The 57147-nt window shown below is 60.3% G+C and carries 51 protein-coding genes (1 of these 51 only partly in view); 25 read left to right on the top strand and 26 right to left on the bottom strand.

Going from position 1 to position 57147, the window contains the following annotated elements; all coding sequences use genetic code 11:
• The 4 genes from IB249_RS16330 to rpsU all read right to left on the bottom strand — a co-directional run.
• Positions 1-2980 carry the 5' portion of an EAL domain-containing protein gene (locus IB249_RS16330; protein WP_192306521.1) on the bottom strand. Its footprint begins 767 nt before the window's first position, so only the first 2980 of its 3747 coding nucleotides appear in the window; the start codon lies at positions 2978-2980; its stop codon lies beyond the left edge, outside the window.
• Between the two features lie 123 nt (positions 2981-3103).
• On the bottom strand, positions 3104-4951 hold the full coding sequence (gene rpoD, locus IB249_RS16325; RefSeq protein ID WP_192306519.1) for an RNA polymerase sigma factor RpoD: 1848 nt from the start codon (positions 4949-4951) through the stop codon (positions 3104-3106).
• 67 nt (positions 4952-5018) lie between these two features.
• A complete protein-coding gene (gene dnaG, locus IB249_RS16320) occupies positions 5019-6986 on the bottom strand; it encodes a DNA primase (protein ID WP_192306517.1) in 1968 nt (655 codons plus the stop codon).
• 480 nt (positions 6987-7466) lie between these two features.
• Positions 7467-7682 carry a 30S ribosomal protein S21 gene (gene rpsU / locus IB249_RS16315; RefSeq protein ID WP_002551877.1) on the bottom strand — a complete coding sequence of 72 codons (216 nt, stop codon included), beginning with the start codon at positions 7680-7682 and terminating at the stop codon, positions 7467-7469.
• 199 nt (positions 7683-7881) lie between these two features.
• Here rpsU and tsaD point away from each other — a divergent pair, with 199 nt between their 5' ends.
• Positions 7882-8907, top strand: coding sequence for a tRNA (adenosine(37)-N6)-threonylcarbamoyltransferase complex transferase subunit TsaD (tsaD, locus tag IB249_RS16310; protein ID WP_192306514.1), 1026 nt, complete (start codon positions 7882-7884; stop codon positions 8905-8907).
• A 23-nt stretch (positions 8908-8930) separates the two neighbouring features.
• Here tsaD and plsY read toward each other — a convergent pair whose 3' ends face one another.
• On the bottom strand, positions 8931-9500 hold the full coding sequence (plsY, locus tag IB249_RS16305; protein ID WP_109635333.1) for a glycerol-3-phosphate 1-O-acyltransferase PlsY: 570 nt from the start codon (positions 9498-9500) through the stop codon (positions 8931-8933).
• 74 nt (positions 9501-9574) lie between these two features.
• Between plsY and folB the strand changes: the two genes are divergently transcribed.
• A complete protein-coding gene (folB, locus tag IB249_RS16300; RefSeq protein ID WP_192306512.1) occupies positions 9575-9931 on the top strand; it encodes a dihydroneopterin aldolase in 357 nt (118 codons plus the stop codon).
• Positions 9922-10446, top strand: a complete 525-nt coding sequence (gene folK / locus IB249_RS16295) for a 2-amino-4-hydroxy-6-hydroxymethyldihydropteridine diphosphokinase (RefSeq protein ID WP_192306510.1) — start codon at positions 9922-9924, stop codon at positions 10444-10446. Before folB ends, folK begins: the two co-directional genes overlap by 10 nt.
• A gap of 61 nt (positions 10447-10507) precedes the next feature.
• Here folK and IB249_RS16290 read toward each other — a convergent pair whose 3' ends face one another.
• The 11 genes from IB249_RS16290 to IB249_RS16240 all read right to left on the bottom strand — a co-directional run bounded on the left by IB249_RS16290 (position 10508) and on the right by IB249_RS16240 (position 24617).
• Positions 10508-11737, bottom strand: coding sequence for a multifunctional CCA addition/repair protein (locus IB249_RS16290; protein ID WP_192306508.1), 1230 nt, complete (start codon positions 11735-11737; stop codon positions 10508-10510).
• A gap of 64 nt (positions 11738-11801) precedes the next feature.
• Complete coding sequence (locus IB249_RS16285) at positions 11802-13364, bottom strand: SpoVR family protein (RefSeq protein WP_192306506.1); 1563 nt, start codon at positions 13362-13364, stop codon at positions 11802-11804.
• The gene (locus IB249_RS16280; protein WP_192306504.1) at positions 13361-14632 is read right to left on the bottom strand and encodes a YeaH/YhbH family protein; all 1272 of its coding nucleotides are present in this window, start codon (positions 14630-14632) and stop codon (positions 13361-13363) included. The genes IB249_RS16285 and IB249_RS16280 overlap by 4 nt, the downstream gene beginning before the upstream one ends.
• Before the next feature lie 122 nt (positions 14633-14754).
• Positions 14755-16677: a PrkA family serine protein kinase gene (locus IB249_RS16275; RefSeq protein ID WP_192306502.1), complete on the bottom strand. Its 1923-nt coding sequence runs from the start codon at positions 16675-16677 to the stop codon at positions 14755-14757.
• Between the two features lie 297 nt (positions 16678-16974).
• A complete protein-coding gene (gene glpE, locus IB249_RS16270; RefSeq protein WP_192306500.1) occupies positions 16975-17304 on the bottom strand; it encodes a thiosulfate sulfurtransferase GlpE in 330 nt (109 codons plus the stop codon).
• Positions 17305-17337: 33 nt separating this feature from the next.
• The gene (locus IB249_RS16265) at positions 17338-18219 is read right to left on the bottom strand and encodes a symmetrical bis(5'-nucleosyl)-tetraphosphatase (protein ID WP_192306498.1); all 882 of its coding nucleotides are present in this window, start codon (positions 18217-18219) and stop codon (positions 17338-17340) included.
• Positions 18219-18599, bottom strand: a complete 381-nt coding sequence (gene apaG, locus IB249_RS16260) for a Co2+/Mg2+ efflux protein ApaG (protein ID WP_192306496.1) — start codon at positions 18597-18599, stop codon at positions 18219-18221. Before apaG ends, IB249_RS16265 begins: the two co-directional genes overlap by 1 nt.
• Before the next feature lie 124 nt (positions 18600-18723).
• Positions 18724-19539: a 16S rRNA (adenine(1518)-N(6)/adenine(1519)-N(6))-dimethyltransferase RsmA gene (rsmA, locus tag IB249_RS16255; protein WP_192306494.1), complete on the bottom strand. Its 816-nt coding sequence runs from the start codon at positions 19537-19539 to the stop codon at positions 18724-18726.
• The gene (pdxA, locus tag IB249_RS16250) at positions 19536-20525 is read right to left on the bottom strand and encodes a 4-hydroxythreonine-4-phosphate dehydrogenase PdxA (RefSeq protein WP_192306492.1); all 990 of its coding nucleotides are present in this window, start codon (positions 20523-20525) and stop codon (positions 19536-19538) included. Before pdxA ends, rsmA begins: the two co-directional genes overlap by 4 nt.
• On the bottom strand, positions 20522-21838 hold the full coding sequence (surA, locus tag IB249_RS16245) for a peptidylprolyl isomerase SurA (protein WP_192306490.1): 1317 nt from the start codon (positions 21836-21838) through the stop codon (positions 20522-20524). The genes pdxA and surA overlap by 4 nt, the downstream gene beginning before the upstream one ends.
• Entirely contained in the window at positions 21819-24617 is a 2799-nt protein-coding gene (locus IB249_RS16240; protein WP_192306488.1) for an LPS-assembly protein LptD, read from the bottom strand. The genes surA and IB249_RS16240 overlap by 20 nt, the downstream gene beginning before the upstream one ends.
• A 130-nt stretch (positions 24618-24747) precedes the next feature.
• Between IB249_RS16240 and IB249_RS16235 the strand changes: the two genes are divergently transcribed.
• Genes IB249_RS16235 through IB249_RS16225 form a run of 3 tightly spaced genes read left to right on the top strand, consistent with a single transcriptional unit; the run spans position 24748 to position 27204 of the window.
• A complete protein-coding gene (locus tag IB249_RS16235; protein WP_192306486.1) occupies positions 24748-25767 on the top strand; it encodes an aminoglycoside phosphotransferase family protein in 1020 nt (339 codons plus the stop codon).
• The gene (gene murU / locus IB249_RS16230; RefSeq protein WP_192306484.1) at positions 25764-26435 is read left to right on the top strand and encodes an N-acetylmuramate alpha-1-phosphate uridylyltransferase MurU; all 672 of its coding nucleotides are present in this window, start codon (positions 25764-25766) and stop codon (positions 26433-26435) included. The genes IB249_RS16235 and murU overlap by 4 nt, the downstream gene beginning before the upstream one ends.
• A gap of 1 nt (position 26436) precedes the next feature.
• Positions 26437-27204: a DnaJ domain-containing protein gene (locus IB249_RS16225; RefSeq protein WP_192307361.1), complete on the top strand. Its 768-nt coding sequence runs from the start codon at positions 26437-26439 to the stop codon at positions 27202-27204.
• Between the two features lie 90 nt (positions 27205-27294).
• On the opposite strand, the gene IB249_RS16220 is transcribed toward IB249_RS16225, so the two are convergent.
• Positions 27295-28287 carry an alpha/beta hydrolase family protein gene (locus IB249_RS16220; protein WP_192306482.1) on the bottom strand — a complete coding sequence of 331 codons (993 nt, stop codon included), beginning with the start codon at positions 28285-28287 and terminating at the stop codon, positions 27295-27297.
• A gap of 73 nt (positions 28288-28360) precedes the next feature.
• Between IB249_RS16220 and IB249_RS16215 the strand changes: the two genes are divergently transcribed.
• The 14 genes from IB249_RS16215 (at position 28361) to IB249_RS16150 (ending at position 44173) form a co-directional block, all read left to right on the top strand.
• Positions 28361-30757 carry a PAS domain S-box protein gene (locus IB249_RS16215; protein WP_192306479.1) on the top strand — a complete coding sequence of 799 codons (2397 nt, stop codon included), beginning with the start codon at positions 28361-28363 and terminating at the stop codon, positions 30755-30757.
• 111 nt (positions 30758-30868) lie between these two features.
• A complete protein-coding gene (locus tag IB249_RS16210; protein WP_192306477.1) occupies positions 30869-31498 on the top strand; it encodes a response regulator in 630 nt (209 codons plus the stop codon).
• 251 nt (positions 31499-31749) lie between these two features.
• Positions 31750-32877 (top strand): ABC transporter ATP-binding protein, encoded by a 1128-nt coding sequence (locus IB249_RS16205; RefSeq protein ID WP_192306475.1) that lies wholly within the window; start codon positions 31750-31752, stop codon positions 32875-32877.
• A 103-nt stretch (positions 32878-32980) separates the two neighbouring features.
• Positions 32981-34024, top strand: a complete 1044-nt coding sequence (locus IB249_RS16200) for an ABC transporter substrate-binding protein (protein WP_192306473.1) — start codon at positions 32981-32983, stop codon at positions 34022-34024.
• Between the two features lie 151 nt (positions 34025-34175).
• Positions 34176-35423: an ABC transporter permease gene (locus tag IB249_RS16195; protein ID WP_192306471.1), complete on the top strand. Its 1248-nt coding sequence runs from the start codon at positions 34176-34178 to the stop codon at positions 35421-35423.
• Between the two features lie 12 nt (positions 35424-35435).
• The gene (locus IB249_RS16190; RefSeq protein ID WP_192306469.1) at positions 35436-36260 is read left to right on the top strand and encodes an ABC transporter permease; all 825 of its coding nucleotides are present in this window, start codon (positions 35436-35438) and stop codon (positions 36258-36260) included.
• A 217-nt stretch (positions 36261-36477) separates the two neighbouring features.
• Positions 36478-37626: an iron-containing alcohol dehydrogenase gene (locus IB249_RS16185; RefSeq protein ID WP_192306467.1), complete on the top strand. Its 1149-nt coding sequence runs from the start codon at positions 36478-36480 to the stop codon at positions 37624-37626.
• An 80-nt stretch (positions 37627-37706) separates the two neighbouring features.
• Positions 37707-38381, top strand: a complete 675-nt coding sequence (gene rpe, locus IB249_RS16180; protein WP_192306465.1) for a ribulose-phosphate 3-epimerase — start codon at positions 37707-37709, stop codon at positions 38379-38381.
• Entirely contained in the window at positions 38378-39196 is an 819-nt protein-coding gene (locus tag IB249_RS16175; RefSeq protein WP_192306463.1) for a phosphoglycolate phosphatase, read from the top strand. Before rpe ends, IB249_RS16175 begins: the two co-directional genes overlap by 4 nt.
• A 72-nt stretch (positions 39197-39268) precedes the next feature.
• The gene (gene trpE / locus IB249_RS16170) at positions 39269-40750 is read left to right on the top strand and encodes an anthranilate synthase component I (RefSeq protein ID WP_192306461.1); all 1482 of its coding nucleotides are present in this window, start codon (positions 39269-39271) and stop codon (positions 40748-40750) included.
• A 114-nt stretch (positions 40751-40864) separates the two neighbouring features.
• Positions 40865-41458, top strand: coding sequence for an aminodeoxychorismate/anthranilate synthase component II (locus IB249_RS16165; protein WP_192306459.1), 594 nt, complete (start codon positions 40865-40867; stop codon positions 41456-41458).
• 9 nt (positions 41459-41467) lie between these two features.
• Positions 41468-42517 (top strand): anthranilate phosphoribosyltransferase, encoded by a 1050-nt coding sequence (gene trpD / locus IB249_RS16160; protein ID WP_192306457.1) that lies wholly within the window; start codon positions 41468-41470, stop codon positions 42515-42517.
• Positions 42514-43350 carry an indole-3-glycerol phosphate synthase TrpC gene (trpC, locus tag IB249_RS16155; protein ID WP_192306455.1) on the top strand — a complete coding sequence of 279 codons (837 nt, stop codon included), beginning with the start codon at positions 42514-42516 and terminating at the stop codon, positions 43348-43350. Before trpD ends, trpC begins: the two co-directional genes overlap by 4 nt.
• Positions 43351-43471: 121 nt before the next feature.
• Positions 43472-44173 (top strand): biotin/lipoate A/B protein ligase family protein, encoded by a 702-nt coding sequence (locus tag IB249_RS16150; protein WP_192306453.1) that lies wholly within the window; start codon positions 43472-43474, stop codon positions 44171-44173.
• Here IB249_RS16150 and crp read toward each other — a convergent pair.
• Entirely contained in the window at positions 44170-44814 is a 645-nt protein-coding gene (gene crp, locus IB249_RS16145) for a cAMP-activated global transcriptional regulator CRP (RefSeq protein WP_192306451.1), read from the bottom strand. The genes IB249_RS16150 and crp overlap by 4 nt on opposite strands.
• 230 nt (positions 44815-45044) lie before the next feature.
• Here crp and IB249_RS16140 point away from each other — a divergent pair, with 230 nt between their 5' ends.
• Together IB249_RS16140 and speD are read left to right on the top strand one after the other, a co-directional pair.
• The gene (locus IB249_RS16140) at positions 45045-45467 is read left to right on the top strand and encodes an OsmC family protein (protein ID WP_003228794.1); all 423 of its coding nucleotides are present in this window, start codon (positions 45045-45047) and stop codon (positions 45465-45467) included.
• A gap of 238 nt (positions 45468-45705) precedes the next feature.
• A complete protein-coding gene (gene speD, locus IB249_RS16135) occupies positions 45706-46500 on the top strand; it encodes an adenosylmethionine decarboxylase (protein ID WP_192306443.1) in 795 nt (264 codons plus the stop codon).
• A gap of 116 nt (positions 46501-46616) precedes the next feature.
• On the opposite strand, the gene coq7 is transcribed toward speD, so the two are convergent.
• The 6 genes from coq7 to hemJ form a co-directional block, all read right to left on the bottom strand.
• The gene (gene coq7, locus IB249_RS16130; RefSeq protein WP_192306441.1) at positions 46617-47264 is read right to left on the bottom strand and encodes a 2-polyprenyl-3-methyl-6-methoxy-1,4-benzoquinone monooxygenase; all 648 of its coding nucleotides are present in this window, start codon (positions 47262-47264) and stop codon (positions 46617-46619) included.
• A 207-nt stretch (positions 47265-47471) separates the two neighbouring features.
• The gene (locus IB249_RS16125; RefSeq protein ID WP_095170527.1) at positions 47472-47810 is read right to left on the bottom strand and encodes a histidine triad nucleotide-binding protein; all 339 of its coding nucleotides are present in this window, start codon (positions 47808-47810) and stop codon (positions 47472-47474) included.
• An 80-nt stretch (positions 47811-47890) separates the two neighbouring features.
• A complete protein-coding gene (locus tag IB249_RS16120; RefSeq protein WP_192306439.1) occupies positions 47891-48679 on the bottom strand; it encodes an SDR family NAD(P)-dependent oxidoreductase in 789 nt (262 codons plus the stop codon).
• Between the two features lie 62 nt (positions 48680-48741).
• On the bottom strand, positions 48742-49716 hold the full coding sequence (locus tag IB249_RS16115) for a DUF805 domain-containing protein (protein WP_192306437.1): 975 nt from the start codon (positions 49714-49716) through the stop codon (positions 48742-48744).
• Positions 49717-49806: 90 nt separating this feature from the next.
• Positions 49807-50775: an NAD(P)H-dependent flavin oxidoreductase gene (locus IB249_RS16110; protein WP_192306435.1), complete on the bottom strand. Its 969-nt coding sequence runs from the start codon at positions 50773-50775 to the stop codon at positions 49807-49809.
• Between the two features lie 33 nt (positions 50776-50808).
• Entirely contained in the window at positions 50809-51240 is a 432-nt protein-coding gene (gene hemJ / locus IB249_RS16105; RefSeq protein ID WP_192306433.1) for a protoporphyrinogen oxidase HemJ, read from the bottom strand.
• A 135-nt stretch (positions 51241-51375) separates the two neighbouring features.
• On the opposite strand from hemJ, the gene argC reads away from it, so the two are divergent.
• Positions 51376-52410 (top strand): N-acetyl-gamma-glutamyl-phosphate reductase, encoded by a 1035-nt coding sequence (argC, locus tag IB249_RS16100; RefSeq protein ID WP_192306431.1) that lies wholly within the window; start codon positions 51376-51378, stop codon positions 52408-52410.
• A 168-nt stretch (positions 52411-52578) separates the two neighbouring features.
• Entirely contained in the window at positions 52579-52929 is a 351-nt protein-coding gene (gene erpA, locus IB249_RS16095) for an iron-sulfur cluster insertion protein ErpA (RefSeq protein ID WP_007906865.1), read from the top strand.
• Between the two features lie 67 nt (positions 52930-52996).
• Here erpA and IB249_RS16090 read toward each other — a convergent pair whose 3' ends face one another.
• Positions 52997-54088 carry an anhydro-N-acetylmuramic acid kinase gene (locus tag IB249_RS16090; RefSeq protein ID WP_192306429.1) on the bottom strand — a complete coding sequence of 364 codons (1092 nt, stop codon included), beginning with the start codon at positions 54086-54088 and terminating at the stop codon, positions 52997-52999.
• Positions 54089-54091: 3 nt separating this feature from the next.
• Positions 54092-55507: a peptidoglycan DD-metalloendopeptidase family protein gene (locus tag IB249_RS16085; protein WP_192306427.1), complete on the bottom strand. Its 1416-nt coding sequence runs from the start codon at positions 55505-55507 to the stop codon at positions 54092-54094.
• A 211-nt stretch (positions 55508-55718) separates the two neighbouring features.
• On the opposite strand from IB249_RS16085, the gene tyrS reads away from it, so the two are divergent.
• A complete protein-coding gene (gene tyrS, locus IB249_RS16080) occupies positions 55719-56918 on the top strand; it encodes a tyrosine--tRNA ligase (protein ID WP_192306425.1) in 1200 nt (399 codons plus the stop codon).
• The last annotated feature ends 229 nt before the right edge of the window (positions 56919-57147 follow it).

Genomic DNA, 57147 nt, shown 5'->3' with positions numbered 1-57147 from the left:
TGCGTTCGATGGCGCGGCGCAGTTCGTATTCCAGAGCAACCCGTTCGCTGGCCTGGGCGGTCAGGTCGCGGGTGTAGCTCTCGATCCTGTTGCGACCCTTGGCCTTGGACCGGTACATCGCCGCGTCGGCGTTCTTGACCAGGGTGGCGACGTCACAGCCATCTTTGGGGTACAGGCTGGTGCCGATGCTGGCGCTGATGAAAAACTCATGTTCGCCGGCCTGAAACGGCGCAGAGAAGCAATTGAGCAGTTTCATGGCGATGTTGTCAGCGTCACTGGGCTGCTGCAGGCCGGGCAGCAGGATGATGAATTCGTCGCCGCCCAGGCGCGCCACGGTGTCGATGTCGCGCAATTGCTCCTTGAGGCGCACGGCGATGCCTTTGAGCAGCAGGTCGCCCACCGGGTGGCCAAGGCTGTCGTTGATGTGCTTGAAACGGTCCAGATCGAGGAACAGCACTGCGCCCTGGCCGCCATTCTCCCGCTGGCAGTTGAGGGCGGCCAGCAGGCGACTTTCGAACAGGGTGCGGTTGGGCAGGCCGGTCAAGGGGTCGTGGTGGGCCTGGTAATCGAGCTTGGCCTGCGCGTGCTTCAGGCTGGAGATGTCCGCAAACACCGCGACGAAGTGGGTGATGAACTTGTCGCGATTACGCACGGCGCTGATGGTCAGCCAGCTCGGGTACAACTCGCCATTCTTGCGGCGGTTGGAGATTTCCCCCTGCCAATGCCCTTCGGCGGTCAGTTGATGCCACATGGCGGCATAGAACGCGCTGTCGTGCAGGCCGGAGGCGAGCAGGCGCGGGGTGTGGCCCAGGGCTTCACTTTCGCTGTAGCCGGTAATTTCGGTAAAGGCCCGATTGACGGCGCTGATGTGCTGCTGGGTGTCGGTGATCAGCACACCTTCAGCCGTGCTTTCGAAAACGGTGGCCGCCTGTTGCAGTTTTTCCTGCATGAGGTGGCGCTCGGTGATATCCCGGGCGATGGTCAGCATGCAGTCTTCGTCGCCGATCGGCAGTGGGCGGCTTGAGACCTCGCAAAGGCGGATCTGCCCGTCGCTGCGGCGTATATGGCAACTGAAGTCGCGAACGAAGCCGTCGCGATGCAGCAGGTCGAGCATCTGCTTGCGTTCGTTGAGGTTGACCCAGATGCCCAGTTCCAGGGAGGAGCGGTCTACGGACATCGCGCTGTTGAAGCCGGTGATGCGGCTGAAGCCTTCGTTGACCTCCAGCAGCAGCCCGTCGCTCTGGCGCGACAACAGCAGGCCGTCAGGCGAGGCATGGAAAGCCTTGGCGAACTTTTCTTCGGATGTTTGCAGTTGTTGCTGAGTTTCCTTGAGCTGGCTGATGTCGCGCACCACGACCACCAGCGCCGGCGTGGTGTCGAGGTCGAACGGTTCGGCGGAGATCAGGCCGGTGAACACCTGGCCGTTGTTGCGCCGGAACAGCATCTCCAGGTTGCGGATGCTGCCGGCCTGCAAACGCTGCAGCAACCCCGGGCCAACCCCTGGAATCCCCCAGATATTGAGGTCGGTGGCGGTCTGGCCAATGACTTCTTCAGCCTTGAGGCCGATCTGTTCCTCGAAGGCTTCGTTGACTTCCAGCAGGCAGCCGTCGGAAAGACGTGCGATCACCAGGATGTCGGGGCACTGCTGGAACACCGAGGCAAATTTCTGCTCCGACAGGCGCAAGGCTTCCTCGGTGCGTTTGGCCTCGCTGATGTCGATCATCAGGCCGCGCATCACCGGTTCATGGCCGTGCACGATCAGGCTGACAATGTCGCGCACCCAAATGCAGCGGCCGTCGGCGGTGATGACCCGGTAATCGAGGCTGTGGTCGCGTCCTGCGAGCACTTCGTGATCGCAGAAGGTCTGGGCGCGGGTCAGGTCGGCCGGATGAATGATGTTGCGCCAGAAGCCCGGAATCAGCCAGTGGGACAGGGGGTATCCGAGCAGCTCTTCGGCGTGGGGCGACACGTAGCTGTAGGTGAAGTCGGTGATTCGTGCTTCCCAGGCAATGGCTGAAAGACTCTCGACCAGCCCGCGGTAATGGTATTCGCTGCTGCGCAGTTCCTGTTCCAGGTCGACCCGGCGGGCGATTTCCGAGCTCAGGCGGCGGTTGATCCGGATCACCACCGCCAGCACGGTGATCAGGAGCAGCAGTCCTGGCAGACCGTAGACCAACAGATCGGACCAGAATGTCCGGTGGTCGAGGACGTTACCGATCCAGTGTTCCTGGATCGCGCTGATTTCTTCCGGCGCCATGTCGGCCAGGACCTTGTCCAGGATGCCGACCAGTATCTTGTTTTCCCGGGGAACACCCATGGCCAACTGATAGCGATAGGGGGTTTCGCCGCTGACATACAGCCCGTCGAGCTTGAGCTGACGCAGGCTCCAGACGCTGGAGGCAAGATCGCCGACCACGGCGTCCACTTCATCGGTCGCCAGCGCCTGCAAGGCTGAGGCGACATTGGGCATGCCCACCAGGTTCAGATCGGGATGATGAGTGCGCAGCAGTTCATGGGGCGCGTAATTTTCCACCACGGCGATTTTCAGGCCGTATAAGTCCTGCAGTTTGCGCGGTTGTGCGCCGCCCACGTGGGCGAGAATGACAATCGGAAAGTCGAGGTAGGGGCGCGTGAACGACAGGTAGGCCTGGCGCTCCGGTGTCGACATGATGCCCGGCAGCAGGTCGAGTTTGGCCTGTTTGGCCTGCTCCAGTACCACGGTCCAGCTCACGGGCTCGATCGGGGTGAGCTGGATGGCCAGTCGCTGGCGAATCAGGTCGATGTAGTCCGCTGCAAGTCCCTGGTAACGGCCCTGTTCGTCGCGAAACTCAAAAGGCGGCCAAGACGCATCGACACCCAGGCGCAAGTCCGGATGGGCGGTCAGCCAGCTACGTTCTTCGTCGGTCAGAGTCAGCGCGCCAGCCGTTGCAGTCCAGTTCATCAGCGACAGCAAAAAAAGCACGGTCGGCAGTCTGGTCATAACGGTCTCGTTATGGCTCGGGGAATGTTTCGAGTGTAGACGGGCTATTCGGCGGAAGGAGGGATGCGGGGGAGTTTTATCTGCAGAAAGCAAAACCCCCGGCCTGGGCCGGGGGTTCTGTGATTACTCGTCGAGGAAGGAGCGCAGGTGCTCGCTTCTCGTCGGGTGGCGCAGCTTGCGCAACGCCTTGGCTTCGATCTGACGAATCCGCTCACGGGTCACGTCGAACTGCTTACCGACCTCCTCGAGGGTGTGGTCGGTATTCATGTCGATGCCGAAGCGCATGCGCAGTACCTTGGCTTCACGGGCAGTGAGGCCGGACAGCACTTCGCGCGTCGCTTCCTTGAGGCTCTCAACGGTGGCGACATCGATTGGCGACTGCATGGTCGAGTCTTCGATGAAGTCACCCAGATGGGAGTCTTCGTCATCACCGATCGGGGTTTCCATGGAGATCGGCTCTTTGGCGATCTTCAATACCTTGCGGATCTTGTCCTCAGGCATTTCCATGCGTTCGCCCAGCTCTTCCGGAGTCGGTTCGCGACCCATTTCCTGCAGCATCTGGCGGGAAATACGGTTGAGCTTGTTGATCGTCTCGATCATGTGCACCGGAATACGGATGGTGCGGGCCTGGTCGGCGATCGAGCGAGTGATCGCCTGACGGATCCACCAGGTGGCGTATGTCGAGAATTTGTAGCCGCGACGGTATTCGAACTTGTCCACCGCTTTCATCAGGCCGATGTTGCCTTCCTGGATCAGGTCGAGGAATTGCAGGCCACGGTTGGTGTACTTCTTGGCGATGGAGATCACCAGACGCAAGTTCGCTTCGACCATCTCTTTCTTCGCGCGGCGGGCCTTGGCCTCACCGATCGACATGCGACGGTTGATGTCCTTGATCTCGGCGATCGACAAGCCGGTTTCGGCTTCCAGTGCAGTCAGCTTCTGCTGGCAACGAATGATGTCCGGCTGCAGGCGAGCAATGGCTTCGGCGTATTTGCTCTTGCCTTTGGCGAGTGCATCGGTCCAGCTTTCGTCGATTTCATTGCCCGGGAACTGGCGCAGGAAGTCGGCACGCGGCATGCGAGCATCACGTACGCACAATTGCATGATTGCGCGTTCTTGCTGACGCAGGCGATCCAGGGCGCTGCGAACACGCTCGACCAGGCCTTCGAACTGCTTCGGTACCAGCTTGATCGGCATGAACAGCTCGGCCAGGGCCAACAGCTCGGCGATTGCCAGCTTGTTGTCGCGGCCATGCTTTTTCAGCGCCTTGCGGGTGATTTCCATCTGATCGGCGACAGCGCCAAAACGCTGTGCAGCAACGACCGGATCCGGACCGCTTTCGGCTTCTTCGTCGTCATCCGAGCCTTCGGATTCCTCGTCGTCGGAGTCGTCGTCGGCTTTCTCGGCTTTCGAGTCGACCGGCGGTGGGACTTCCGCAGGCGGTGGGGCAATGCCGTCGTCCGGGTCGATATAACCGCTCAGAACGTCGGACAGGCGGCCACCTTCGGTGGTGACGCGAGTGTACTCGGAGAGAATATGGTCAACCGTGCCAGGGAAGTGCGCGATTGCGCCCATCACTTCACGGATGCCTTCTTCAATACGCTTGGCGATTTCGATTTCGCCTTCACGTGTGAGGAGCTCTACCGTACCCATTTCACGCATGTACATGCGCACGGGGTCGGTGGTGCGACCAATGTCGGTTTCCACCGCTGCCAACGCTGCTGCTGCCTCTTCGGCTGCGGCTTCGTCGGTATCGGCGTCGGCCAGCATAAGGGCGTCCGCATCCGGAGCACTCTCGTGTACGGGGATCCCCATGTCGTTGATCATGCGGATGATGTCTTCCACCTGCTCTGGATCTGAAATATCCTCGGGCAGGTGGTCGTTGACCTCGGCGTAAGTCAGATACTTCTGCTCACGACCCAGTTTGATCAACTCAATAATACGAGACTGCTGTTGCGCTTTTCCGGACATAACACCCTATCCACTGAAGGTCTTGGCGGGCAAAAAACAAGCCGAGGATTATACCTGAGCTGTGACCTCACGCGCCAGTTGAGGTCGGGTTTGATGCGGAAACATTCTGTTTTAAGAGGTCGCGCATCTGTTTTGCGATCTGGATTTGCTCTTCAGCCGATAATCCCGGCTGCCTTGCTTTCTTGATCAGTTCGTCGAGGGTCTGCGTATGTTGACCCGCAGATAACCTAGTAATGGTGTCTAAAAACTGCTGTTCAAGGTTGTCGCCGTCAATCAGCCACTCCTTTTCTGCCAGTGCCCTCAACAAGCGCCCCTGCTCCGTGCCGTGCCAGCGCGCCATCAACTGAATAGAGTTTAGCTGAGGATTTTTCTGCACCGCTTCGATCAGGGCGATCAGTACCTGGGCGTAAACATTGCTTTCGTTGGCAAAATGATCGGCACTCTCGACCTTTCCGGCCAGTTGCGGGTGGTGGATGAGCGTACGCAAGGCAATCAGCGTCGGCGCTTCCACCGCCACGGGCGTGCGCGGAGCATACTCTTCACGGTCACCCCGCTTGCCGTTTTTGCTCCAGGGTTTCTTGTCCCATTTCTTGCCACCGGCCCCGGGTTTCTTCGGCGTCCATTCCTGCTGTGGCGCGAACGCTTCCTGGGGTTGGTGGAAATCGGCGTAATCGGGCATGGCGTCATAGTCCATGCCGGGGTCGTAGGCTGGCGGAGCCTCCTGCGGTGCGCTGTGTACCAGCTGGCTCACCGCTTCGCCGCTCAAACCGGTGATTTCCAGCAGGCGCTGACGCATCAGGGTGCGCAGGTTGGCGCCTGGGACCTTGTCGATCAATGGCGCTGCGAGGGTGGCCATGTGGGCCTTGCCTTCGAGCGAGCGCGGATCGGCCTCTTCGGTCAGTTGCTGGAAGAAATAGTCGGCCAGCGGCTGTGCATGCTGGTTGATTCGAGCGCGGAAAGCGTCGGTGCCCTCCGAACGAATCAGAGTGTCCGGGTCTTCGCCTTCGGGCAGGAACAGGAAGCGTGCGCGGCGACCGTCCTGCAGGCTCGACAGCGTCGCTTCCAGGGCTCGCCACGCGGCGTTGCGGCCCGCCTGGTCGCCGTCAAAGCAGAACAGCACGTTGGGCACGACGCGGAACAGTCGTTTCAAATGCTCTTCGCTGGTGGCGGTGCCCAGGGTGGCAACGGCATTGCGCAGGCCTTGCTGGGCGAGGGCGATCACGTCCATGTAACCTTCGACGACGATGATTTCGTCGAGATTGCGATTGTTCTTGCGCGCTTCGTAAAGGCCGTAGAGCTCCTGGCCCTTATGGAAGACCGGGGTTTCCGGCGAGTTCAGGTACTTGGGTTTGTCATCGCCCAGTACCCGGCCGCCGAACGCGATGATGCGCCCACGGCTGTCGCGGATCGGAAACATCACGCGATCGCGGAAGCGGTCATAGCGTTTGCCGGTTTCGGCGTTTTCGATCAGCAGGCCGGCATCGATCATGGCTTTCTGTTGCAGGGTATCGCTGCTCAAGTGCTTGAACAGGTTGTCCCAGCCGGGTGGGGCGAAGCCAAGGCCGAAGTCCCGGGCGATTTCGCCCGTCAGCCCGCGGCCCTTCAGGTAATCCACGGCGGCTTTGCGCGCTGGATGGCTTTTCAGTGCCTGGCGGTAGAAGTCGGCGGCGGCCGTGAGCAGCGGGTACAGCGGTGAATCGGTCGGCTGCCGAGGTTTGCGCGACCTTGCGCTTTCTTCCCGGGGGATTTCCATGCCCGCCGCTTTGGCCAGTTCTTCGACGGCCTGGGGGAAGTCCAGGTTGTCGTGGTCCATGATGAAGCCGAGGGCATTGCCGCCGGCGCCGCAGCCGAAGCAGTAGTAGAACTGTTTGTCGGGGCTGACGCTGAAGGACGGGGTTTTTTCTTTGTGAAACGGACAGCAGGCCGTGTGGTTCTTGCCGGCTTTTTTCAATTGCAGGCGCGAGCTGACCACATCGACGATGTCGGTGCGGTTCAGAAGGTCGTCAATGAAGCTCTGGGGGATCAGCCCGGCCATGGCGTTCTCGTCGTCTGCGCTGAAAGGAATCCCTGGCGATGGGCGGCCGGACGCGGGTCGTTGTTTGAAGCGCGCAAAATGTGCGGCTCGACCAGTGTCGTCTGCGTAATCGCTGTCGGGAAGTGTATCTGCCGAAAATCCACTGACGTTAATTCCAATCAGTATTCGACTATTTGAAAGTGTTTCGCTGAATCCGGCGACGACCCGTCATGGGTCTCGGATAGCTCATCATGCGGCACGCAAGAGGCGCCTTGGGCTGATCGTCGTGAGAGGAATCAGTGGGTGTGCTCGTCAGTAGCCTTGAAAGGCTCGTCAGAAATGACGTGCACCGCTGGCAAAAAGCCAGGTCTGACGCAGTGAAGCAGGTTTGTCTCGGTCGCGTGTGCGGCTTTGACGGTGAAGCATCAAGCGTTGTCCGCAAATGCCATTAGCCCGGCTGTAGGCCGGGCTTGGCAGAAGCTTGCGACGGTCGTCTGTGTATTAGTACAGACGAACGGCGCGGCGCTGTTCGCGCTGAACTTTCTTGGCGTGACGCTTGACAGCAGCTGCTGCCTTGCGCTTACGCTCAGAAGTTGGCTTCTCGTAAAATTCGCGGCTACGAACTTCAGCCAGTACACCGGCTTTTTCGCAGGAGCGCTTGAAACGACGCAGAGCTACGTCGAAGGGTTCGTTCTCTTTTACTTTGACGGCTGGCATCCAGAGCTACCTTCATTCATTACCGGGGTCAACATCCTCGCGGCAAAAGAGCACTTGAAGACGTCGGTTTTTAAGGGTTGCGGATGTTAACCCCTCATCGCTCGGAATGCAAAGCCTCTGATCGAAAACCGCTGGTCGGGGCCTCACGCGGCGACTATTATGCGCGCCTTCGAATTCAGCCTAAACAAGGCGCAAACCCATGCTAGTACTGGGATTAGAAACCTCCTGCGACGAAACCGGCGTCGCTTTGTACGACAGTGAGCGCGGCCTGCTGGCCGACGCGCTGTTCAGTCAGATCGACCTGCACCGCGCCTATGGTGGCGTCGTGCCTGAGCTGGCCTCGCGTGATCACGTCAAGCGCATGCTGCCGTTGATTCGCCAGGTGTTGGCCGAGGCCGGCTGCGCGCCGACGGAGATCGACGCGATCGCCTACACCGCAGGCCCGGGGTTGGTGGGCGCGCTGCTGGTGGGTGCTTCCTGTGCGCAGGCCCTGGCTTTCGCCTGGGGTATTCCGGCGCTGGGCGTGCATCACATGGAAGGGCACTTGCTGGCGCCGATGCTGGAGTCGAAACCGCCAGAATTTCCGTTCGTCGCTTTGTTGGTCTCGGGCGGGCATACGCAACTGGTGCAGGTCGACGGGATCGGCCAGTACACGCTCATGGGCGAGAGTCTCGATGATGCAGCCGGTGAGGCATTCGACAAAACCGCGAAGATGATGGGCCTGAATTATCCCGGCGGTCCGGAAATCGCACGCCTGGCTGCGCAGGGTGTTGCAGGGCGTTTCACTTTCCCGCGTCCGATGTGCGACCGCCCAGGCTTGGCCTTCAGCTTCAGCGGCCTGAAAACCTTTGCCTTGAACACCTGGCAGCAAAGCGTCGGTGCCGGAGACGACAGCGAGCAAGTCCGTTGCGACATCGCGCTGGCGTTCCAGGAGGCCGTGGTGGAGACTTTGACCATCAAGTGCAAGCGTGCCCTGAAGCAGGCGGGTATGAAACGCCTGGTGATTGCCGGCGGCGTCAGCGCCAACAAGGCATTGCGGGCATCGTTGGAGAAAATGCTCGGCGATATGAAGGGCGATGTGTTCTACGCCCGTCCGGAATTCTGTACCGATAATGGCGCGATGATCGCGTTTGCCGGCTGCCAGCGTTTGCAGGCCGGCCAGCACGAAAGCCTGGCGATCAGCGTGCAGGCACGTTGGCCGATGGAGCAATTGTCGGGGCTATGATGAGCGGTGCTCACGTCCGGCCGCTAAAAATGCCGTTCGCGCCCGGCAAACAGGTCGCGTAGATTGCCGCGATGACGCCAGACGATCAGCCCGGTGAGCGCGCTCATGGGCAGCAGGGCCGCCGGTTCTTGCCAGGCCAGCAGTGGCAGGGTCAGCGGCGTGGCGATCAGGGCGGCGAGCGAGCTGGTGCGGGTCAGGTAAAACGTCAGCAGCCAGGCACACACCGCCAGGAGCGCCGCGGGCGGATAAAGGCCCAGCAACATGCCGGCAGCGGTGGCGACACCCTTGCCGCCGCGAAAGCGAAAGTACAGAGGAAACAGGTGGCCGATGACGGCGCAGACGCCGATCCAGGCCTGTTCTTGCAGCGAAAGGCCGGCAAACCCTGCGATCAGTACAGGCAGCAGGCCTTTGCAGAGGTCGCCGATCAGGGTCAGGATGGCGAGTTTCTTGCCGGCCAGGCGCAACATGTTGGTCGCGCCGGCATTGCCTGAGCCACTCATTCGCGGGTCGGGGTTTCCGGTCAGGCGGCTGAGCAAAATGGCGAAGGACAGCGAGCCGAGCAGGTAGGCGAGAGTCGCCAGTAACCAAAACATGCTAACTATTCCGGGCGGGGACGCCCTGATTCTAACGGCGCATTGCGCCCTTGTCGTGCAGCGGAGAAGAGTGCTTGGACAGAGTGTTTATCGAGGGCCTGGAAGTTGACACCGTGATCGGTGCCTACGACTGGGAGCGAGGGATCCGACAGTGCCTGCGTCTCGATCTGAGCTTCGCCTGGGATAATCGCCCGGCCGCTGCCGGTGATGACCTGAGCCTGGCGCTCGATTACGCCAGTGTTTCCGCGCGGATTCAGGCGTTCGCCGAGCAAGCGCAGTTCCAACTGGTCGAGACCTTTGCCGAGCGCCTGGTGGCGGTGTTGATGAGTGAGTTCAACATTTCCTGGATGCGCCTCAAACTGACCAAGCCTGGTGCCGTTCCGGCGGCTACCGGTGGCGTGGGCGTGGAGATCGAGCGCGGATGCCGCTGACTCAGGTATACCTTGGCCTCGGTAGCAATATCGAGCGCGAGACCCATTTGCGGGCAGGCCTGGAAGCCCTGGCGGGCTTTCTGGTGGATATGCACTGCTCGGCGGTCTTCGAAAGTCAGCCGGTGGGCATCAAGAGCGGCCCGTTTTTCAACTTTGTGGTGTCGGCTTACACCGATCTGCCACTGATGGAACTCGACCGCCGGCTCAAGTTCATCGAAGCGGACAACGGCCGCTATGCGCCGGACCGCAAGGGCTTGCCACTGGACATCGATGTGCTGCTGTTTGGCGATCGGGTGGGTAACTTCGATGGCTTGATTCTGCCGCGTGCAGAAATTCTGAAAAATGCCTTCGTTTTGTGGCCACTGTCACTGATTGCGCCGGATCGGGTGCATCCCGGTGTAGGCAAAAGCTTTGCTGCGCTGTGGGATGAAGCGCAGATTGATCAGGTGTTGGCCCCCGTGGCGTTTGAGTGGCGTGGGCAACCGCTGACGCCGTCTAGTCTGTTGCAAGGCTGATATTGCTATCGCGAGCAGGCTCGCTCCCGCTGGGGGTGAAGCAAAGCTGCCCGCGAAGCTTTCAGGAAGACGCCGCCTCTTTGTAGGCTTTCAGTGCCTTGAGCCGTTCGCGCTTGATCGCGTCTCCCAGCTCTGGTCCCTTGAATCCCTTTTCCAGCAACGGTTGAACCGCAACGCTCCGAGCGGCATCAGCTGCCCCACGCAGGTAGTCTGCCTGTGGGTAAGTGCGCTGCTCCAGACCTTTGCGGCCCCGCGCATCCATTTCGCACGCGGCAATAAACTCCTCGAATCGCTGCGGTCGCCGGTAGACATCGAAACTCTGCAGCAACTCCAGCAGCGTCGATGGCTTCAGTTCCAGCGCTCGGTGGCCATGGGTGTGGTACTGCCCCACCAACAAGGCCAGTTCCTGGCAATCCTTCGGTGCCTTGAAGCGCTCGTTGACAGCCTTGATCAGCTTCAGGCCCTTGTGTTCGTGAGCAATGTGCCGAGGCCACTGGTCTTCAGGCGTCAACCCCTTGCCCAGGTCATGCAGCAGGCAGGCCCAGCGTACGGTCAGGGGTTGCTGATGGCGTGCGGCTTGTTCGAGCACGCTCAAGGTGTGCACGCCGGTGTCGATTTCCGGGTGATGGGCCTCCGGCTGGGGAACGCCGAACAGCGCGTCGACTTCCGGCATCAGCACTTTCAAGGCGTGGCAATCGCGCAGCACCTGAATGAACACCTGAGGCTGGTCTTCCATCAGTGCCCGGGATATTTCCTTCCAGCTGCGTTCTGCGGTCAGTGCCTGCAGTTCCCCGGATTCGCTCAGCTGATGCATCAGTTCCAGGGTTTCGGCGGCAACGGTGAATCCCAGCTCGGCATACCGCGCCGCAAAGCGGGCAACACGCAGCACTCGGAGAGGATCTTCGGCGAACGCGGGGGAAACGTGACGTAAGACTCGGGCTTTCAGGTCGCGTTGGCCGTGGTAAGGATCGGTCAGGTTGTGCTGATCATCTTCGGCCATGGCGTTGATGGTCAGATCCCGGCGAATCAGATCTTCTTCAAGGGTGACCTCGGGGCTGGCGTGAAAGGTGAAGCCGCCATAGCCACGCCCGCTCTTGCGCTCGGTTCGGGCGAGGGCATATTCCTCACCGCTTTTGGGGTGAAGGAACACAGGGAAATCCGCTCCTACCGGGCGAAAACCCTTGGCGAGCATTTCTTCAGTGGTGGCACCGACCACAACCCAATCGATGTCGGTGACGGGCTTGCCCAGCAGGCGATCACGAACGGCCCCACCGACTTTATAGATCTGCATAAAAAACCTCCGTTAGCCCGACAGAATAACCTTTGTGTCGAGCTTTCGGAGGCAGAAACCTGAATCAAAGATGAATGACGGCCAGGTCCAGCCGGCCGTAATCGCCTTCGCTTTGTTCGCTGCGTGGTGGAACGTGGTGGGTTTTCATCACCTGATCCCCCTGCAGGGTTTCCAGGTGAATGTCGAAGCCCCAGAGGCGATGCAGGTGCTTGAGTACTTCCTCGGTGGATTCACCCAGAGGTTTTCGGTCATGTTGCTGGTGACGGAGGGTCAGGGAGCGGTCGCCGCGGCGGTCGATGCTGTAGATCTGCACGTTGGGCTCGCGATTGCCCAGGTTGTATTGCGCTGCCAGGGTTTCACGGATGGTGCGATAGCCCTCTTCATCGTGGATGGCCGGTACCAGCAGATCGTCCTTCTGGTCGTCATCGAGAATGCTGAACAGTTTCAGGTCGCGGATCACTGTCGGTGACAGGTACTGCAGGATGAAGCTCTCGTCCTTGAAGCTGCTCATGGCGAACTTGATGGTCGACAGCCAGTCGGTGCCCGCGATGTCCGGGAACCAGCGCCGATCTTCTTCGGTCGGGTTTTCACACATGCGCCGGATGTCGCGGTACATGGCAAATCCCAGCGTGTAGGGATTGATGCCGCTGTAGTAAGGGCTGTCAAAGCCGGGCTGGAAGACCACGCTGGTATGGGACGTGAGGAATTCCATCATGAAGCCGTCGGTGACCAGGCCCTCGTCGTACAGGTCGTTCATCAGGGTGTAATGCCAGAACGTGGCCCAGCCTTCGTTCATCACCTGGGTCTGGCGTTGTGGATAGAAATACTGGGCGATCTTGCGCACGATACGCACGATTTCCCGCTGCCAGGGTTCCAGCAGCGGTGCGTGTTTCTCGATGAAATACAGGATGTTCTCCTGAGGCTCCGCGGGGAAGCGTGCGTTGTCCTTGTCGCTGAATTTGTCGGCGCCCTTGGGGATGGTGCGCCACAGGTCGTTGATCTGTTTCTGCATGTGCTCTTCCCGATCCTTTTGCCGGCGGCGTTCCTCCTCGGCGGAAATCGGGTAGGGGCGTTTGTAGCGATCCACTCCATAGTTCATCAATGCATGGCAGGAGTCGAGCAGGTCCTCGACGGCATCGATGCCATGCCGCTCCTCGCACTGCATGATGTACTGCTTGGCGAACACCAGGTAATCGATGATCGAACTGGCGTCGGTCCAGGTGCGGAACAGGTAGTTGCCCTTGAAGAAACTGTTGTGCCCGTAGCAGGCATGCGCCACCACCAGCGCCTGCATGCAGATGGTGTTTTCCTCCATCAGGTAGGCGATGCAGGGGTCGGAGTTGATCACGATCTCGTAGGCCAGCCCCATCTGGCCCCGGGAGTAGGATTTTTCGGTGCTGAGGAAGTGTTTGCCGTAGGACCAGTGGTGGTAACCCAGTGGCATGCCCACCGAGGCGTAGGCGTCCATCATCTGCTCGGCGGTGATGACCTCGATCTGGTTGGGGTAGGTATCGAGCGCGTAGCGAGCCGCAATACGGCTGATTTCACGGTCGTAGGCCTGGATCAGCTCGAACGTCCATTCGGAGCCGGTGGAAATGGGTTGGCGCTTCTGCTCTTTGGCGGTCATGTCACTAACCTGCGCTGGAAGAGTTCACGGAAGACCGGATAGATATCCCCGGCCGAGACCAGTTGTTGCTGGGCAAACGTGTCAGAAAAGGCTTCGGCGATGCGCTCGTATTCGAACCACAGTGCCTGATGTTCCCGGGGGGTGATCTCGACGTAAGTGTAGTACTGCACGAATGGCATGATCTGGTTGATCAGGATGTCGCGGCAGATCGGCGAGTCATCGTTCCAGTTGTCTCCATCGGAGGCTTGTGCCGCGTAGATGTTCCATTCGTTAGCCGGATAGCGCTCGGCCATGATCTCCTGCATCAGCTTCAAAGCGCTGGAAACGATGGTGCCACCGGTCTCGCGAGAGTAGAAAAACTCCTCCTCGTCCACTTCCCGGGCACTGGTGTGATGGCGAATGAACACCACGTCGATCTTGTCGTAGTTACGCTTGAGGAACAGGTACAAGAGGATGAAGAAACGCTTGGCGATGTCCTTGGTCGCCTGGGTCATGGAGCCGGACACGTCCATCAGGCAGAACATCACTGCCTTGGAACTGGGGTTGGGCTGCTTGATCAGCAGGTTGTATTTGAGGTCGAAGGTATCGAGGAACGGAACGCGGTGAATACGTGCGCTGAGTTTTTCAATTTCCGCTTCGATTTCCTGAATATCGCCGAAGTTGTCTGGTTCATCCCGTTTGAGTCGCAGCAGTTCTTCCTTGGCTTCGCGCAATTTCGCCCGGCTGCTGCCAGACAGCGCAATGCGTCGGGCGTGGGCCGAGCGCAAGGTGCGGATGATGTTGATCCGCGAGGGGTTGCCTTCGTTGCTGATCCCTGCGCGCACGGTTTTGAAGGTGTCGGTGCCGCTCAGGTTGCGCTTGACCAGATTCGGCAGCTCAAGGTCCTCGAACATGAATTCGAGGAATTCCTCCTGGGTGATCTGGAAGACGAATTCATCCATGCCTTCGCCGGAGTTGCCGGCCTTGCCGGGACCTCTGCCACCGCCGCCTCCGGGCGGACGGGCAATGTGCTCACCCGTGGTGAACTCCTTGTTGCCGGGGTGTACGACGGTCTGCTTGCCTCCGCGCCCGTGGTGAAGCACCGGCTCGTCGATGTCGCGGCCGGGAATGCTGATCTGTTCGCCGTGTTCCATGTCGGTGATGGAGCGCCGGCTGACCGCCTCTTCGACAGCCTTCTTGATGTGATCACGGTAACGCCGCAGAAATCTCTGGCGGTTCACCGTGCTCTTGTTCTTGCCATTGAGACGTCGGTCGATCACATAGCTCATAGGCCCCTCCCGGGAACTTCAAGTCGTAAGCTTCAAGCTGCAAGCAAAAGCGCCATTAACGCCCGGGACGGGGGTTCAACTGCGTTTCCCTTGCAGCTCTCGGCTAGAAGCTTTTCGCTGCTTCACTGCGACTTCCGGACCCGCAGGTACCATTCGGAAAGAAGCCGTACCTGTTTGTCGGTGTAGCCCCGCTCGACCATCCGTGTAACAAAGTCGTTGTGCTTCTGCTGGTCCTCTTTGCTGGCCTTGGCGTTGAAGCTGATGACCGGCAGGAGATCCTCGGTGTTGGAGAACATTTTCTTCTCGATGACCACCCGCAGTTTTTCGTAGCTGAGCCAGGTCGGGTTCTTGCCGTTGTTGTTGGCGCGAGCCCGCAGCACGAAGTTGACGATTTCGTTGCGGAAATCCTTCGGATTGCTGATGCCGGCCGGTTTTTCGATTTTTTCCAGCTCCTCGTTCAATGCCACGCGATTGAGGATTTCGCCGGTTTCCGGGTCGCGGTATTCCTGGTCCTGGATCCAGAAGTCGGCGTACAGCACGTAGCGATCGAAGATGTTCTGGCCGTATTCGCTGTACGACTCGAGGTAGGCGGTCTGGATCTCCTTGCCGATGAATTCGATATAGCGCGGTGCCAGATACTCCTTGAGGTAGCGCAGGTAGCGCTCGCGGGTTTCCGCCTGGAATTGTTCCTGTTCGATCTGTTGTTCCAGCACGTACAGCAGATGCACCGGGTTGGCGGCAATTTCATGGGGGTCGAAGTTGAAGACCTTGGACAGGATCTTGAACGCGAAACGGGTGGACAGGCCATTCATTCCTTCATCGACACCGGCGTTATCGCGGTATTCCTGGATCGACTTGGCCTTCGGATCGGTGTCCTTGAGGTTTTCACCGTCATACACACGCATCTTCGAGTAGATATTGGAGTTCTCCGGTTCTTTCAGGCGAGAAAGCACGGTGAACTGGGCCAGCATCTTCAGGGTGTCGGGTGCGCAGTGGGCCTTGGCCAGCGAGCTGTTGAACAGCAGCTTGTCGTAGATCTTCACTTCGTCGCTGACTCGCAGGCAATACGGGACTTTGACGATGTAGATCCGGTCGATGAACGCTTCGTTGTTCTTGTTGTTGCGGAACGTATGCCATTCCGATTCGTTGGAGTGGGCGAGCAGGATGCCGGTGAACGGAATCGCCCCCAGGCCTTCGGTACTGTTGTAGTTGCCTTCCTGGGTGGCCGTCAGCAAGGGGTGCAGCACCTTGATCGGTGCCTTGAACATCTCGACGAACTCCATCAAGCCCTGGTTGGCCCGGCACAGTGCGCCGGAATAACTGTAGGCATCGGCATCGTTCTGCGGGAACTCTTCGAGCTTGCGGATATCGACCTTGCCCACCAGCGCCGAGATGTCCTGGTTGTTCTCATCTCCCGGTTCGGTCTTGGCCACGGCGATCTGGTTGAGGATCGACGGATAGAGTTTCACCACGCGGAACTGGCTGATGTCGCCACCGAACTCGGCCAGACGCTTGGTCGCCCATGGCGACATGATGGTATTGAGATAGCGCCGTGGAATGCCGAAGTCTTCCTCGAGGATCGCGCCATCTTCGGTGGCGTTGAACAGACCCAGAGGCGATTCGAAGACCGGCGAGCCTTTGATGGCGTAGAAGGGCACCTTTTCGATCAGTTGTTTGAGTTTCTCGGCCAGGGACGATTTACCGCCACCCACAGGGCCGAGCAGATAGAGAATCTGTTTCTTCTCTTCCAGGCCCTGAGCGGCATGGCGGAAATACGACACGATCTGGTCGATGCATTCCTCCATCCCGTGAAAGTCTTCAAAGGCTGGATATCGACGGATCACCTTGTTGGAGAAGATTCGCGAAAGCCGCGAGTTGGTGGAAGTATCCAGCAGCTCCGGTTCTCCGATGGCCAGCAAGAGACGCTCGGCGGCGGAAACGTAGGCACTGCGGTCCTTTTTGCACAGCTCCAGGTACTCTTGCAGCGAGAATTCTTCCTGGCGTGTGGACTCGAAGCGTTGTTGGAAGTGGCTAAAGATACTCATGACGTCACCTCGCTCGATACGTGGAGCCGACGCCGGATCACTCAGTCGATGCTGGCAGCAACCGAACAGGCAGTTGCTGTTTACCCCCCAGAAATCCCTCGGAGCTCACGACTCCGAAAGCTACTCCCGATGATCCGCGCGCCGGTGTACCGGCTCTCCCCTGTTTTGGATGGCCTGCGCTTAAGGATAGTTGGGAATTCGGGAGGTAAAGGGCGGATACGTAATTAGTTGTGGCTGACCGTTCGTCTGGTGGCGCGCCAGCCCGCGGGAGCCGGGGGCTGGCGCGTTACAAAAATATTATTCGCCGGTGCTTTGCGAGGTTTCCGCCGGATAGGTCGTGCGCCATAGCTCAAAACCGCCATCCAGGCTGTAGACGTCCGAGAAACCCTGGCCGACCAGATAGGCCGCCGCGCCCTGGCTGGAATTGCCGTGATAGCAGACCACGACGGTCGGCGCGTCCAGGTCGGCGCCCTGAATGAAGGCATGCAGGGAGTGATTGTCCAGATGCTTCGAACCGCTGATGTGCAGCGCGGCAAATGTCGCCGGGTCTCTGACATCGACCACGACTGCGCCTTGTTCGCGCAGGGCCTGGGCCTGTTCTGGGGGGATGCGTTTGAATTCGCTCATGGCGGGCTCCTGGGGCTCGGCTCAAAGCGCAGTCTAGCGCTGGGCGCCGGCTGACGTTGATGCGGAAAGAGACGGGACGACTGGCGGCATTGCCTGGCCATGGTCGTCGCATTGACATTGAATGCGTTCAAGGGTGTCGACGTTCATCAGGGTCATCGAACCGCCCCAGACGCAACCGGTGTCGAGGGCGAAGATGCCTGGCTGGTCACACCGGCCTTCGAGCGCTGCCCAGTGACCGAAGATGATCTTCACGTCCCGGGTTTTGCGTTCCTTGTAGGTAAACCAGGGGGCGTAACCGGGCGGCGCGGTGTCGACGCCTTCCTTGCCCTTCAGGTCGAGCTTGCCTTCGCTGGTGCAGAACCGCATCCGGGTGAAATAGTTGGTGATCACCCGCAGGCGCGTCACGCCTTTGAGGTCGTTGTCCCATTTCAGCGGTTCGTTGCCGTACATGCCGTCGAGGTAGGGAGTCAGGCGATTGTCGTCACGCAGGACCTCCTCGACTTCCGCCGCGCACTTGAGGGCTTTGCGCAGCGACCATTGTGGTGGAATGCCGGCATGGACCAGTGCAATGTTGCGTTGTTCGTCGTAGTGCATGAGCTTTTGCTGGCGTAACCACTCCAGCAACTGCGAGCCATCCGGCGCCTGGAGGATTTCACGCAGGGTGTCGGCTTTCTTCAGGCGTTCGATGTTGTGCCCGGCGGCCAGCAGGTGCAAGTCGTGGTTACCGAGCACGCACACCAGCGAGTCGCGGATGCCGTAGAGAAAGCGCAGGGTTTCCAGCGACTGCGGGCCACGGTTGACCAGGTCGCCCACCAGCCACAACGTGTCCCGGGCAGGGTCGAAGGCCACCTGCTCGAGCAGGCATTTAAGGGGTTCGAGGCAACCTTGCAGGTCACCGACGGCGTACGTCGCCATCAGTGCAAGGCTCCCGGTACGGCCAGGCGGAAGGGGGCAATGATGGCATCGAAGTGCTTGCCGTCGTCGGCAATCATTTGATAGGTGCCTTGCATGGTGCCGACTTTGGTCGTCATGACGGTGCCGCTGCTGTAGGTATGGTTGGCGCCGGACTGGATCAACGGCTGTAAACCCACGACACCGGCGCCTCTCACTTCCTCGACATGCCCGTCACCGTCGGTGATCACCCAGTGCCGCGACAGCAGTTTGGCCGGTAATTCGCCATTGTTGTGCACGGTGATGGTGTAGGCGAAGGCAAAGCGGTTTTGCTCGGGTTGCGATTGTTCTGCCAGATAGCGGGTGACGACGCTGACGTCGACCTGATAACGAGGATCGGACATGCAAGGGGCCTTAAAAACTGAGCGGGACGCGGGGGCGTAGCTGATGAGACTCAGTCTAGGCCAAGTATCGGGTAGTAGACCAGACATGGGCGCTGGTGTCCTACCCGATGACGCGGGTTGCCGGTCAGACGGCGGCGGGTTGCTGCAGTTTTTCGCTGAGCTTGTCGGCCAGGCGCACGAAGGCGGCCAGGTCGAGCTGCTCGGGGCGCAGGCTGCCGTCGACACCGGTGGCGGCGATTTCGTCGCTGCTGAGCAACAGCTTGAGGGTGTTGCGCAGGGTCTTGCGACGCTGGTTGAAGGCTTCGCGCACGACGCGCTCCAGCAAGCGGTGATCCTTGGCCGGGTGCGGCAGGACGGCGTGCGGCACGAGGCGCACGATGGCCGAGTCGACTTTGGGTGGCGGGTTGAACGCGCCGGGACCAACGTTGAACAGGTGCTCCACGCGGCAGTGGTACTGAACCATGATCGACAGGCGACCCCAGTCGCCGCCGCCAGGGCCCGCAGCCAGGCGCTCGACCACCTCTTTTTGCAGCATGAAGTGCATGTCGCGAATGATCCCTGCGTTGTTCAGCAGGTGGAAAATCAGTGGCGTGGAGATGTTGTACGGCAGGTTGCCGACCACGCGCAGGCTGTTCGGCGCAGCGTTCAGGCTGTTGAAGTCGAACTTCAGCGCGTCGCCCTGATGCAGGTTGAAATTGCTCTTGCCGGCGAATTGCTGGTTGAGGATCGGGATCAGGTCCTTGTCCAGCTCCACCACGTCCAGTTGCGCGCCGCTGCCGAGCAGGCCTTGTGTCAGCGCCCCCTGGCCCGGGCCGATTTCCAGCATGCGGTCTTCGGGCTTGGCATGGATGGAGCGCAGGATGCGGTCGATAACGCCGGCATCGTGCAGGAAGTTCTGGCCAAAGCGTTTGCGCGCCTTGTGTTGGTAGTGCTCGGTCATAAACGGGTCTCGGCCATCTGGTAGGCGGTTTCCAGGGCGACCTGCAGGCTGCCGGTGTCGATCTTGCCGCTGCCGGCCAGATCCAGGGCGGTGCCGTGGTCGACTGACGTGCGGATGATCGGCAGGCCTAGGGTCACATTGACGGCCGCACCGAAACCTTTGTATTTCAGCACGGGCAAGCCCTGGTCGTGGTACATCGCCAGCACTGCATCGCAGTGCTCCAGATATTTGGGGGTAAACAGCGTGTCGGCGGGCAGCGGGCCGCGAAGGTCCATGCCTTCGCCGCGCAGGCGCTCCAGGGTAGGTTCGATGATGTCGATTTCTTCATGGCCCAGGTGACCGCCTTCGCCAGCATGCGGATTGAGTCCGCACACCAGGATACGTGGCCGGGCGATGCCGAATTTTTCTTGCAGGTCGGTGTGCAGAATCCGCGTCACCCGTTCCAGCCGCTCCGGTGTGATGGCATCGGCAATGTCGCGAAGGGGCAGGTGAGTGGTCACCAGGGCCACGCGCAAGCCCCGCGTCGCGAGCATCATCACCACCTGTGCGGTGTGCGTCAGGTCGGCGAGAAACTCCGTATGACCGGAAAAGGCGATGCCCGATTCATTGATCACGCCCTTGTGCACGGGCGCGGTGATCATCCCGGCAAAATGCCCGTCCAGGCATCCCTGGCCCGCACGGGTCAGGGTTTCCAGAACGAACGCGGCATTGGCCTTGTCCAGCTGTCCAGCCGTTACCGGAGCGCCGAGCGGCGTATCCCAGACATACAGGCTGTTGGCTGGCGCGGGTCGATCCGGCCAGTTGCCCGGCGTCACCGGCAGCAAATCGACAGCCACGCCCAGCTGCGCGGCCCGCTCCAGGAGCAGGTCACGGCTGGTAATGGCAATCAGAGGGTGTGGCTGGGGTTGCGAGGCGAGCAGCAGGCACAGGTCTGGACCGATGCCCGCCGGTTCGCCGGGTGTCAGCGCGAAACGTTGGGGTTTCACTGCGCTGCCTGGTCTGCACCAGGGAGTTTGATTTCTACGTAGGCTTCGTCACGGATCTGCCGCAGCCAGGTTTGCAGCTCTTCGTCGTATTTGCGGTTACGCAGTACGGTCATGGCCTGTTGTTCGCGGGCCTGGTTGGTACTGTCGGTCGCGCGGCGGCCAAGGACTTCCAGGACGTGCCAGCCATACTGGGTCTGGAACGGCTTGGACAGCTGACCTTGCGGAGTCTTGGCCATCACTTCACGGAACTCGGGCACCAGTGCATTGGGATCGATCCAGTTCAGGTCGCCACCGTTGAGGGCGGAACCCGGGTCTTCCGAATAGCTCTTGGCCAGCTCGGAGAAGTCTTCGCCCGCTTCGATACGGCTGTAGAGCGACTGGGCCAGGGCCTTGGTTTTCGCTTCATCGCGAATCGGGCTTGGCTTGACCAGGATATGACGCACGTGCACTTCGTCACGTACCTGGGCTTCGCCGCCGCGCTTGTCGAGGATCTTCAGGATGATGAAGCCCCCGGGGGTGCGCATCGGTGCCGTGATTTCGCCAACGCTCATGGTGCTCAGCATGCGGTCGAACGGAGGGGGCAATTGAGCCGCTTTACGCCAGCCCATGTCGCCGCCTTCCAGTGCGGTTTCGCTGGCGGATTTGGCAATGGCCAATTGGCCAAAGTCGGCGCCTTGCTGGAGTTGCTGGTACACCGCGTCTGCCTGTTTGGCTGCATTCTGAATGGCGTCGGAGTTGGCGCTTTCCGGCGTAGGGATCAGGATGTTGGCCAGGCGAAACTCTTCGGACAGCTGCATCTTGCCCAGGTCGGAAGCGAGGAAGTTCTTCACTTCCTGTTCGGAAACCTGGATGCGCTCGGCCACACGGCGTTGGCGCACGCGGCTGATGACCATTTCGCGGCGGATCTGCTCGCGGGCGTCCTCATAGGACAGACCGTCACGAGACAGGGCAGCACGGAACTGCTCAAGCGACATGTTATTGCGCTGGGCAATGGTGCCGACCGCCTGATTAAGCTCCTCATCGGTGATGCGGATACCGGAACGTTCGCCGATCTGCAATTGCAGGTTCTCGACGATCAGGCGCTCGAGCACCTGCTGATCCAGCACGCCGGCTGGCGGCACAGCCGCGCCGCGCTTGGCGATGGTTTGCTGAACTTCGCGAACACGCTGGTCCAGCTGGCTCTGCATGACCACATCGTTGTCGACAATGGCCACCACTTTATCGATGGACTGTACCGCGGCATTCGCCGCGGTACCCAGGAACAGCGCGCCCAGCACAAGCGGGCGCAGACAATCAGAAAGCTTGGTCTTCACGTTCACGATAACCTTGGATGCCTTTGTCGAGGAAGCTCTCTACTTTGGCGCCGGTGAGGCCGCCGAGACCTTTCAGAACGATTTGTAGGAAGACGCCGTGGTCGCCTTTTTCGTTTTGTGGAGCTTCCTGACTGAATTCGTCGTAGGAAACCCAGTAACGGTTGATCAGGCGCAGTTTCCAGCAGCAGTTGTCGTACTCGAAACCACCGAAGGCTTCCAGGGTACGGTTGCGGTTGTAGTCATACTGCCAGCGGCTGATGGCGTTCCATTGCGGCACGATCGGCCAGATCACCGAGAAGTCGTGCTGCTGGATCTTGTAATAGTCCTTCACGTAGCCAGGCTGGCCCGGCGTGCCGTAGTCACCACCACCCACCGACCATTGGCCGGTGTTCTGGTCATAACGGACCTGGTCATTACGATAGCGATAGCCGGCGTTGATGACCTTGTTCGGGTTGTCTTCTGGCTGGTAGTGGAACATCGCGCTGCCCGAGCGAGGGCTGCGGCTGTCCGGGTCCCAGTTGTATTCGGCGGTCGTGCGCCAATCACGGTTCCAGCGATATTCGTATTGCAGCGCGTAGGGCGACACATCGGATTGAGAATCCATACGGGTTCTCGAATCAATACCTGGCAGCTGGACCTTGCGGTCCTTGAAGTACAAGGCTTGGCCGACACTGATGGTTTGGCGCTCGAAACCATTTTCATCGATCCAGCGGTTGGTCACGCCCAGCGACAGTTTGTTCTCGTCGCCAACGCGGTCGCTGCCGGAGAAGCGGTTGTCGCGGAACAGGGACGCGTAGTTGAACGTGTACTCGCCGGTGTCGAATACCGGAATGTCGCTCTGGTCTTTCTCCGGTACATAGAGATAGAACAGACGGGGTTCCAGGGTCTGACGATAGTTTTTGCCGAACCAGGTCGTGTCGCGGTCGAAATACAGGCCACTGTCGATGCTGGCGATCGGAACGCCGCGATTCTGGTTGCTGCTGAACGTTCCGTACAGTCGGTTGCCTTCAGCGTCCTGGCTGGCAATGTCCGATTTACCCCGACCATCGAGATCCAGCTGGTACTGGGTGTACTGGTACTTGAGCGATGGCTTGAGGAAACCATAGGTCCAGTTCAATGGCAGGCTGACACCCGGCTTGAGGTTGAGGCGATCGCCGTTGGCGCGGGCCAGACCCGAAACGTTGGTGTCCAGGCGAGGCGACAGGACGCCATCTTCATCGGAGAACTGACCCGTCTTCAAATCACGGTCAAACCTAACGACTTCAGTCTCGTAGTCGAAATTCAGGCCGTTGGGATGCGTAGGCAACTGACCATTGAAGGTGATCTGCGGCAAGCGATTGTATGGCGTGATGTTGGAAACCGTTGCCAACTCATACGCCTGGGCATTCAAGCGAGCGGAATAGCTGTCGCCACGGTAGGTGACAGAACCCTGCTGGTTGACGTAGTCCGCGCTTTTCACGCCAATCTGGTCGGTCTGCAGATCCTGGAAGTAATACGGATCGCTGATCTTGGTGTAGTCGACCTGGGTGAATACGCGCGAATCGAGGCCACCCTTGTGCTGCCAGTTGTACATGTAGCGGGTTTTTTCGTAGTCGGTCTGCTTGCTGCGTTCGGTGTCGTCGTCGTTGAGGTACGCCGCGCCGAACTGACCTTCGCTGGACTTGGTCAGGTAACGGAACTCGCCTTCCATCAACAGGCCGCGCTTGCTCATGTAGCGCGGGTACAACGTGGCGTCGTAGTTCGGCGCCAGGTTGAAGTAGTAAGGGGTGACCAGCAGGAAGCCGGTATCGCTGCCGCTGCCGATGGTCGGCGGCAGGAAGCCGGACTGGCGACGGTCGTCGATCGGGAAATAGATGTACGGCGTATACAGGACCGGAATGTCCTTGACCCGCAGTGTCACGTTGGTCGCGGTACCGAAACCGGTGGCCGGGTTCAAGGTGATGTTGTTGCCCTTGAGCTGCCAGGCGTTGCTGTTCGGTTCGCACGTGGTGTACGTACCATCCTTGAGGCGGATGATCGCGTTCTCGGCCCGTTTGGCATACAGCGCGTTACCGCGGATACGGGATTTGTGCATCACGTATTCGGCGTTATCGACTTTGGCTTCACCGGTGTCGAGCTGCACTTCGGCGTGGTCGCCGACGATCAAGGCGCCGTTGTCGCGAATGCGCACGTTGCCGTCCAGCTCGCCACGGCTCTCGGCCTGGTAGAGGTTCGCTTCGTCGGCTTCAGCCTGCATGCTGCCTTGACGCAGGACGACATCGCCGGCCAGGGTGGCAATCTGCTCATCCTGCTTGTAGCGGGAGGCCTTGGCGCCGACGAAGGTCGGAGCGTCACTTTTATTCGTCTTGTCATTCATGCCAGGACGAATCGGTTCGATATAGGAACCAGAGCAGTAAGGACCGGTTTCGGCCAATTGTGCTGCAGTGAGCTTCTCGCGCGGAACCCAGTCAAGATGACTGTAGTCTTCGCTACGGGACTTGAGGCCGCGACCCTTGGACTCGGTCACCAGCACGGGCTTGGCGCCGGTTTCTTCGTCGGAACCGGTCTGCGCCGGGGCGTCACCACTGGAGCTGACTGCGCTGCCGTCATGGACGGGACGCGGAGGCAAGGCTGCCGCCGGCGTCTTTGGCGCACAGTCCCAGGCACCCGAAGCAGAGACTGAGCAGTCATACTGTTCCGCGGCGACCACGAACGAAGTGGCTAGGGGTTGCAGGGCCAGCAGACTGCCAGTGACCAACAACGGAAATTTTTTACGAAACGCGGGGGATTTCAATGCCATCTTATTAGTCCGGGCTTCCTGCGTGCCATCTGCCCGCGGTGTGGGCCGCACGCCTCTCGATGGTCTGAAAAAGATGCTGGATAATAAAGCATGACCCGCTTGACGGCTAGGGCCGTCGGAGACCCTTGTAATGCCTGACCAAGATGTACGTTTGCAACACCTGAAAGTTTGGCTCGATGAGCAGTTGGCGGCCCTCTTTGCGGAGCAGGGTTGGGGCACCGTACCCCCGGCCACGTTGACTGCGGCCAGTAGTGATGCGAGTTTTCGGCGCTATTTCCGGTGGGAGGGCGCAGGCCGAAGTTTCATCGTCATGGACGCTCCGCCCCCCCAGGAAAACTGCAAACCCTTCGTGGATATCGCCTTTTTGTTGGCGAAATCCGGAATAAATGTGCCGAAAATTTATGCTGAAGACCTCGAACGCGGGTTTCTTTTGCTCAATGACCTGGGCAACAAGACGTACCTGGATGTCATCGACAGTGAAAATGCCGACGGTTTGTTCACCGATGCCCTGCAGGCCCTGACCGCTTTTCAACAGTTGCCGATGGTCGCCCCGCTGCCCAGTTATGACGTTGCGCTGCTGCGTCGCGAGCTCGAACTGTTCCCCGAGTGGTACGTGAAGCGCGAGCTGGGCATCGAATTCGATCCGGCGCAGCAGGTACTCTGGGATAACGTGACCGAGCTGTTGATCGACAGTGCTCTGGCCCAGCCCAAGGTGTTGGTCCACCGCGACTACATGCCGCGTAATCTGATGCTCAGCGAGCCGAATCCCGGCGTACTGGATTTCCAGGATGCGGTCTACGGCCCGGTGACCTATGACGTGACCTGCCTGTTCAAGGATGCATTCCTCAGCTGGCCCGAAGAGCGTGTGCACGGCTGGCTGGAAGGCTACTGGAAACAAGCGATCGCTCTGGGTATACCGGTCCAGCCCGATTTCGACGACTTCCTGCGGGCCAGCGACCTGATGGGGGTGCAACGTCACCTGAAGGTCATCGGCATCTTTGCCCGCATCTGTCATCGCGACGGCAAGCCACGCTATCTGGCAGACGTGCCGCGATTCTTTGCTTATATAGATGCAGTGATCGCCCGCCGGCCCGAACTGGCTGAGCTGGATGTGTTGCTCCTCAGTCTGCGTGCCGGAGCAAATGCATGAAGGCAATGATTCTGGCTGCCGGCAAGGGGGAGCGCCTGCGTCCCCTGACCCTGACGACCCCCAAGCCCCTGGTCCGCGCCAATGGCGTGCCGTTGATCGAGTATCACCTGCACGCGCTGGCCGCCGCCGGCTTCACCGACATCGTGATCAACCATGCTTGGCTGGGCCAGCAGATCGAAGATCACCTGGGTGATGGCTCACAGTATGGCGTGAGCATTCGGTACTCGCCGGAAGGTGAGCCTCTTGAAACCGGTGGTGGGATCTTTCGCGCATTGCCGTTGTTGGGCGACGACGCGTTCGTGGTGGTCAACGGCGATATCTGGACCGATTACGACTTCAGTGTGCTGCACGCACCCATTGCCGGCCTGGCTCATCTGGTGCTGGCGGATAACCCGCGACACCATCCGGCCGGCGACTTCGTGCTGGTCGACGGTCAGGTTCGCGATGGCCAACCGGGCGGGACGACCCTGACCTACAGTGGCATTGCGGTGTTGCATCCGCAGTTGTTCGACGGTTGTTCGCCAGGCGCTTTCAAGCTGGCGCCGCTGCTGCGCAAGGCCATGGTCGAGGGGCAGGTGACAGGGGAGCGGTTGCACGGTCGCTGGGTGGATGTCGGCACCCACGAACGTCTCGCTGAAGTCGAAACCTTGATTGAAGCGAGTCGCTGACATGCTGTGGCCAGGGACTCTGATTGGAGCCGGAGTGGGCTTTTTCGTCGCCAGCATTCCGGGGGCCATGCTTGGCGCCTTGTTGGGCCAGGCGCTGGATCGACGCCTGCAATTGCAGAGCTGGGCGCATTTGCGCGAAGCGTTGGGTGGGCGCTCGGTGCTGCGCAACGATGAATTGCTGTTCGTGTTGCTCGGGCGGCTGGCCAAGAGTAACGGCCGGGTGCTGGACGGCCACATCCTGCAGGCGCGGCGGGAAATGCAGGCGCTGGAAATGTCCGAGGCGGCGAAGCAGCGGGCCATTGCGGCATTCAATCGTGGGAAGTCCGGTCATGACCCTTTGCGCCGTTATCTGCGTCGCCTCAGCATTCAGCCCCATGCAGCGGAAGGCGTGCTGCGAGCCTGCTGGCGAATGGTCTGGGCGGACGGGCGTGCCGGTATGGCCGAGCGCAAGTTGATTGCGCAATGGGGCAAGTGGCTCGGCTGGAAGTCATATCAGGTGCAGGCGCTGGCGGCCGATTATGAGCCGGCCAAGCGTCCGCTGGCCAACAGCTCGCTTGTTTATCAGGAGGCACTGCAGTTGCTGGGGGTGACTGCCGACACCGAACCGGCGCTGATCAAGCGTGCCTATCGACGCCTGCTCAGTCGGCATCACCCGGACAAGGTCGCCGGCAGCGGCGCGACGGCTTCGCAAGTGCGCGAGGCCACGGACATGACGCGAGAACTGCACAGCGCGTACACGTTGATTCGCCAGCGGCGGGATTTCCGCTAGCGCAAGGGGGCTGTTGTCGGCCTGCCGGTCTCGCTTCGCCTGGCACCAGTGTGTGGGCGAGCCGGCTCGCGATAGAGTCGACGCGGTTGATCAGTCCTCTACGGATTGGGGGTTCAACCAACCCCGGACCCGGCGGACCAACTGCTCCTGCTGGTCCTTGCTATTGCCCGGCAACGCCTTGAGCGAGACCTGGCTGAACGCAGATGCCTTGAGTCGCTTGCTGGCCTGCAACCGTTCCAGTGCAGCACTGCGATCCAGAGGCTTGTCCAGATAGAAGAGGTCGGCGGTCGGCAATTTCAGCGTCGGCGTCAGTTCAACCAGCCCGGGTTTTGCCGCGCCAGGTGTTTGAGCTGCCACCATCACGAATTTCTCGACTTGCGAGGGCTGCTTTTCGCTCAGGTAACGCGCCGCCCAATAGGCACCGGTGCCATGGCCAAGCAGCACGATGCTGCGCGCGCTTTGCTGTTCGGCGTAGGCAATCGCTGCATCAATGCGTGCGAAGATTCGTTCGGCATCGGCTTTGACCTGTTCATCGCTGGTCTCGACGACCGCCTTGTCCACTATGTCGGCTTCACCGCCCGCCACCTGTTCGATGGGCGCAGCCGTGGTCGAGTCCTTGCTGCCGACGTCTGGGGCTTTGATCGTCGCCGGCACTTCGACCACGCGAGGCGCGATGGCATCGCTTTGCGGGTCGGGCAGGGTGATACTCAGGCTGCTCCATTCGGCGTCCGGCAGTTTGCGGCGCAATGGGCCGATCGCTTGCGGCCAGTCAACGGTTTCACCGGCGCCCGGGATGATAATGACCGCGCCCTTGGGTTCAGCCGTATTGGCCGGCTTCCACAAGGCCAGAAACGTATCGCTGCCCGCTTGCAGTTGTTGCTGTTCCTGAGCAGGGATTTTTCGCTCAAGTGCTGTCGCTTCTTCCTGACTGCGCTCAAGCAGCGGCTGACGCTCGGCCGCTTTTTCGTCGGCCGGTTTTTCCACGGCAGCAGGTGCCGGGTCAGCGGCCTCGACGGAAAAGGCACAAGGCAGGATCAACGACAGGCACAATGCTGGCAGTGCCAGGCGGTAGACAGGGGGCATCGGTTATTCCAGGCCAGAAGTTATTCCGGCAGCCTAATGGGTTGGTCAGTATTTGTCAGTGTGTGAGACTTCGATGAAGCGTATTCGCTGCCTGTGGGTTATCGGCTGTTTGTGGTTTCCCTTGATGGGCTGGGCGACCTCTGCACCACCGCCGCACGTCGCGCCATTGTCCGCCAGCCAGCAACAATGGCTGGCGCAACATGGCGAGCTGCGCGTCGGCGTGGTGTTGCAGGTGCCCTACGCGCAATACGATCGCCGTTTGCAGCGCTTGTCCGGGGTTAACGTCGAGCTGATGAAGTGGCTGGCCAAGGCGCTCAATGTCGAGCTGAGCTGGCGCAATTTTCCCGACCTGGCTCAGTTGGAGGCCGCTGCCCGCGAGGGTGAAATCGATCTCGCCCCCGGGTTGGCGCAAACCCCCGGCGGCTTGCGCCTGTGGCAGTTTTCCGATCCGTACATGCGGGTCCCGCAGTTGGTGGTCAGCGACCAGAAAGCCGCTGGTGTCGTTGAACTGGAGAAACTCGACAGCCAGACCCGCGTCGCCGTGCGCATGCCCAGTGCCACCGCCGATTACCTGCGCAGCAACTATCCGCATCTGAACCTCCAGGGAGTGCCCCTCGAGCGCCAGGCCTTGCAGCTGCTGGTGAGCCAGCAGGCCAGTTACGCGGTAATCGACGAAGCGCAACTGGGGCGGCTGTCCGTCGAGCCGGACTTTGCCGGCCTGGTGGTGGTCGGCGACATTGGCCTGCCCCAGCTGTTGCGCGTGGCCACGCGTCGCGACTGGCCGGAGTTGGCCGGCATTATCGAAAGTGCACTGCGGGTGATCCCGGCCAAGGATCTGGAGCAGTTGCACAACCAATGGTTGCAGCCCAAATACCCGCGTCTCACCGAGTCAAGAGGGTTCTGGCAGAACCTCAGCCTGCTCCTGGCGGTCTTGATGTTGAGCAGCATGGCCATCGTGTTCTGGCAGCGTCGGCAGCAACACAGCCTGGAACATCGGCTGCTGGCGGCGCGGGAAGACATTGCCCTGCGCGCCGCCAGTGAAGAGGCCTTGCGTCTGACCCAGTTTTCCATCGACCAGAGCACGGTCGGGATTCTCTGGGTCAACTGGGACAGTCACGTGCGCTACGCCAACCGTGCCTCCGAAACCATGCTGGGCTATTCGGCGGGCGGCATCATTGACCGGCCGCTGATCGATCTTGAACCTGGCCTGCACATGGACCGTTGGCTGAACCTGTGGAAGCGCGCCCGCGCCAGCGAGGAAGGGCCGCTGAGTTTCGAAACCAATTGCCTGCGGGCCGATGGCAGCATGTTGCCGACCGATGTTTCGCTGAGCTTCCTGCGGTTTCGGGATGGCGAATACCTGGTGGTTTATCTCAACGATGTGACCGAGCGCCGCCGCGCACTGGCGGCGTTGCAGGAAAGCGAGGCGCGCCTGCAAGGCATTGCCGCCAATGTCCCGGGATTGGTCTTTCGCCTGGAACGGGCACCGGTGACCGGGCAGATCGACTTCGCCTACATCAGTGAGGGCAGCGAAAGCCTGGTGGGTTACTCGCCGGCGACCCTCGCCCATCGAGACAAGGGCTTGCGCAGCCTGGTGTATCCGGACGACAAGGCCAGTTACCACCAGACCCAGGACCATGCGCTGGACACCGACAGCGACTGGTCGTGGCAGGGCCGGATTCTCACGCGTCAGGGTGATTTGCGCTGGGCCGAGATCAAGGCCATTACCCGGCGGCTCGAGGACGGCAGTTCGGTGTGGGACGGTATTGTCTGGGACATCAGCGAGAGCAAGCGCATCGAGTTGGAGCTGGCCAGCTCCCGTGAGCAGCTGCGCGAATTGTCCGCGCACCTTGAGAGCGTCCGGGAGGAAGAAAAGGCCCGAATTGCCCGGGAAGTGCACGACGAGTTGGGGCAGATGCTGACGGTGTTGAAGCTGGAAACGTCCATGTGCGAGTTGGCATACGCTCAGCTCGACCCGGGTCTGAACGAGCGTTTGCATAGCATGAAGCGGCTGATCGCCCAACTGTTCCAGTTGGTACGTGATGTCGCGACAGCCTTGCGCCCACCGATTCTCGATGCCGGGATTGCCTCGGCCATTGAGTGGCAGGCGCGGCGTTTCGAGGCGCGTACGCAGATTCCGTGCCTGGTGCAGGTGCCGGAAAACCTGCCAGTGCTCAGTGACGCCATGGCAATCGGCTTGTTCCGGATCCTTCAGGAAGCACTGACCAATGTCATGCGGCACGCCCAGGCGCATACTGTCGAATTGACACTGACCCTTGAAGGCGACGAGTTGTGCCTGACCGTCAGCGATGATGGCGTAGGATTTGTCGCCGCCACCGGCCGGCCGACCTCCTTCGGTCTGGTCGGCATGCGTGAGCGGGTGTTGATCATGGGTGGGCGATTGTCGCTCGAAAGCGAGCCGGGGGAGGGCACGACCCTGAGCGTGCGGGTGCCGCTGGATGAAGCCTGAACAGTGGGCGGTGTCTGAACTACTGCCTTCACGGGCGAGCGCGCTCTGATAGGGTGTTGAGCGTTCCTGGGGCGGACTGGCCCACGATGGATTTTGAATCTGGAGAAGAACGTGATCCGTGTACTGGTAGCCGAAGACCACACCATCGTTCGCGAAGGCATCAAGCAGCTGATTGGCTTGGCCAAGGACCTGCAGGTGGTGGGGGAGGCGAGCAATGGCGAGCAGTTGCTCGAGACCTTGCGCCATGTTCCCTGCGAAGTGGTGTTGCTGGATATCTCCATGCCGGGCGTCAATGGCCTGGAAGCGATCCCGCGGATCCGCGCGCTGAACAATCCGCCGGCCATCCTGGTGTTGTCGATGCACGACGAAGCGCAAATGGCGGCGCGGGCATTGAAGATGGGCGCGGCGGGGTATGCCACCAAGGACAGCGATCCGGCGCTGCTGCTGACGGCGATCCGTAAAGTGGCGTCGGGCGGGCGCTACATCGATCCTGAACTGGCCGACCGCATGGTCTTCGAAGTCGGCCTGACCGATTCGCGCCCCCTGCATTCGTTGCTCTCGGAGCGCGAGTTCTCGGTGTTCGAGCGCCTGGCCCAGGGCGCCAACGTCAACGACATTGCCCAGCAACTGGCCCTGAGCAATAAAACCATCAGCACCCACAAGGCGCGGCTGATGCAGAAACTCAACATCACCTCGCTGGCCGAACTGGTGAAGTACGCGATGGAGCACAAGCTCCTCTAGGCATCACGGATGACTCCTGTGGGGGCGGCATGTCCATTTGCGACATGCCGCCTCAGCGCTTTTGCGTGGAACGGCGGCCTGCAACCAGGCGAGTGCCGCCGCGGTTGCCAAAACGCGCCATTCTTGTAGGGCAATCCCTACCCGCAACCTTCCATCCGGCTGAGGCGATTCTCTCCTGCGCCCCGATTTGCGTGCTCCCCAGCGTCCACTAGGCTTAGTCCACAGCAGTCATCAACAACAAAGGTGTGGGTATGAGCCAGGTCGATTCAAGCGCAGGGGCCAGTGACATTCTGGTCAGCTTTCGTGGAGTGCAGAAGAGCTACGACGGCGAGAACCTGATCGTCAAAGACCTCAACCTGGACATTCGCAAGGGCGAATTCCTCACCCTGCTCGGGCCGTCCGGTTCGGGCAAGACCACCAGCCTGATGATGCTCGCCGGTTTCGAAACCCCGACCGCCGGTGAAATCCTCCTGGCCGGGCGCTCGATCAATAACGTGCCGCCGCACAAACGCGACATCGGCATGGTGTTTCAGAACTATGCCCTGTTCCCGCACATGACCGTGGCCGAGAACCTCGCGTTCCCGCTGACCGTGCGCGGCCTGAACAAAAGCGATGTCAGCGACAAGGTCAAGAAAGTCCTGAGCATGGTCCAGCTCGACACCTTCGCCCAGCGCTACCCGGCACAGTTGTCGGGCGGCCAGCAGCAGCGTGTGGCGTTGGCGCGCGCACTGGTGTTCGAGCCACAGCTGGTGCTGATGGACGAACCGCTCGGTGCGCTGGACAAGCAATTGCGTGAACACATGCAGATGGAGATCAAACACCTGCACGAGCGCCTCGGCGTGACGGTGGTCTACGTGACCCACGACCAGGGCGAAGCCCTGACCATGTCCGACCGCGTCGCGGTGTTCCACCAAGGCGAAATCCAGCAGATCGCCCCGCCGCGTCACCTCTACGAAGAGCCAAAAAACACCTTCGTCGCCAACTTCATCGGCGAGAACAACCGCCTCAATGGCCGTTTGCACAGCCACACCGGCGACCGTTGCGTGGTCGAGCTCGGGCGCGGTGAAAAGGTTGAAGCGCTGGCGGTCAATGTCGGCAGGACCGGCGAACCCGTCACGCTGTCGATTCGTCCGGAACGCGTGAGCCTCAATGGTTCGAGCGAGTCCTGTGTCAACCGCTTCTCAGGGAGGGTGGCGGAATTCATCTATCTGGGCGACCACGTCCGGGTTCGCCTGGAAGTCTGCGGCAAGACCGACTTCTTTGTGAAACAGCCGATTGCCGAGCTCGATCCCGCGCTCGCTGTCGGTGATGTGGTTCCGCTTGGCTGGCAGGTCGAACACGTCCGCGCGCTCGACCCATTAGGGGACGCTGTCGCTTAGTTTCCGCACTGCGATGGGGAAACCGAGCGATAGCGTCCACAAGAGGCGAACTGATCGCCCCGGCAATACCAACACCCAACCCTGCACGTGGAGAGAACAATAAATGTTGAGATCCCTGAAATTCACCGCCCTGGTCATGGGCATGATCGGTGCGGCACACGCGATGGCGGCGGGCCCGGACCTGACCGTGGTGTCCTTTGGCGGGGCTAACAAGGCGGCGCAAGTCAAAGCCTTCTACGCGCCGTGGGAAGCGGCAGGCAATGGCAAGATCGTAGCGGGCGAGTACAACGGCGAAATGGCCAAGGTCAAGGCCATGGTCGACACCAAGAGCGTGTCCTGGGACCTGGTGGAAGTGGAGTCGCCGGAACTGTCCCGTGGTTGCGACGAAGACATGTTCGAGCAACTTGACCTGGCACTGTTCGGCAAGAGCGAAGATTACGTCAAGGGCGCTATCCAGCCTTGCGGCGTGGGCTTTTTCGTATGGTCGACAGTCCTGGCCTACAACGCCGACAAGTTGAAAACCGCACCGACCAGTTGGGCGGACTTCTGGGACACCAAGCAATTCCCGGGCAAGCGTGGCCTGCGTAAAGGCGCCAAGTACACCCTGGAATTCGCCCTGATGGCCGACGGTGTTGCGCCGAAAGACGTCTACAAGGTGCTGGCCGGTAAAGATGGCCAGGACCGCGCGTTCAAGAAGCTCGACGAGCTCAAGCCAAGCATCCAGTGGTGGGAAGCCGGCGCACAGCCGCCGCAGTACCTGGCTTCCGGTGACGTGGTCATGAGTTCGGCCTACAACGGCCGGATCGCCGCCGTGCAGAAAGAAAGCAACCTGAAAGTGGTGTGGAACGGTGGCATCTACGACTTCGACGCCTGGGCGATTCCACGTGGCCTGAGCAAGGAGCGTGCCGAGGCAGCGAAGAAATTCATCGCGTTCTCGGTGCAGCCGCAGCAGCAGAAGACCTACTCGGAAAACATCGCCTACGGTCCTGCCAACACCCAGGCCGTGCCGTTGCTGGCCAAGGATGTCCTGAAAGACATGCCGACCACCCCGGAAAACATCGCCAACCAGGTGCAGATCGACGTCAGCTTCTGGGCTGACAACGGCGAGCAACTGGAACAGCGTTTCAACGCCTGGGCTGCAAAGTAAGACCGCAGCGCGGGCTTACGCTGTAGGAGCGAGCTTGCTCGCGATAGGGGCGTGTCATTCACCATTTATGTTGAATGTGCCAAAGCCTTCGCGGGCAAGCCCGCTCCTGCAGGTTTTTTCGAACTAGAAAAATAGATTTCCGGAGTACGCCATGGCTATCGCCGTTCCCGTGAACGCGGGCACTGACCCCACCTTGAAGCAGCGGCTCAAGCACGCCGAGCGGGTCAACCGCTGGAAAGCCCAGGCCTTGATCGCGCCGCTGGTGCTGTTTCTGTTGCTGGTGTTCCTGGTGCCAATCGTGGCGCTGCTCTACAAAAGCGTGGGCAACCCGGAAGTGGTCAGCGGCATGCCGCGCACGGTCCAGGCCATCGCCAGTTGGGACGGCCGCGGCCTGCCCGCTGAACCTGTGTACAAAGCGGCCGCCGAAGACCTCGCCGAAGCCCGCAAGAATCAGACCCTGGGTGATTTGTCCAAGCGCCTGAACATGGAACTGGCCGGCTACCGCAGCCTGCTGACCAAAACTGCACGTGCCTTGCCGCTCGCTGAGGAGCCGGCGTCTTACAAGGACGCGCTGGAAGGCCTCGACGAGCGCTGGGGTGACCCGGCCTACTGGCAGGCAGTGCGCCGCAACACCAGCAGCATCACCCCGTATTACCTGCTGGCGGCGGTCGATCACCGCATCGATGACCTGGGTGAGGTGGCCCCGGCGACCCCCGATCAGGCGATTTACCTCGACATTTTTGCCCGCACGTTCTGGATGGGCGTGATCATCACCGCGTTTTGCCTGGTGCTGGCCTATCCGTTGGCGTACCTGCTGGCGAACTTGCCGGCGCGTCAGAGCAACCTGTTGATGATCCTGGTGCTCCTGCCGTTCTGGACGTCGATCCTGGTGCGGGTCGCCGCGTGGATCGTATTGTTGCAATCGGGTGGCTTGATCAACAGCGCCCTGATGGCCATGGGCATCATCGATAAGCCGCTGGAACTGGTGTTCAACCGCACCGGGGTCTACATCTCCATGGTGCACATCCTGCTGCCGTTCATGATCCTGCCGATCTACAGCGTGATGAAAGGCATTTCGCCGACCTATATGCGCGCCGCGATTTCCCTCGGCTGCCATCCGTTCGCCAGTTTCTGGCGGGTGTACTTCCCACAGACCTATGCCGGCGTCGGTGCCGGGTGCCTGCTGGTGTTCATCCTCGCCATTGGCTACTACATCACCCCGGCGTTGCTGGGCAGCCCGAACGATCAGATGGTCAGTTACTTCGTCGCGTTCTACACCAATACCAGCATCAACTGGGGCATGGCGACCGCCCTGGGCGGGCTGCTGCTGTTGGCGACCGTGGTGCTTTACCTGATTTACAGCTGGCTGGTGGGCGCCAGTCGCCTGCGCCTGAGCTAAGGGGGAATTGAAATGCTGAGTCCTTATATGTCGCCCGTCGAGCGGGTGTGGTTCTACAGCTTGCGGATTCTCTGCGGCCTGATCCTGTTGTTCCTGGTACTGCCGGTGCTGGTCATCATTCCGCTGTCGTTCAACTCCGGCAGCTTCCTGGTGTACCCGCTGCAGGGCTTCTCGTTGCAGTGGTATCACGATTTCTTCGCTTCGGCGGAATGGATGCGGGCGTTGAAGAACAGCATCATCGTTGCCCCGGCGGCCACGGCGCTGGCCATGGTCTTCGGTACGCTGGCGGCGATCGGGCTGACACGCGGCGACTTCCCGGGCAAATCCCTGGTGATGGCCTTGGTGATTTCGCCGATGGTAGTGCCGGTGGTGATCATCGGTGTGGCGAGCTACCTGTTCTTCGCGCCATTGGGCCTGGGCAACAGTTTCTTCTCGTTGATCGTGGTCCACGCGGTACTGGGTGTACCGTTCGTGATCATCACCGTTTCGGCGACGCTGCAGGGCTTCAACCACAACCTGGTGCGCGCGGCTGCCAGCCTCGGCGCTTCACCGCTGACGGCGTTCCGTCGGGTGACCTTGCCACTGATTGCACCGGGTGTGATTTCAGGGGCGTTGTTCGCCTTTGCCACCTCGTTCGATGAAGTGGTGGTGACGCTGTTCCTCGCCGGCCCCGAGCAGGCGACCCTGCCACGGCAGATGTTCAGCGGTATCCGCGAAAACCTCAGCCCGACCATCGCCGCCGCCGCGACGCTGCTGATTGCCTTCTCGGTGATCCTGCTGCTGACCCTGGAGTGGCTGCGTGGCCGCAGTGAAAAACTGCGCACCGCACAGGTCTGAACTGTGGGAGCGAGCCCTGCTCGCGATGTTCGGCAACGACGCTGGGTGTCAGGCTTCCAGCGTTATCGTTGAAGACCATCGTCGGAACGCCGCCCGGAGCAGGCTCGCCCCCCCCCCCAGTTGTCCCGCGCTGTCATTCACGCCCTGAATGGCAGACAACCCCAAATCCCCAGCTACTATTGTGCCCAGCTCCCCTGTCTATAAGAGGCTGCGCACGATGAGTCTTTCCTCGTTCAAAATCGCTCACAAACTGATCACCGGCGCGGCCGCCATCGAGCAGCTGTCCGCCGAACTCACACGCTTGGACATCGATAACCCGCTGATTGTCACCGATGCGGCGCTGGTCAAGTCCGGTACGGTCGAGCTGGCGCTTGCGCAGCTGGGGGACCGGGCCTTCGAGATTTTCGACCGGGTGCTGCCGGATCCGGAGATTGCCATCGTCGAAGACTGCATGCGGGTTTACCGGGACGGCGGGCATGACGGCTTGATCGGCCTGGGTGGCGGCAGTGCCATCGACATCGCCAAATGTGTCGCGGCGTACGCCGGTTACCACGGTGCGCTGGAGGATCTGTTCGGCGTCGACCAGGTGCCGCGCAAGGGGCCGCCGCTGATCGCCATCCCGACGACCGCCGGGACCGGCTCGGAAGTGACCAACGTGGCGATCCTCTCCGACAAGGTCGCGCAGCTGAAAAAAGGCATCGTCAGCGACTATCTGCTGCCGGACGTGGCGCTGGTCAGCCCGCAAATGACCCTGACGTGTCCGCGCAGCGTCACCGCCGCCAGCGGCGTCGATGCCCTGGTGCACGCCATCGAGTCCTACCTGTCGGTCAACGCCTCGGCGATAACCGATGCGCTGGCCATCGGCGCAATCAAGCTGATCGCCAGGGCGCTGCCCAAGGCATATGCCAACCCGTCCAACCTGCAAGCCCGCGAAGACATGGCCACCGCCAGCCTGATGGCCGGGATGGCCTTCGGTAATGCCGGGGTCGGCGCGGTGCACGCGCTGGCGTATCCGCTGGGCGGGCGTTTCAACATTGCCCACGGCGTCAGCAATGCCTTGTTGCTGCCGTATGTCATGACCTGGAACAAGATGGCCTGCGTTGAGCGCATGCAGGATATCGCCGAAGCCATGGGGGTCAAGACGGCACATTTGAGCGCCAGTGAGGCGGCCGATAAAGCCGTGGAAGCGATGACTGCGCTGTGTGCGGCGGTGGAAATACCGCCGGGCCTGCGCAGTTTCGGGGTTCCCGAGGACGCGATTCCCGCCATGGCCATGGAAGCGGCGGGCATTGAGCGCTTGATGCGCAACAATCCGCGCAAGTTGAGCGCCATTGATATCGAGAAGATCTATCGCTCGGCGTACTGATCATCGTGCTCACGGTGCGCGCGTCAAAGCATGAGGTATACAATGCGCGCCATCGTGATTTCGCTCAGAAAAGGTGCGTCATGCAGCCCTTCGTAATTGCTCCGTCGATTCTCTCCGCCGACTTCGCCCGCCTGGGTGAAGAAGTGGACAACGTTCTGGCCGCCGGTGCCGACTTCGTGCACTTCGATGTCATGGACAATCACTACGTGCCCAACCTGACCATCGGCCCGATGGTGTGCGCCGCCTTGCGCAAGTACGGTGTCACCGCGCCGATCGACGCGCACCTGATGGTCAGCCCGGTGGACCGCATCGTCGGTGACTTCATCGAGGCCGGCGCAACCTACATCACCTTCCACCCGGAAGCCACGCAACACATCGACCGTTCCCTGCAACTGATCCGCGAAGGTGGCTGCAAGTCCGGGCTGGTGTTCAACCCGGCGACCCCGCTGGACGTGCTCAAGTACGTGATGGACAAGGTCGACATGATCCTGCTCATGAGCGTCAACCCAGGCTTCGGCGGGCAGAAGTTCATCCCCGGCACCCTCGACAAGCTGCGTGAAGCCCGCGCCCTGATCGATGCGTCCGGTCGCGACATCCGCCTGGAAATCGACGGCGGCGTGAACGTGAACAACATCCGTGAAATCGCGGCGGCGGGCGCCGACACCTTCGTCGCCGGCTCGGCCATCTTCAATGCGCCGAACTATCAGGAAGTGATCGAGAAGATGCGCGCTGAACTGGCGCTGGCCCGCCCATGAGTGGTTTTGAGCAACTGTTTCCGGGCCGACTGCCGCGTCTGGTGATGTTCGATCTGGATGGCACGCTGATCGATTCCGTCCCTGACCTGGCCGCGGCGGTGGATAACATGCTGCTCAAGCTCGGACGCCCACCGGCCGGCCTCGAGGCGGTGCGCGAGTGGGTCGGCAATGGCGCACCTGTATTGGTGCGCCGTGCCTTGGCCAACCACATCGACGCCGAGGGTGTCGATGAGGTCGAGGCCGAACAGGCCCTGGAGCTGTTCAACGGCTTTTATGAGGCCGGTCACGAACTGACGGTGGTTTACCCCGGTGTGCGCGACACCCTCAAGTGGTTGAACAAGCACGGCGTGGAAATGGCCCTGATCACCAACAAGCCGGAGCGTTTCGTCGCGCCGTTGCTGGATCAGATGAAGATCGGCCGGTACTTCAAGTGGATCATCGGCGGCGACACCCTGCCGCAGAAGAAGCCTGATCCCGCCGCGCTGTTTTTCGTGATGAAAATGGCCAACATTCCGGCATCGCAATCGCTGTTTGTCGGCGATTCGCGCAGTGACGTGCTGGCCGCCAAAGCCGCAGGGGTCAAATGCGTGGCGCTCAGCTACGGCTACAATCATGGCCGGCCGATTGCCGAAGAGTCGCCGGCGCTGGTCATCGACGATCTGCGCAAGCTAATTCCCGGTTGCCTGGATCCGGCCGCTGAGATAACGTTGGGCGACGTTGTTAAACCCCCTTCTGGAAACGCCATCGTGGTGGTCACTCGCAAACTCTGGATGAAAGTCATCAAGGCCCTGGCCCGTTGGCGTTGGCGCGCCTGACCTGTTCCTGGCCGGTATTACCGGCGCGTTTGCATACCTGACTGTTCGCACCTCAAGCCACGAGGCTACACCATGATCCGCGAAGAATTCCTGCGCTTGGCCGCTGCCGGCTACAACCGCATCCCGCTTGCCTGCGAAACCCTGGCCGACTTCGACACACCGTTGTCGATCTACCTGAAACTGGCCGACGAACCCAACTCCTACCTGCTCGAATCCGTGCAGGGCGGCGAAAAGTGGGGCCGTTACTCGATCATCGGCCTGCCGTGCCGCACCGTGCTGCGGGTTCATGACCATCACGTCAGCGTCACCCATGACGGCGTCGAGATCGAAAGCCATGACGTGGAAGACCCGCTGGCGTTCGTCGAAACCTTCAAGGCGCGTTACAACGTACCGACCATCCCGGGCCTGCCGCGTTTCAACGGCGGCCTGGTGGGTTACTTTGGCTACGACTGCGTGCGTTACGTGGAAAAACGCCTGGGCAAATGCCCGAATCCGGATCCGCTGGGCGTACCGGATATCCTGCTGATGGTCTCCGACGCCGTGGTGGTGTTCGACAACCTCGCCGGCAAGATGCACGCCATCGTCCTGGCCGACCCGGCGCAGGAAGACGCCTTCGAGCAAGGTCGTGTGCGTCTGGAGGCACTGTTGGAAAAACTCCGTCAGCCGATCACCCCGCGCCGGGGCCTGGATTTCAGCAAGCAACAATCTGCCGACCCGGTCTTCCGTTCCAGTTTCACCCAGCACGATTACGAAAAAGCCGTCGACACCATCAAGGAATACATCCTGGCCGGGGATTGCATGCAGGTCGTGCCGTCCCAGCGCATGTCGATCGACTTCAAGGCCGCGCCCATTGACCTGTATCGAGCGCTGCGTTGCTTCAACCCGACGCCTTACATGTACTTCTTCAATTTCGGCGACTTCCACGTCGTCGGCAGTTCGCCGGAAGTGCTGGTGCGGGTCGAGGACAATCTGATCACTGTGCGCCCGATTGCCGGAACCCGTCCGCGCGGCGCCAGTGAGGAAGCCGATCTGGCCTTGGAACAGGATCTGCTGTCCGACGACAAGGAAATCGCCGAGCACCTGATGCTGATCGATCTGGGCCGCAATGACACCGGTCGCGTGTCCGAAGTCGGGTCGGTGAAACTCACTGAAAAAATGGTCATCGAGCGTTACTCCAACGTGATGCACATCGTTTCCAACGTCACCGGTCAGTTGAAGGCCGGGTTGACGGCGATGGACGCGTTGCGGGCGATCCTGCCGGCGGGCACCCTGTCCGGTGCGCCGAAAATTCGTGCGATGGAGATCATCGACGAGCTGGAGCCGGTCAAGCGTGGCGTCTACGGCGGCGCAGTCGGTTACTTCGCCTGGAACGGCAACATGGACACCGCGATTGCTATTCGCACGGCGGTGATCAAGGACGGCGAACTGCACGTACAAGCCGGCGGCGGCATCGTTGCCGACTCGGTGCCTGCGCTGGAATGGGAAGAAACCCTGAACAAGCGTCGCGCAATGTTCCGTGCCGTCGCCCTGGCTGAACAAACCCCGGAAAGCTGACCGATGAAAGCCACCCGTAAGCCATGCCGCCTTGGTTGACAAAGCGCTGGACGCTGCGGGTCATTCATTCGAAGGCAGCCTTTAAAGTCAGTGAATTCAAGAGGTTCTCAAGCCATGTTGCTGATGATCGACAACTACGACTCTTTTACTTACAACGTTGTGCAATACCTGGGCGAACTCGGTGCCGAGGTCAAGGTGGTGCGCAACGATGAGCTCACCATTGCCGAAATCGAAGCCCTGAACCCTGAGCGGATCGTGGTTTCGCCCGGCCCTTGCACGCCGACTGAAGCCGGCGTCTCGATCGACGTGATCAAGCATTTCGGCGGCAAACTGCCGATTCTCGGTGTCTGCCTGGGGCACCAGTCCATCGGTCAGGCCTTCGGCGGGGATGTGGTTCGTGCCCGTCAGGTGATGCACGGCAAGACCAGCCCGGTGTTCCACGAAGACAAGGGCGTGTTTGACGGCCTGAATCATCCGTTGACAGTTACTCGCTACCACTCCCTGATCGTCAAGCGCGAAACTCTGCCCGACTGCCTGGAACTGACCGCCTGGACCCAGCTCGAAGACGGTTCGATCGACGAGATCATGGGCCTGCGTCACAAGACCCTGAACATTGAAGGCGTGCAGTTCCACCCTGAGTCTATCCTGACCGAACAAGGGCACGAACTGTTTGCCAACTTCCTTAAACAAACCGGCGGCACGCGCTAAGGACTTTCCATGAACATCAAGACAGCCCTGAGCCGTATCGTCGATCACCTCGACCTCAGCACCGAGGAAATGCGTGATGTGATGCGCGAAATCATGACCGGTCAATGCACGGATGCCCAGATTGGCGCATTCATGATGGCCATGCGCATGAAGAGCGAAAGCATCGACGAGATCGTGGGCGCGGTGTCGGTCATGCGCGAGCTGGCGGACAAGGTCGAGCTCAATACCCTCGACGGCGTGGTCGATGTGGTGGGCACCGGTGGTGACGGTGCCAATATTTTCAACGTGTCGACCGCTTCCGCCTTCGTGGTGTCGGCGGCCGGCTGCACCGTGGCCAAACATGGCAACCGAGCGGTTTCCGGCAAGAGCGGCAGTGCCGACCTGCTGGAAGCGGCCGGCATCTACCTGAACCTGACCCCGGTGCAAGTGGCGCGCTGCATCGATAACGTCGGCATCGGTTTCATGTTCGCTCAGACCCACCACAGTGCCATGAAGCACGCCGCAGGGCCGCGCAAGGACCTGGGCTTGCGTACGTTGTTCAACATGCTCGGCCCGCTTACGAATCCGGCCGGCGTCAAACATCAGGTCGTCGGCGTGTTCACCCAGGCCTTGTGCCGGCCGTTGGCCGAAGTCTTGCAGCGCCTGGGCAGCAAGCACGTGCTGGTGGTGCATTCCAAGGATGGCCTGGACGAGTTCAGCCTGGCGGCCCCGACATTCGTGGCGGAACTGAAAAACGACCAGATCACCGAGTATTGGGTCGAGCCGGAAGACCTGGGCATGAAAAGCCAGAGCCTGCATGGCCTGGCCGTTGAAAGCCCACAGGCTTCTCTTGAGCTGATTCGCGATGCATTGGGCAAGCGCAAAACTGAAAACGGTCAGAAAGCAGCTGAAATGATCATGCTCAACGCGGGCGCCGCGCTGTACGCCGCCGATCACGCCAGCAGTCTGAAAGAGGGCGTTGCCCTGGCGCACGACGCGCTGCACACCGGTCTCGCTCGGGAAAAACTGGAGGAGTTGGGTGCGTTTACGGCGGTATTCAAAGTGGAGAATGAGGGATGAGCGTACCGACGGTTCTGGAAAAAATTCTGGCGCGCAAGGTTGAGGAAGTGGCCGAGCGCAGCGCTCGTGTCAGCCTCGCCGAGCTGGAACGCCTGGCCCAGCAAGCGGATGCACCCCGTGGTTTTGCCCAGGCACTGATCGCCCAGGCGAAATCCAAGCAGCCAGCGGTGATTGCCGAAATCAAGAAAGCGTCGCCAAGCAAAGGCGTGATTCGCGAAGACTTCGTGCCTGCGGATATCGCCCGGAGTTACGAGAAAGGCGGCGCGACCTGTCTTTCGGTGCTCACCGACGTCGATTACTTCCAGGGCGCCGATGCCTATCTGCAACAGGCCCGGGCGGCGTGCAAACTGCCAGTGATCCGCAAGGACTTCATGATCGATCCGTACCAGATCGTCGAGGCACGGGCATTGGGCGCTGATTGCGTGTTGTTGATCGTTTCCGCACTGGATGACGTGAAAATGGCCGAGCTGGCAGCGGTGGCCGAGGGTGTTGGTCTCGACGTGCTGGTGGAAGTCCACGATGGTAACGAGCTGGAGCGGGCCCTGAAAACCCTCGACACACCGCTGGTAGGCGTGAACAACCGCAACCTGCACACCTTCGAAGTCAGCCTGGAAACCACGCTCGACCTGTTGCCGCGAATCCCGCGCGACCGTTTGGTGATCACCGAAAGTGGCATTCTCAATCGGGCTGATGTGGAACTGATGGAAATCAGCGACGTGTATGCATTCCTGGTGGGTGAAGCGTTCATGCGCGCCGAGCAACCGGGCAACGAGCTGCAGCGCCTGTTCTTCCCGGAGCGTGGTGTTCCGGTCAGCGGTTCGACGCTGGACTGATCACTTTCGCGAGCAGGCTCGCTCCCACAAGGGTCAGATCGAACCTGTGGCAGCGAGCCTGCTCCGGGTGGCGTTCCCGACATAAGACACACCACAGACTTCAGGTCTCACGGAGCTCTTCATGACCTCGCCCATCTCCCTGACCATCGAAGCCGGCCTGCAAGCCGAACAGGATTTGCTCGCCTCGGTGTGCGCGGGTGATGCGGAGTTCGGCCTGCTGTTCTGGCAGCCTGCCGATCGGGCATTGGTCATGCCGCGCCGTTTGAATCGCTTGCCAGGCTTTGAAACGGCGTGCGAGGTATCGGCGGCCGCAGGCTGGCCAGTGCTGCTACGGGAAACCGGTGGTGAACCGGTGCCGCAATCGGCGTCGACCCTCAACATTGCATTGGTTTATGCACCGCCGCGCAGCGAAGGTGATCTGAATCGCATCGAGTCCGGCTACCGGCGTTTATGCGACCCGATATGCCAACTGCTGGATGAGTTGGGTGGCGTTTCGTCTCTGGGGGAAATCGACGGTGCGTTCTGCGATGGCCGTTTCAATGTCAACCTCGATGGCCGCAAGATGGTGGGCACCGCCCAGCGCTGGCGCCAAAGTCAGGGGGGGCTGCGGCCGGTGGGCCTGGTGCACGGTGCGATGTTGCTCGATAACGAGCGCGAGTCGATGGTCGCGGCGGTCAACCGGTTCAATCAGGCCTGCGACCTGGAGCAGCGGGTTCGCGCCGAGAGCCACATTGCCCTGCATGAGAAGTTCGTTGCACCGGATGCACTCGCGCGGCTCGACATGCTTTATCGTCAAATGCTGGCGGCCATGTTCGGTGCTTAACGCGTCCCGAACACCACCATGGTCTTGCCCTTGACGTTCACCAGGTTGCGTTCTTCCAGGTCCTTGAGCACGCGACCGACCATCTCCCGTGAACATCCGACAATCCGTCCGATTTCCTGACGCGTCACCTTGATCTGCATGCCATCGGGGTGGGTCATGGCGTCCGGCTGCTTGCACAATTCGAGGAGGCAGCGGGCCACGCGGCCGGTCACGTCGAAGAAGGCCAGGTCACCGACCTTGCGAGTAGTGTTGCGCAGGCGTTGTGCGATCTGTCCGCTGAGTGCGTAAAGAATGTCGGGGTCCTGCTGGGACAACTCGCGGAATTTCGTGTAGCTGATTTCCGCAACTTCGCACTCGATCTTGGCGCGAACCCAGGCGCTGCGCTCCTGTTCCAGGCCGGCTTGCTCAAACAGGCCCAGTTCGCCGAAGAAGTCCCCGGGGTTCAGGTAGGCGATGATCATTTCACGACCGTCGTCATCCTCGATCAGGATGGTGACCGAGCCCTTGATGATGAAAAACAGCGTTTCCGAACGGTCGCCTGCACAAATGATATTGCTCTTGGCCGCGTAGCGCCGACGCTGACAATGCATCAACAGCTTGTCGAGGTTCTTGATTTTGGGGGGTGGGGCAATAGCAACCATGGTTGTATCTCGAAAAGACTGCACGGTATGTTTGGTTTTTTTATGAGGCGCTGGGGTTGCTGCGCAGGTGGCTATGCGCCAGCTAATTGGCGTCAGCTTAACAGACAGTTCCGGCAATATTCGAGAATTTACCTACTGGGCAACCGGTTATGTCCTAGGAAGGCGAGCGCTGTCAATCAAGGGCCCTGTGCTAAGCTGGCGACCCTTTTTTTTACAGTGGAGTCTTGGCGATGAAGGCACGCATTCAATGGGCTGGCGAAGCCATGTTCCTCGGCGAGTCGGGTAGCGGTCATGTCGTGGTCATGGACGGTCCGCCCGACGCCGGTGGTCGTAACCTGGGTGTGCGGCCCATGGAAATGCTCCTGCTGGGTGTCGGTGGATGCAGCAACTTCGACGTCGTCAGCATTCTCAAGAAGTCCCGTCAGGCCGTTGAAAGCTGTGAAGCCTTCCTCGAGGCCGAGCGCGCGACCGAAGACCCGAAAGTCTTCACCAAAATTCACATGCACTTCGTGGTCAAGGGCCGCGGGCTGAAAGAGGCTCAGGTCAAGCGCGCCATCGAGTTGTCCGCCGAAAAGTACTGCTCGGCATCGATCATGCTCGGCGCGGCAGGTGTTGCGATCACCCACGACTACGAGATCGTCGAACTCGGTTGAATCGACATTCAACTATCATAAAAGCAGTGCAGACTCTGGCGATCCATGGCTGACGTCTGCATAATGCGCCACTTTTTTCAGGGTGGTGGTCCGTCAGCCGACAGACCGCTCGCCCGATCAGACAACCAAAATCGCCATCGCGAAGAGGTGTTAACCGTCCTACGCAGGTGCGTTGTTCGCATCTGACGGGCATGCTTGATCACGCGGCCGGGCCGCAATACATAGAGAGTTTTTAACGGTGAAAAGCAAACTCAAGCTCCACGGGTTCAATAACCTGACAAAGACCTTGAGCTTCAACATCTATGACATCTGCTACGCGGAAACCCCGCAAGACCAGCAGGCGTACGTCGAGTACATCAACGCCGAGTACAACGCGAAACGCCTGACGCAGATCCTCACGGAAGTTGTCGATATCATTGGTGCCAACATCCTGAACATCGCCAGTCAGGACTACGAACCACAGGGCGCCAGCGTTACGATTCTGATCTCTGAAGAGCCGGTGACCCCGACCGAAAGCCAGATCGAAGAGTCCCCGGGCCCGTTGCCGGAAATCATCCTGGCCCACCTCGACAAGAGCCACATCACGGTGCACACCTACCCGGAAATCCATCCGGACGATGGTATTGCGACTTTCCGTGTGGACATCGACGTGTCGACCTGTGGGGTCATTTCACCGCTGAAGGCACTCAACTTCCTGATTCACCAGTTCGACTCGGATATCGTGACCGTGGATTATCGCGTGCGCGGCTTCACTCGCGACGTCGAAGGCAAGAAGCACTTCATCGACCACGAGATCAACTCGATCCAGAACTACCTGTCCGAAGACACCCGCGACGCGTACCAGATGACCGATGTGAATGTGTATCAGGAAAACCTGTTCCACACCAAAATGCTGTTGAAGAACTTCGAACTGGATAACTACCTGTTCGGCGACGCTACCAGCAACCTGTCCCCTGAGCAGCGGGCTCAAGTGACCGACCGGGTGAAACACGAAATGCTCGAGATTTTCTACGCGCGCAACATGCCGGGCTGAGATCCTCGAAGGTAAAAAAAGGCGACTCCCTCACGGCAGTCGCCTTTTTCATGCCCGTCTCCCACCTCTGTGGGGGCGAGTCTGCTGACGCATGGCCGTTCCCGGCAACGCCAGCCTCAGATCCGATACGTGCTCTTGGTCATCACCTTGGCCAACAGGCTCATCCCGAACTTCACCGGTGCCGGAAAGCGGAAGCCACCGGCCTCCAGGGCACTTTCAGCATGGTGCTCTTCGTCGATGCGCATTTGCTCGAGGATCGCCCGGGACTTCTCGTCTTCTGCCGGCAACTGCTCGAGGTGCTCGTTCAAGTGCTTGCACACCTGATGTTCGGTGGCGGCGACGAAACCCAGGCTGACTTTGTCGCTGATCAACCCGGCCACGGCACCGATCCCGAACGACATGCCGTAGAACAGCGGATTGAGAATGCTGGTATGGCTGCCCAATTGATGAATGCGTTGCTCGCACCAGACCAGATGGTCGATTTCCTCTTCGGCGGCATGTTCCATGGCGGCGCGAACCTGCGGCAGCCTGGCGGTCAGGGCCTGTCCCTGATACAGCGCCTGGGCGCAGACTTCACCGGTGTGGTTGATGCGCATCAGGCCGGCCACATGCCGGGTGTCTTCGTCGCTCATTTGCACCTCCGGCTGCACGATGGCCGGCGACGGGCGGTACGGCTGGCCACTGAAAGGCAGCAGGGTACGCATCGCGGCATCGGCTTGCAGCAGAAGACGGTCAATCGGCGAGTAGTGACGTTGGGTAGTCATGCTGACCTCCGGGAAGAATCTCGGCGGCCAGTTTACCCCAATCGGCCACGGAAGGTTTGCGCTGGGTCATTGTCGCGCAGCAGCCGGCAGGCGGGTGATGGGCTTCAGTGGCAGTCCTGCAAACGTGACACTCGCGGTGCCTTTGAGCGCATCGCGAGCGTGAGGGCGACGACCGGCTGCTTCCGCAACGGGAGGAGGGCGGCGCAATCAGCCCGGCGGCCAGTGCATCTGGCGCTGACCCAGCACGTGCATGTGGATGTGATAGACGGTCTGCCCACCCAATTCATTGCAGTTCATGACCACACGGAAACCTTCCTCACAACCCAGTTCCAGGGCCAGGCGCTGGGCAGTGAACAAAATGTGCCCGGCCAGTGCCTTGTCGTCCTCGGTGAGGTCGTTCAAGGTGCGCACCGGTTTTTTCGGGATCACCAGGAAATGCACCGGTGCCTGTGGGGCGATGTCGTGGAAGGCCAGTACCTGGTCGTCCTCGTAGATGATCTTCGCCGGTATTTCCCGGTTGATGATCTTGGTGAACAGAGTATCCACAGCTGTTTTCTCCGTTGTTTGGGCTGGCCTGAGTGTACCCATAGGGGCTGGTCCGAGCCCAGTCTTTTACCCTGCGGCCATCAACGTGGACAATAAGCCTTGTTGAGCATGCCGGTGATTGTCCGGTTCAACCAGCGTGAGCCACACCGCGACAGGAAGGCGATCCAGCGGTTGCGGCAGCCCGGAATGATGATGGCGCGATTTTTTTCCAGGGCTCGCACGGTGTAGAGCGCGACCTCCTCGGGGCTCATCAGCCGGTTGCTGGCAGCCAGTTTGTCGGTGTTCAGTTGCGCCGTGCGGAAGAACGGGGTGCGGGTCGGACCGGGGCACAGCACCGACACCTTGACCGCGCATTTTTTCAGCTCGACGCGTAATCCCTCGGAAAAATGCAGCACATAGGCCTTGCTGGCGTAATAGGTGCTCATCCAGGGGCCGGGGTGGAACGCCGCGATCGAGGCGACATTCAGGATCTGTCCGCCGCCGTGCAAGGCCATGCTGTTGCCGATGGCATGGCAAAGACGCGTCAAGGCGAGGATGTTCACTTCGATCAGGTCTTGTTCGGTCATCCAGTCCTGCGCCAGAAACGGGCCGCAGGTGCCGATGCCGGCGCAGTTGACCAACAGGTCGATCTGGCGGTCGCTTTCTTCGAGTTCCAGCAGGAAACCGGACAGCCGCAGCGGCTCGCCCAGGTCGCAGGCACGAAACAACACCTCCACGCCAAACCGTTGAGTCAGTTCAATCGCAATGCTTTCCAACTGATCACGTTGTCGGGCCACCAGAATCAGGCTGCGGCCGCGGCGGGCCAGCGCTTCGGCCATCGCCAGGCCGATGCCGCTGGAAGCACCGGTGATCAGAGCGTAACGGGTCATGCAGTTCTCCATCGCAACAGCTCCGCGCCGGCGACGCAGGTGTCACGAGCGGGGAGCGCTGTTCATTCTTTGGCAGAGTCTACAGGGGGCGGGGCTTCTTCGGCTTCATCCTCTGCGGAATCGGGTATCGGTTCGGCCTGTTCGGCAGGCTCGACGTCCACTTCGTCGGTGATGACCGCGCTACTTTCATAGCTGCTTTGTGCGGCGTTTTCGTACTCGTCCTGGATAGCGGTCAGTCCACCGGCCAGTCCGCCGATAAACATGATCGCGATGAACACCAGCCACAGCGCAGCCAGCACTTTGACCGCGGTGCTGTTGGGTGGCGGTGGCGCACCGTACCGATTCGCCGTGGCGTTGCCCGGCACAACCATGATGACAAACGGAAAAATGCTGCCGACGAAGGGCACCAGGGTCAACAGCCAGAGCCAGCCCGACCAGCCAATATCGTGCAGGCGCTGGATAGTGAACAGGACGCTGACCACTGCGAGTACTACAACGAGAATAAAGGCCAGCAGCCCCGCGAGAATCAGGCCGCCTGTGGAGTCCGAGCTGATGAGTGCAAGTCCGAAAAGGGCGAAAACGCTACCGATGCCAAGGGTCACCAGCGTCAGCGTCATGGTCCAGGCGAGGTAACGCAAACGACCGATACGGCCTTCATAACTGAACGGCTTCAGCGAGGCAAACCCCGGTAACGCTTCACCCACCGTTGCGCGGGGTGGTGCGTAGGGCGATTGCGGCTCGGCGGGCGGACCTTGATCGGCAGTGGCGTGATCTTGGACGTCCGACAGGTTCAATTCGATCGAGGGGTCGCTTTCTATTCGTGCGTCGATGCCGGTTTTACTCAGCGCTTGCAGGTAAGCCTGCGCATCCGTCTGCGACAGATCCCGCTTGAGTGCCACGGGGCGACCGCTGAACAGGCGCTCGATGGCGGCAACATCGCTTTTGAACAACTCCGCGAGATTGAGCCGGGCGGTGGTGCTGTCGACCCCGGGTTGCAGGGCACCATCGAACACAATCTTGTACCGGTTTTCGCTCATTGCGAGGCTTCCTTGTCGCGAGTGTTTGAGAGAGGAGCGTTGACTGCCTCGAGTGTAAGGCCAGTCGGGGGTGACTGGCCAAGCTTCCTGTCAGCGCGGCCAGCGTTGGGGCAGTTGTGCCGCCAGCTCCAATGCCTTGCGGTATTCGGCATCCAGTCGTGCGACCAGCTGATCCACGCTTGGCAGGTCCTTGATTTCGCCGACGCCCTGGCCGGCGGACCATACGGTTTTCCAGGCCTTGGCTTCGTCGTTCAAGGGCTTGAGCTTGGCGCCGAAATTGACGTCGCCCTTGTTCTGTAGTGCGGCCATGTCGAAGCCTGCCGCTTCCAGGCTCTGGCGCATGAAGCTTGCGGGTACACCCGACACTGCGGGCGTATGGATGATGTCGGCTGCTCGGGACGTCAGCAGCATCTCTTTATAGGCCTCAGGGGCATGGCTTTCGGTGGTGCCGATAAAGCGCGTACCGAAGTAGGCCAGGTCTGCGCCCAGCAACTGCGCAGCAAGAATTTCGTGGCCATGGTTCAGGCAGCCAGCAAGCAATAAGGTCTTGTCGAAGAACTGGCGAATTTCGGCGATCAGCGAAAACGGACTCCAGGTGCCAGCATGGCCACCGGCGCCCGCCGCGACGGCGATCAATCCATCGACGCCGGCTTCGGCGGCTTTCTCGGCATGCCGACGCGTCGTCACATCATGGAAAACCAGACCGCCGTAGCCGTGTACTGCGTCCACCAGTTCTTTGACTGCGCCCAAGCTGGTGATCACGATCGGCACTTTGTGTTCGATGCAGATCTCCAGGTCCGCTTGCAGGCGTGGATTGCTGTTGTGGACGATCAGGTTTACCGCATAGGGCGCGGGGTTTTCCAGAGCTGCCAGGCCTGCTTCGATTTCTTCCAGCCAGGCTTTGAAGCCGCTGCTCTCGCGCTGGTTCAGCGCGGGAAAACTGCCTACGACGCCATTACGGCAGCAGGCGAGCACCAGTTGCGGATTGGAAATCAGGAACATCGGCGCCGCCACGACAGGCAAACGCAAACGTTGTTCGAGCAAAGCGGGCAGCGACATTGGAAATACCCCGGTAAGTGATGCTGGTTGAAATCAGAACGGCCGAACCACGACCAGAATTACGATAGCCAGCAATATCAGAACCGGCACTTCATTGAACCAGCGATAAAAGACATGGCTGCGGGTGTTCTCGCCACGGGCGAAACGTTTGACCTGCGCTCCGCACATGTGGTGATAGCCGATCAGAATGACCACCAGGGTCAATTTGGCGTGCATCCAGCCGCCCTGACCGAAATACGCACTCGGGTTCAGGCTGATCAGCCAGCCGCCGAAGATCAGCGTGGCGATCATCGCCGGGCCCATGATGCCGCGGTACAGCTTGCGCTCCATGAGGCTGAAGCGTTCCTTGCTGACGGTGTCTTCGCTTTGTGCGTGATAAACGAACAGGCGCGGCAGGTAGAACAGGCCGGCAAACCAGCAGACCATGCTGACGATGTGAAGCGCTTTGAGCCACAGATAAAGCATTTTTGATTATTCCCAGGTTCACGGTAGCCCGAATAGTAGAGGCTTGAGCGCCCGCACGTCACCTTGACGGTTGTCGCAGGCGAGCGCGGCCCCTATTATCGACGGCTTTCCAGTGGGTTCGTTGAGGGCAGGTTTATGGTCAAGGTCGGTATCGTCGGCGGCACGGGTTACACCGGTGTCGAACTGCTGCGTCTGTTGGCACAGCATCCGCAAGCTGAAGTGGTGGTGATCACTTCCCGATCCGAGGCCGGCCTGGCCGTGGCCGATATGTACCCTAACCTGCGCGGTCATTACGATGGCCTGGCGTTCAGCGTGCCGGACGTGAAGACCCTGGGCGCCTGCGACGTGGTGTTCTTCGCGACGCCTCACGGGGTCGCCCATGCACTGGCCGGTGAGTTGCTGGCGGCAGGGACCAAGGTCATCGACCTGTCGGCGGATTTCCGGCTGCAGGATGCTGACGAGTGGGCCAAGTGGTACGGCCAGCCGCACGGCGCACCGCAACTGCTGGAGGAAGCGGTCTACGGCTTGCCGGAAGTCAATCGCGAGCAGATCAGGCAAGCGCGTCTGATCGCCGTGCCGGGTTGCTACCCAACGGCCACGCAATTGGGCTTCCTGCCCTTGCTTGAGGCCGGCCTGGCCGATACCACGCGCTTGATCGCCGACTGCAAGTCCGGTGTCAGTGGCGCCGGGCGTGGCGCTTCCGTCGGTTCGCTGTACTCCGAAACCTCGGAAAGCCTGAAGGCCTATGCCGTCAAGGGGCACCGTCACCTGCCGGAAATTCGCCAGGGGCTGCGCCGTGCGGCGGGCAAGGACGTCGGCCTGACCTTCGTACCGCACCTGACCCCGATGATTCGCGGTATTCACTCGACGCTTTATGCGACGGTGGTTGATCGCTCGGTGGATCTGCAGGCGCTGTTCGAGAAGCGTTATGCCAACGAGCCATTTGTCGATGTGATGCCGGCCGGCAGCCACCCGGAAACCCGTAGCGTGCGAGGCGCCAACGTCTGCCGTATCGCCGTGCACCGTCCACAGGAGGGTGATCTGGTCGTGGTGTTGTCGGTGATCGACAACCTCGTCAAAGGTGCTTCGGGCCAAGCGGTGCAGAACCTGAATATCCTGTTCGGGCTGGATGAGCGCCTGGGCTTGTCCCATGCAGGCATGCTGCCGTAAGGCTTCGTCCCGTTCAGCAAAAAGGCCCGTCGAACGGGCCTTTTTGCATTGGGAACCGGCAATCGGGTTTATTGATATACCGTAACAATAGTTGACCGATTTTCTCGGAGAAGCGGATAATGCGCGTCATCACGCATTATGGCGGCGTAACGCCGGGAGATAGTTAGCATGAGCGTCGAATCCTTCACCCCCACGGCTTTGCAATTCACCCACGGTGCCGCGCACAAGGTGAAGAGCCTGGTCGATGAAGAGGGGAATGATCGCTTGAAGCTGCGCGTATTTGTGACGGGCGGCGGTTGTTCAGGTTTTCAGTACGGTTTCACCTTCGATGAAGAAGTGGCCGATGACGACACCATCGTCGAGCGCGAGGGCGTGAGCCTGGTCGTTGATCCAATGAGCTTCCAGTACCTGGCAGGCGCCGAGGTGGATTACCAGGAAGGTCTGGAAGGTTCGCGTTTCGTGATCAAGAACCCTAATGCCACGACCACTTGTGGCTGCGGCTCTTCGTTCTCGATTTGATCGCACCTCAGGGCGTTATCCAGCGCCGCAGGGCTTCAGGGTCTTGCGGCGTTTTACTGTGTGCGGCTCAGACCGGGTAGATGGCGCCGAGCACCCGCAGGCCGCGGGCGCCAGTGACGCTTGGGCGATTGGCGGCGATGCCTTCCAGGCAGCAATGGGCCAGCCAGGCGAAGGCCATGGCTTCGACCCAGTCCGGGTCAACGCCGTGAGAGGCGGTGCTACTGACGGTTGCGTTCGGCAGCAAGCTGGCCAGGCGTTTCATCAGTGTGGCGTTGTGTGCACCGCCACCGCACACCAGCAGTTCCCGGGTATCCGCTTGAGCACCTTGCAGTGATTCAATGATGGTCAGCGCCGTCAGCTCCAGCAGTGTGGCCTGAACGTCTTCGGCGGCAAACGACGGCAAGCGGGAAAGGTGCTGGGTCAGCCATTGCAGATTGAACACTTCGCGACCGGTGCTTTTCGGGCCTTTGGTCACGAAGAACGCGTCACTGAGCAGTGCCTTCAACAGCACCGGTTCCACCTTGCCGCTGCCGGCCCACTGGCCGTCGCGGTCGAAGTTTTCGCCACGTTGCTGGTGAATCCAGGCATCCAGCAACACATTCCCCGGGCCACAGTCGAAACCGGCCACGGGTTGGCCGGGCTCGATCAGGCTGAGGTTGCTGAATCCGCCGACGTTCAGCACCGCACGGCTGCCTGCCTGTTCTTCGAACAATGCTTCGTGAAAGGCGGGGACCAAGGGTGCCCCCTGGCCGCCGGCCGCGACGTCCCGACTGCGGAAGTCGCTGACGACTGTAATGCCGGTCAGCTCCGTCAACAGGGCAGGGTTGCCGATCTGGACGGTGAACCCGCGTGACGGTTCGTGGCGAATGGTCTGGCCATGGCTGCCAATCGCGCGAATGTCTGCGGGTTTCAGGTTCTGTTGATCAAGCAGGGTGTGAATGCCTTCCGCTGCCAGCCTCACCCAGTTTTGCTGGGCAATGGCCGAGCGGGCAATTTCGTCGGGACCGCTGGCGCACAGGCCCAGCAGCTCGGTGCGCAGGGAATCAGGCATGGGGATGTAATGCGTGGCGATCAGCTTGATCGCCGGTGCCAGCTCGACCAGCGCAATGTCCAGGCCATCAAGGCTGGTCCCGGACATCACGCCTATATAGAGCGTCATGGCTTAGCGCTTGCTCGAAGCCAGCATCGTGGCTTTCTCTTGATCCATGCGCGCCATCAGCGGCTGGCTCTGTGCTAGGAATCGCGAGCGCTCGGCCTTGGAGATCGGGTCGGCCATTGCCAGCTTTTGGCTCAGCGGGTCGACGTGAACACCGTTGACCTGGAACTCGTAGTGCAGGTGCGGCCCGGTGGAAAGGCCGGTGGTGCCAATGTAGCCGATGACCTGGCCCTGCTTGACCGAGCTGCCGGTTTGCACGCCCTTGGCGAAGCCTTGCATGTGTCCATACAGCGTGCGGTAGGTGTTGCCGTGCTGAATGATCACGGTATTGCCATAGCCACCGCGGCGGCCGGCCAGCAATACCTTGCCATCACCGGCAGCCTTGATCGGCGTACCGCGTGGGGCGGCGTAATCAACGCCTTTGTGAGCGCGAATCTTGTTCAGGATCGGATGTTTGCGACCCATGGAGAATTTCGAGCTGATGCGCGCGAAATCTACCGGCGTGCGGATGAACGCCTTGCGCATGCTGTTGCCTTCAGCCGTGTAGTAGCTGCTGTTGCCTTGTTTGTTGGTGTAGCGCACGGCGGTGTAGGTTTTGCCGCGGTTGGTGAAGCGCGCGGAGAGGATCGGCCCGTTGCCGATCGATTTGCCGTTGACGACTTTCTGTTCGTAGATCACGTCGAACTCGTCGCCCTGGCGAATATCCTGGGCGAAGTCGATGTCGTAGCCGAATACGCTGGCCATGTCCATGGTCAGGCTGTGGGACAGGCCGGCGCGGGCGGCGGATTGCGACAGCGAACTGTTGATCACGCCATGAGCGTAAGCCGAGCGCACGGTTGGCTTGGCGGTGATGCGGTTGAAGACGTAACCCTTGTCATTGCGGGTGAGGGTGATGCTTTCGAGGTCGCTGACCTTGCTATGCAGGTTGGTCAGTTGACCTTCAGGGTTGAGCTCGAACTCGAGTTTCTGGCCATGCTTGAGTTGGCTGAACTGCTTGGCCTGCTTGTCGCTGGCCAGTACTTCGTGCACGGCGGTGGCGGGAAGGCCGACTTTCTCGAACAGGGTGGACAGCGTGTCGCCTTTGGCAACGATCACTTCCCGGTGATTGGGGCCCTGCTTCTCTTCAGCGGCCGCGGAGGCGGCCTGGGCTGTTTCCTGGGGCTCCTCGGCGCTGTTTTCGATCTGCGCGAAAGGGGAAGTTACCGGCTCATTTGTGGCTTGGGCGGCGTCAGCGGCGTCTTGATCTTGTGTCAGTTGTTCAGCAGGGCTTTCCAGTTCAAGGCTCAGGGTTGTCTTTTTGGCTTCTACATCACTGGAAGGGAATACCAGAAGCGCCAGGCTCAGCAGGGCGGCGATACCGCTCGCTGCGAGCAGGTGGGTCTTCGGGTAAAGCGGCGGCGCTTTAGACGATTCGTTGGTCATAAGTAATTTTGACTTTGAAAAAGATGAATTGGAAAAGATGAATGACATGATGAAGATGAAATAACTGTATAAAATATAACCAAATCATCTCTGAAGCAAGTCCGCGGACGTTCTGCCGGTGGATTGGCGTCATTGCGCTGGCCAAATTTTGTATTTGACGCGTGATCTTGTATGGTTGGTTCCCTTTGAATTCGAGCCTTGCGGGTCTGTTATGAAGTCGGTTGAAGAGCAGCTAGCGCTGATCAAACGTGGTGCGGAAGAACTGTTGGTCGAGTCCGAGCTGATCGAAAAGCTCAAGCGTGGCCAGCCACTGCGTATTAAGGCCGGCTTCGATCCGACCGCACCGGATTTGCACCTCGGGCACACCGTGCTGATCAATAAGCTGCGCCAGTTCCAGGAACTGGGGCATCAGGTGATCTTCCTTATAGGCGACTTCACCGGGATGATCGGTGATCCGAGCGGCAAGAGCGCTACGCGGCCTCCTCTCACGCGTGAGCAGGTTCTCGAAAACGCCGAGACCTACAAGACTCAGGTGTTCAAGATCCTGGATCCGGCCAGGACCGAAGTGGCATTCAACTCCACCTGGATGGATCAGATGGGGCCGGCCGACTTTATTCGACTGACTTCGCAATACACCGTCGCGCGCATGCTCGAGCGTGACGACTTCGACAAGCGCTACACCACCAATCAGCCAATTGCCATTCACGAGTTTCTCTATCCGCTGGTTCAGGGCTACGACTCGGTCGCCTTGCGTGCGGATGTCGAGCTGGGTGGTACCGATCAGAAGTTCAACCTGCTGATGGGGCGCGAGTTGCAGCGCGGTTATGGGCAGGAGCCGCAGTGCATTCTGACCATGCCGTTGCTCGAAGGTCTGGACGGCGTGAAGAAAATGTCCAAATCCCTGGGTAACTACATCGGCATTCAGGAAGCGCCGGGCGTGATGTACAACAAGCTGGTGTCCATGCCGGATGCATTGATGTGGCGTTACTTTGAGCTGCTCAGCTTCCGCTCGATGGACGAGATCAATGCGTTTCGTGCCGATGTCGAGGCGGGTGCCAATCCGCGAGATATCAAGATCAAGCTGGCTGAAGAGATTGTGGCGCGATTCCATGGTGAAGAGGCTGCGGCCAATGCCCATCGCGCAGCGGGTAACCGCATGAAGGATGGCGAGCTGCCGGATGATCTGCCGGAGATTGAATTGACGGCTGCTGAAGATATGCCGATCGCTGCTGTTCTTAATAAAGCTGGCTTGGTGAAGAACTCGGCGGTGGCGCGTGACCTGCTGAACTCTGGCGGTGTGCGTGTAGATGGTGAGGTTGTTGATCGCACCTTTATATATGCACTGGGCGCGACCCATGTTTGCCAGGCTGGCAAGAAGGCGTTTGCGCGTATTTCGCTCAAATCCGAATAAAGCTGGAATTAGGGGTTGACGGCAGATTCTGGACGTCTATAATTCGCCCCACTTCCGGCGCAGTCGAAACGGAAAACTCCTTGGTAAACAAAGAGTTACGCGGTTTTCGGCAGCGAGTTGCTTCAGGTCATCGAAGCCTGGAAGGAGTCGGTCAGGCAGTGTGCAGTCGCTTGATGGACGGTTCGATCTTCTCGGTCGAAAGCGGTGAAAAAGAGGTGTTGACAGCAGC

Origin of the sequence: Pseudomonas sp. PDM04, from assembly GCF_014851765.1 — a bacterium.
GTDB lineage: Bacteria > Pseudomonadota > Gammaproteobacteria > Pseudomonadales > Pseudomonadaceae > Aquipseudomonas.
Note: the sequence above shows the minus strand (reverse complement) of the source record. Positions and strands in the feature narration are given on the sequence as shown.

What these genes read in the sequence shown, in the direction of transcription:
- tsaD (WP_192306514.1), top strand. Translation starts at nt 7,882, where the DNA reads ATGCTAGTACTGGGATTAGAAACCTCCTGCGACGAAACCGGCGTCGCT.
- IB249_RS16085 (WP_192306427.1), bottom strand. Translation starts at nt 55,507, where the DNA reads ATGACCAACGAATCGTCTAAAGCGCCGCCGCTTTACCCGAAGACCCAC.
- IB249_RS16120 (WP_192306439.1), bottom strand. Translation starts at nt 48,679, where the DNA reads ATGACCCGTTACGCTCTGATCACCGGTGCTTCCAGCGGCATCGGCCTG.
- IB249_RS16275 (WP_192306502.1), bottom strand. Translation starts at nt 16,677, where the DNA reads ATGAGTATCTTTAGCCACTTCCAACAACGCTTCGAGTCCACACGCCAG.
- IB249_RS16265 (WP_192306498.1), bottom strand. Translation starts at nt 18,219, where the DNA reads ATGGCGACGTACGCCGTCGGTGACCTGCAAGGTTGCCTCGAACCCCTT.
- IB249_RS16090 (WP_192306429.1), bottom strand. Translation starts at nt 54,088, where the DNA reads ATGACGCTCTATATAGGCGTGATGTCCGGGACCAGCCTTGATGGCCTG.
- IB249_RS16225 (WP_192307361.1), top strand. Translation starts at nt 26,437, where the DNA reads ATGCTGTGGCCAGGGACTCTGATTGGAGCCGGAGTGGGCTTTTTCGTC.
- murU (WP_192306484.1), top strand. Translation starts at nt 25,764, where the DNA reads ATGAAGGCAATGATTCTGGCTGCCGGCAAGGGGGAGCGCCTGCGTCCC.
- IB249_RS16280 (WP_192306504.1), bottom strand. Translation starts at nt 14,632, where the DNA reads ATGAGCTATGTGATCGACCGACGTCTCAATGGCAAGAACAAGAGCACG.
- IB249_RS16175 (WP_192306463.1), top strand. Translation starts at nt 38,378, where the DNA reads ATGAGTGGTTTTGAGCAACTGTTTCCGGGCCGACTGCCGCGTCTGGTG.
- rpsU (WP_002551877.1), bottom strand. Translation starts at nt 7,682, where the DNA reads ATGCCAGCCGTCAAAGTAAAAGAGAACGAACCCTTCGACGTAGCTCTG.
- IB249_RS16240 (WP_192306488.1), bottom strand. Translation starts at nt 24,617, where the DNA reads ATGGCATTGAAATCCCCCGCGTTTCGTAAAAAATTTCCGTTGTTGGTC.
- IB249_RS16150 (WP_192306453.1), top strand. Translation starts at nt 43,472, where the DNA reads ATGACCTCGCCCATCTCCCTGACCATCGAAGCCGGCCTGCAAGCCGAA.
- tyrS (WP_192306425.1), top strand. Translation starts at nt 55,719, where the DNA reads ATGAAGTCGGTTGAAGAGCAGCTAGCGCTGATCAAACGTGGTGCGGAA.
- IB249_RS16200 (WP_192306473.1), top strand. Translation starts at nt 32,981, where the DNA reads ATGTTGAGATCCCTGAAATTCACCGCCCTGGTCATGGGCATGATCGGT.
- IB249_RS16185 (WP_192306467.1), top strand. Translation starts at nt 36,478, where the DNA reads ATGAGTCTTTCCTCGTTCAAAATCGCTCACAAACTGATCACCGGCGCG.
- erpA (WP_007906865.1), top strand. Translation starts at nt 52,579, where the DNA reads ATGAGCGTCGAATCCTTCACCCCCACGGCTTTGCAATTCACCCACGGT.
- IB249_RS16165 (WP_192306459.1), top strand. Translation starts at nt 40,865, where the DNA reads ATGTTGCTGATGATCGACAACTACGACTCTTTTACTTACAACGTTGTG.
- IB249_RS16215 (WP_192306479.1), top strand. Translation starts at nt 28,361, where the DNA reads ATGAAGCGTATTCGCTGCCTGTGGGTTATCGGCTGTTTGTGGTTTCCC.
- IB249_RS16195 (WP_192306471.1), top strand. Translation starts at nt 34,176, where the DNA reads ATGGCTATCGCCGTTCCCGTGAACGCGGGCACTGACCCCACCTTGAAG.
- hemJ (WP_192306433.1), bottom strand. Translation starts at nt 51,240, where the DNA reads ATGCTTTATCTGTGGCTCAAAGCGCTTCACATCGTCAGCATGGTCTGC.
- rpe (WP_192306465.1), top strand. Translation starts at nt 37,707, where the DNA reads ATGCAGCCCTTCGTAATTGCTCCGTCGATTCTCTCCGCCGACTTCGCC.
- apaG (WP_192306496.1), bottom strand. Translation starts at nt 18,599, where the DNA reads ATGTCCGATCCTCGTTATCAGGTCGACGTCAGCGTCGTCACCCGCTAT.
- IB249_RS16115 (WP_192306437.1), bottom strand. Translation starts at nt 49,716, where the DNA reads ATGAGCGAAAACCGGTACAAGATTGTGTTCGATGGTGCCCTGCAACCC.
- IB249_RS16205 (WP_192306475.1), top strand. Translation starts at nt 31,750, where the DNA reads ATGAGCCAGGTCGATTCAAGCGCAGGGGCCAGTGACATTCTGGTCAGC.
- trpC (WP_192306455.1), top strand. Translation starts at nt 42,514, where the DNA reads ATGAGCGTACCGACGGTTCTGGAAAAAATTCTGGCGCGCAAGGTTGAG.
- IB249_RS16190 (WP_192306469.1), top strand. Translation starts at nt 35,436, where the DNA reads ATGCTGAGTCCTTATATGTCGCCCGTCGAGCGGGTGTGGTTCTACAGC.
- coq7 (WP_192306441.1), bottom strand. Translation starts at nt 47,264, where the DNA reads ATGACTACCCAACGTCACTACTCGCCGATTGACCGTCTTCTGCTGCAA.
- IB249_RS16290 (WP_192306508.1), bottom strand. Translation starts at nt 11,737, where the DNA reads ATGCAGATCTATAAAGTCGGTGGGGCCGTTCGTGATCGCCTGCTGGGC.
- IB249_RS16110 (WP_192306435.1), bottom strand. Translation starts at nt 50,775, where the DNA reads ATGTCGCTGCCCGCTTTGCTCGAACAACGTTTGCGTTTGCCTGTCGTG.
- rpoD (WP_192306519.1), bottom strand. Translation starts at nt 4,951, where the DNA reads ATGTCCGGAAAAGCGCAACAGCAGTCTCGTATTATTGAGTTGATCAAA.
- dnaG (WP_192306517.1), bottom strand. Translation starts at nt 6,986, where the DNA reads ATGGCCGGGCTGATCCCCCAGAGCTTCATTGACGACCTTCTGAACCGC.
- IB249_RS16140 (WP_003228794.1), top strand. Translation starts at nt 45,045, where the DNA reads ATGAAGGCACGCATTCAATGGGCTGGCGAAGCCATGTTCCTCGGCGAG.
- IB249_RS16235 (WP_192306486.1), top strand. Translation starts at nt 24,748, where the DNA reads ATGCCTGACCAAGATGTACGTTTGCAACACCTGAAAGTTTGGCTCGAT.
- crp (WP_192306451.1), bottom strand. Translation starts at nt 44,814, where the DNA reads ATGGTTGCTATTGCCCCACCCCCCAAAATCAAGAACCTCGACAAGCTG.
- IB249_RS16285 (WP_192306506.1), bottom strand. Translation starts at nt 13,364, where the DNA reads ATGACCGCCAAAGAGCAGAAGCGCCAACCCATTTCCACCGGCTCCGAA.
- rsmA (WP_192306494.1), bottom strand. Translation starts at nt 19,539, where the DNA reads ATGACCGAGCACTACCAACACAAGGCGCGCAAACGCTTTGGCCAGAAC.
- argC (WP_192306431.1), top strand. Translation starts at nt 51,376, where the DNA reads ATGGTCAAGGTCGGTATCGTCGGCGGCACGGGTTACACCGGTGTCGAA.
- glpE (WP_192306500.1), bottom strand. Translation starts at nt 17,304, where the DNA reads ATGAGCGAATTCAAACGCATCCCCCCAGAACAGGCCCAGGCCCTGCGC.
- trpE (WP_192306461.1), top strand. Translation starts at nt 39,269, where the DNA reads ATGATCCGCGAAGAATTCCTGCGCTTGGCCGCTGCCGGCTACAACCGC.
- IB249_RS16220 (WP_192306482.1), bottom strand. Translation starts at nt 28,287, where the DNA reads ATGCCCCCTGTCTACCGCCTGGCACTGCCAGCATTGTGCCTGTCGTTG.
- trpD (WP_192306457.1), top strand. Translation starts at nt 41,468, where the DNA reads ATGAACATCAAGACAGCCCTGAGCCGTATCGTCGATCACCTCGACCTC.
- folK (WP_192306510.1), top strand. Translation starts at nt 9,922, where the DNA reads ATGCCGCTGACTCAGGTATACCTTGGCCTCGGTAGCAATATCGAGCGC.
- plsY (WP_109635333.1), bottom strand. Translation starts at nt 9,500, where the DNA reads ATGTTTTGGTTACTGGCGACTCTCGCCTACCTGCTCGGCTCGCTGTCC.